This window comes from Specibacter sp. NPDC078709, from assembly GCF_040686795.1.
Classification (GTDB): domain Bacteria; phylum Actinomycetota; class Actinomycetes; order Actinomycetales; family Micrococcaceae; genus Specibacter.
This window is the reverse complement of sequence record NZ_JBFBLU010000008.1, coordinates 100,531-156,600: the sequence shown is the minus strand read 5'-3', so window position 1 is coordinate 156,600 and position 56,070 is coordinate 100,531. Positions and strand designations below refer to the sequence as shown.

The window sequence follows — 56,070 nt, the reverse complement described above, 5'->3', positions numbered from 1 at the left end:
ACGCCTGCGCACCGCCATAAATATCACGATTCCCCTCATCCGCGACAACATTCAGACGGCGTACGTCTACATGGGTATCCTGGCTCTCGACGCCTTTGTCTACATGTCCGTGTTGAACTCCACGGGTGGTCCCGCCAACTCCACCCTAGTCATGTCGCAGAGACTATTCAGTACTGCCTTCACCAAGGGTCAGTTTGGCCTGGCCTGTGCCATGGGTGTGGTGCTGGCGGCAATTACCTTGATTTTCTCGGCACTGGTATTCCTGGTGAACCGTTGGACCGGCGGCAGCAAGGATGTGTCAGAATAATGTCTCTCAAACTTAGTAACAATTCACCTCTGGACCATGTTGAACGTAAGGGCCAGGACACCAAGGGTGACAAGGTTGTAGCCGGTGTTTCACACACCATGCTCACCCTGTGGTCGCTGCTGGTTCTGGTTCCGCTGGGCTGGACACTGCTGTCCTCCTTCAAGACGACGACGGAAATCTTTGCTTCGCCGTTAGCCCTCCCCGCGGAGTGGAAGTTTGAGAACTACATCAATGCCTGGAATACCGCCGGCATTGGCAGGTACTTCTTCAACACCGTCATTGTGGTGGGCTTTGCTCTGGTCATCGTGATGGTGCTGGGTGCCATGTGTGCCTACGTTTTGGCCCGTTATGTGTTCCCCGGTTCACGTGCGATCTATTACCTGATGCTCGCCGGTCTGACGTTCCCGATCTTCCTGGCTATTGTGCCGTTGTTCTTCATCTTGCAGAACATGGGGCTGTTGAACACGTTGCCCGGCCTGATCATTGTGTACGTAGCGTTCGCACTGCCCTTCACCGTCTTCTTCCTGTTCTCCTTCTTCAAAGCGCTCCCGAATGAGATTGCCGAAGCCGCGCAGATTGACGGGGCCGGTGAATGGCGGACCTTCTTCCAGGTCATGCTGCCCATGGCTAAGCCCGGTATGGCTTCCGTGGCCATCTTCAACTTCCTTGGCTTGTGGAACCAGTACCTGATCCCTGTGGCCATCAACACCAAGGAAGAGAACTACGTCCTCTCCCAGGGTATTGCGCGCTATGCGGGTCAGATGGGCTACTCCGTGGACTTTGGTGCGCTCTTCGCAGCCGCCATCATTGTGATCGTCCCAGTTCTGATCATGTACGTTTTGTTCCAGCGCCAGCTCCAGGGCTCGGTGTCCGCAGGAACCATGAAGTAGAGTTTCTCCTCCTCGAGCGGTGAGTAGTTGACAATGTATCCCGCAAAAATTGTCAACTACTCACCGTTCGATGTCATTTAAGGCCTGATTGACGACGCCGGTACGCAGCCACGTGGGCACGGTTGCCACAGTTGCCGGTGTCGCAATACCGCCGTGAGCGATTCTTGGACAGATCGATCACCACTGCGCAGCAATCCGGGGCGGCACACACCTTCAACCGTGTCAGCTCCCTGCTGCGAATCACATCAACTAGGGCCATGGCAGCCTCCACCCCCATGCGCTCGGCAAGTGGGGCGGCGGGTGCTGTGGCATGGAGATGCCAATCCCACTGATCATGCTTGACCAGCTGGGGTAGCGCCTGAGCACGCGCCAGCAGTCCATTGACCATATCCGCCGCCGTTGCCTCGTCCGAGGTAAAGATGCCGCGCAGCTCCTGCCGTATTTCACGCACCGCGGCCACTTCCGCTTCGGTATGCTCCCTCGATCCGGAAAACTGCTCCTGCAGCACAAAGGCATCCAGCTCAGCCACGGTTTCCAGCCCATCGGCACCGGTTATGGACCCATCTTCCGCAACTGAAAGGGGGGCGGTGTTGATCAGATTCACGGCGGAGAGCAGCGCCATTTCCGTGTCATGACTAAAGACCATGTTGACTCCTGACATTTGCTGAGCGTAATGTCATTAGTCTAACGCCTTTTACTGCTGACAAATGGATCTGCCATGACCACTTCATCCTCCACTTTCCGCACACCCACAGCGGGTTCCCGCACCGTGCTGGCCTCGCCAGCGCTCCTGCTGGCTCTGATTTCGGCAGCGGCCTTCGCGCTCTCTGGACCCTTCGCGAAGTCGCTCTTTGACGTCGGCTGGTCCCCAGGTGCGGCTGTCGCCGTCCGCATTGGAGGGGCCGCCGTCGTACTTCTGATTCCGGTGATCATCACCTTGGTACGGCGCTGGTCCAAGGTCAAGGGCTCGCTGGGGCGGATCGCAATTTATGGTGTGGTGCCCATCGCGCTATGCCAGCTGTTCTACTTCAACGCCGTCCAGCACTTGTCGGTGGGGGTGGCGCTGCTGCTGGAATACCTTTCGCCGGTGCTGCTGGTGGGCTGGGCCTGGCTTATGACGCGGAGTCGGCCGCGCGCGCTGACCATCGTTGGTGCCGTGTGCGCCATGACCGGCTTGGTGTTGGTGCTCGATCTCGCGGGTAGCCAAAAGGTGAGCCTCGAGGGCGTGCTGTGGGGGCTGGCCGCGGCGGTGTGTTCGGCCGTGTACTTTGTCATGTCTGCCAAAGCGGACGACGCCGTCCCGCCAGTTCTCATGGCTGGCGGCGGTATGGCGGTGGGTGCGGCGATGATCGTGGGGCTCGGTGTGGTTGGCGTGCTGCCCATGTCCTTCACCTTTACCGACCCCGTATTTGCTGGGACGCCGGTGCATTGGCTGGTTCCGGTGCTCGGGTTGGTGCTAGTCACCACGGTTTTCGCCTACCTGATGGGTATTGTGGCGACCCGCGGGCTGGGCTCGAAGGTGGCGTCGTTTGTGGCGCTTTTCGAGGTGCTTTTTGCCGTGATTTGGGCCTGGCTACTGCTGGGTGAAATGCCCCGCATCATTCAACTTCTGGGCGGTCTTGCCATCATGGGTGGCGTGGTGCTGGTGCGGCTGGACGATTTGCGTGGATCCTCCAGCCGCGGGCCGAGTTACCCCGTTGGCCTAGAAATTGCTGGTGCTCTTCCGGCTGACGCGCTACCGGTCGAGCAGCTACCGGCCGTCACGCTAGCGACCAAAACGCCGCAGCCGTAGCGAGTTCGCCACCACCAGCACGGAACTGGCGGCCATGGCGGCACCGGCGATCATGGGGTTCAATAGCCCAAACGCAGCCACCGGGATGCCGACGGCGTTGTAGAAGAAGGCCCAGAACAAGTTCACCTTGATGGTTCCCAGCGTCCTGCGGGACAGTGCGATGGCCGTGGCGACCTGGCCCAGATCGCTACCCATGACCGTCAGATCCGCGGCCTCGATAGCCACATCCGTGCCGGATCCCATGGCAATCCCCAGATCTGCCTGAGCCAGGGCGGGAGCATCGTTGACACCGTCGCCCGCCATGGCCACTATGGCACCAGCAGCCTGCAGCTTCTTGACGGCTTCCACCTTGCCTTCGGGCAGCACATCGGCGAAGACGTCCTCGGCCGCGATACCCACAGCTGCCGCCACCTGAGCGGCGACCGAGGCGTTGTCGCCCGTGAGCAGGATGGGACGCAGGCCCAACTCCTTCAGCTTCGCGATGGCTGCCTTTGAACCAGACTTGATGGTGTCCTTCAGGGCGATGAGCCCGGCGGCTTCGCCATCAACGGCAACCCAAATAGCGGTAGTGCCGCGTTGTTGCTGCGTGAGCAGCTCGGCGTTGGCGGCCGCGGTAATTTCGACACCGTTCTCTTTTAGCCAGCCTGCTCTGCCGGCCAAAACTATGCGGCGTTCGATCAGTGCACGTACGCCGCCCCCGGGGGAGGAGGTGAAGTCCAGAACTTCCGGAAGTGAGCCGCGGTTGCGGGCGTGCTCCACGATAGCGTGGGCGATGGGGTGCTCACTGTGGGACTCCACGGCTCCAGCCAGGCGCAGGAGTTCGTCGGCCGGCACTTGGGTGAGGGGTATGGTCTCGACCACTGAGAGCCTGCCCTCGGTGACGGTTCCGGTCTTATCCAGCACAATCGTGTCCACCGTGCGGGTGTCTTCCAGAACCTGCGGGCCCTTGATCAGGATGCCCAGTTGGGCGGCCCGGCCTGTTCCTGTGAGCAGTCCGACGGGTGTAGCCAGTCCCAGAGCACAGGGGCAGGCGATGATCAAAACGGCGACGGCGGCCGTGAACGCAGCTTGGAGATCACCGCTGAGCAGGAGCCAGAGGACGAACGTCATGACGGCAATGACCAGCACAATGGGTACGAAAACGGAGCTGATCCGGTCTGCCAGCCTGGCGATTGGTGCCTTGCTCGCTTGCGCAGCGCTGACCAACTTGCCCATCTGTGCCAGCGTGGTTTCACTCCCGACGCGGGTGGCCTTGACCAGCAATCGTCCCGAGGTATTGATAGTGGCGCCGGTGACACTGTCGCCTGGTGTGACGTCTACGGGCAATGATTCGCCCGTGATCAGCGAGGTGTCCACGGCGGAGGTGCCATCGGTGACTACGCCGTCCGTGGCGATTTTCTCGCCGGGGCGGACCACGAAGATCTCATCTACTTCCATTGCTGCCGTCGGGATTTTGACCTCAACACCGTCGCGGAGCACAGTGGCTTCTTTGGCGCCCAGACTCAGCAGCGCCTTGAGCGCGTCTCCGGCCCTGGCCTTGGCTTTTGCTTCCAAGTAGCGGCCCAAGAGCAGGAAGGTGACCACCACAGCGGAGACCTCAAAGTAAAGAGGTGCATGACCAGCCATGGCGTTGCCATGTTCGGTCATCATGGGGTCCATGGCCAGTTCCACAGCGGAAAACAGGAATGCTGCGCTGACGCCGATGGACACTAGGGTGTCCATGGTGGAGGCGAAGTGGCGGGCGTTGATGGCCGCGGCGCGGTGGAACGGCCAAGCGGCCCATGTGACCACGGGCAGGGTCAGAACGCCGGCGACCCATCCCCAGTGCGGGAACTGTAAGGCCGGAAACATGGAGACCAGAAAGACCGGAACGGTCAGGATCGCGGCCAGTATCAGGCGTGGACGCAGCGTGGCTGCCGTGCCACCGTGTGCCATGTGGTCCTCATGACTGTGGTCCTCATGACTTTCGCCGTGTCCGGCGTGGTCGCCGTTCGCGTGGTCTCCCCGCGCAGGGCCGCCTGCTTGCGCGGCACCGAGGTGGGAGTCGTGCGCAAGGTGCGGGCCGGCGTCGTGCTTCATGGCGGGCGAGGCTGGAGAATTCTTCAGCCGCGCCTTGTAGCCGGTGGCCTTGACGGTGTCGAGGATTTGTTGATCGGATATGCCGGCGGGGACCGTGACCTGGGCTGTTTCCAGCGGGAGGTTCACGGAAGCGCTGACGCCTTCGAGTTTGCCCAACTTGCGCTCAACCCGGCTGACGCACGAGGCACAGGTCATGCCTTCAATGTCGATCTCGACCATGCGGGGGCCAGGGTTGGTGGTTTGGGACAAAATGTCTGAGGCGCTCATGGCGCTCCTTAATTTCTTGTTGCGAGATTACGTGTGGGTCAGGCGATGTGGTTCAGGCGCTGCCGGATCAGGCGTTGTTGGAGACCACGAGGTATCCAGCTTCGGCGACGGCTTCGGAGATTTCTGCCGGGTCCAAGGTCAGGGTCGAGGTGATGGTGACTGCTGAGGTGCCGCCGGAATTGAGGTCGATGGCGACGTTTTCAACGCCCTTGAGTTCGCTTAGTTCCTCGGTGACGGAGCTGACGCAGTGGCCGCAGGTCATGTCCGAAACGTTGACGGTGATGGTGTGGCTCATGATGATTAGCTCCTGAGTAGACGTGAAATGGCTGATGTTGCTTCGGAAACCTTCTCGGCGACGATCTCCGGGTTGCCGGTTTCGGCGGATTCGTGGGCTGCATTGACCACGCAATGGGCAATATGGTCCTCGAGCAGGCCAATGCTGACAGCATGGAGGGCCTTGTTGACGGCAGCCATTTGGGTGAGGATATCGATGCAGTATTTGTCTTCCTCCACCATGCGGGCGATGCCGCGAACCTGGCCTTCGGCGCGTTTGAGGCGGCGCAGGTAGGCCTGCTTTTCCTCTGAGTAACCGTGGGTGTGTACTTCTGTTTCCATACTCTCAACCTATACCCCCATGGGGTATAAGTCAATTACCCCCAGGGGGTATGCTCGGCGGTAGGAATCGGCCGTTCTCGGGTTAAGTTACCAGCGGGTAACCCTTGCTGTGTCGCCGCCGTGGTGGTCGACTTTAGTGCATGGAAAAAAATGAAGCAGCCGGTGCCGCACGCTCTGATCCCATGCATCTGCTGGCCGTGGGTACGAAAAAAGGACTGTGGCTGGGTACCAGTAGTGACCGTCAGAATTACGTCTTCACCGGGCCACATTTTCTGATGCAGGAGATCCCCAGCATCGCCATCGACACCCGTGGAGGGCGGACACGCATCTTGGTGGGCCTGCGAAGCGAACATTGGGGTCCCACAGTGGCGCATTCGGATGACTTTGGTGCCACATGGCAGGAGCCAGAACAAGGCGCCATCACTTTCCCGCCGGACACTGATGCGGCACTGGAGCGTGTGTGGCAGATCCAGCCGGACAGTGCCGCCCAGCCGGGTGTGGTTTGGGCGGGCTGCGAACCGATTTCCGTATGGAAATCCACCGACGGAGGCGAACACTTTGAACTCAATCGGGGACTCTGGGACCATCCACACCGCACCGAGTGGGGCGCCGGTTATGGCGGTGCAGCAGCGCATACCGTGTTGCCCAGTCCCGCCGATTCGGACACGATTCATATCGCGATGAGCACCGGTGGCGTCTATCGCAGCACAGATGCGGGGGCCTCATGGATGCCGCGCAACAAGGGAATTGGTGCCACCTTCATGCCTGTGGAAACCCCGGAATTCGGTCAATGCGTGCACAAAATCGCTCGCGACCCCAACCATCCGGAGGTGCTCTTCGCTCAGAACCATGGTGGCGTGTATCGCAGCGCCAACAACGGGGACTCCTGGGACTACATTGCCGCTGGCCTGCCCGCAGACTTTGGCTTCACCATCCTCACGCATCCGTGGCGCTCGGACACGGCCTGGGTCATTCCCCTTACTGCCGATTATCAGCGGATCCCACCCGATGGGCAGATGGGCGTGTATAGGACGGACGACGCCGGTCAGTCATGGACATGTTTGGCCACCGGTCTGGCGCAACCAGAGTACAACGTGGTGCTCAGGGATGCCGCAGCTGTGGACACCGCGGAGCCAGTGGGTCTGTTCTTTGGTACCCGAGGCGGCACGGTCTACGCCAGCGCCGATGAAGGTGAGCACTTTGTCCCCATCCTGCAGCAACTGCCGGATGTCTTGTGTGTCCGGGCCGCCGCCGTCGAGCTCTTATAGCGGCGGTTCTCATGACGGAGAAAGTGACACTGCTGGTGCCCGGACTGCTCCAGCCCTTGGTGGGTAACTGTTCTGAGCTGCATCTGGATGTTGGCGACGGGGCAACTGTGGCTCAGCTGCTGGACGCCATTGCCGCCGAGTATCCCGTGTTCGGCCGCAGGGTGCGGGACGAAACAGGGGCGCTGCGCCGCTTCGTCAATATATATCTTGACGGTGAGGACGTGCGGCGGCTCGACGGACTAAATGCCCGCGTAGCCGCCGGCCAGGAACTGATGGTTATTCAGTCGGTGGCCGGCGGCTGAGAGGCGCTGCGATAGCGCTGCTAAAAATCCAGCCATTGCTGCACTAGCGTCGGGGAGGAAGTCGCCATTGCTGCGATAGCGTCGGGGCTTAGGGGTGGACCATCGCCTTCAATGCCCCCGGATTGGTGCCCGCCAATAGTGCCGCCTCCACATCGTCGAGGCCGTGGGTTGAGGTGACAAGACCGTCGAGGTCTACCTGTCCGGAGGCGGCCAAGGCAATGGCGGTGGGCCATGTATTCGCGTAACGGAATGTACCTGTGATCATGAGCTCGCGCCCCTGCAGCAGAGGTACTGGCAGAGCGATGGTGTCGGCTCCCATGCCCACCAGCACCGCCCGGCCGCGCGGGGCAAGCCGGGCGAGTCCGCCCAGAATGGCACGTTCGGCACCGCTGGCGTCAATGAAGACATCGAACTCGGGCACCACGGGCCGCTGCTCGGACGCCGTGAAGGTATGCCTCACGCCGTATGCGTGAACATCAGTGAGACGCTCGGGTCGCACATCCGTGAGGGTGACCGTGGCACCAGCCAACTGGGCGACCTTGGAAGTAAGCAGCCCTATTGGGCCAGCCCCAGCCACCAACACTGAATCACCAAGCTGGATTTTTCCTGCGGCCCGTGCTGCCAGGGCTACGCTGAGTGGTTCAAGGAGGGCGGCGGCATCGTCGGTAACGCTGTCCGGGACCGGGTGACAGAACACGGCCGGATGAACGGCGTATTCGGAAAACACCCCGTCAATGGGAGGGGTGGCAAAGAACCGCACCCCCGGGTCCAAGTTGTAGCAGCCAGCGAGTGTCTGCTGCGACAGCGGGTCCGGAATGCCCGGCTCCAGCGAGACGCGCTGGCCCACGGTGCGGTCCTGCACTCCCTCGCCCAGAGCCACAATGACGCCGGCGGGTTCGTGACCGAGCACCAGAGGTGCCGCCACCACAAACGTGCCGATCCGGCCCTCTGCGTAGTAGTGGGTATCGGAGCCGCACACGCCCACTGAGGTGATGCGCACCAACACCTCGCCCGGGCCAGGCGTGGGCACCGGACGCTGTTCGGTCCGCAGCTCGCCTTGGCGCACAAGCACCGAAGCGGTCATGCTTTCGGGAAGCTCCGCTGCGGGTTTTTGGGAAGCTGATGGTGTCATGGGTTTACTTCACCGCACCCATCGAGAGTCCGCGAACCAGTTGTTTCTGTGCCACCCAGCCGGCAATGACAACCGGCAGGGACGCCAGTACCGATGCGGCGGACAACTTGGCCAAGAACAAGCCCTCGCTGGTCATTTGGGAGACCAGGAAGACAGGCACCGTAGCGGCGTTGGCCGCGGTCAGGTTCAGTGCGAAGAAGAACTCGTTCCAGGCGAAGATGACGCAGATCAGGGCCGTGGCGGCCAAGCCGGGAGTGACCATGGGGATCAAGATGGTGCGCAGGGTCTTGATCAGCCCGGCACCATCCATGGATGCGGCCTCCAGAACTTCAGCAGGGACTTCCTGGAAGAAGGAGCGCATCATCCACACGGCGATCGGCAGGTTCATGGCCGTGTACAAAATGATGAGCGTGCCAATGTTGTCCAGCACCTTCAGCTGTCCGGCGATGACATAGATGGGCATGATGACGGCCACCACGGGCAGCATTTTGGTGGAGATGAAGAAGAACAACACGTCTTGGGTCTTCTTGACCGGGCGGATGCTCACCGCATAGGCGGCAGGCACGGCCAGCAGGACCACCAAGACGGTGGACACGCCCGTGGCGATCAACGAGTTCAGGAAGTAGGTTCCGGCGCCGTTGGCCAGCACAGCCTCGAATTGTTCGAAGGTGGGGACAAAGAAGAACACGGGAGGGTTGGAGGCGGCCGCCGATTCGGGCTTGAACGCCGTCATGACGAGCCAGATCACGGGGGCGAAGAAGATAAACGCAACCAGCCAGGTGACGGTGGTAATCGCGGAACCGGAGAAACGGCGTCGTGCTTCACGGGACTTCCGCTCAGCCGAAAGGGGAACAGGGGTGGGGTCAGTGATGGTGGTGGTCACGGCTTAGTCCTTTGCGTCAAAGCTGCGGAAGATCAGGCGGAGGGCGAAGGTGGCGATGATGATGGTGGCGATAACGACCACCACGCCCATCGCTGCTGCCTGGCCAATGTCGAAGCCCAGGAAGGCCCGCTGGTAGATGTAGAACGGCAGGTTAGCGCTGGCTGTGCCGGGCCCGCCCGCCGTCATGAGGTAGATCTGGTCGAAGGTGTTGACAACGTAAATGGTGCCCAGCAGGATGCCCAGCTCGATGTAGCGGCGCAGTTGGGGAAGCGTGACCCAGATGAACGTTTTGGTCCAGCCGGCGCCGTCGATCTGCGCGGCCTCCAGAACGTCCTTCGGTTGGGACTGCAGGCCGGCCAGCACCAGCAACATGGTGAACGGGGTCCACTGCCAAACCAACGCCATGAGGATTGAGACGATCGGGTGTTGCGACGTCCAGTCAACCGGCGGGATGCCCACCAGGGAGATGACCCAGTTGACCAGACCGAAGCTCGGGTTCAGCATCGAGATGCTCCACAAGGTGGCGCCTGCGACGGGCATGATCAAAAATGGGGTGATGAGCATGGTGCGCACCACACCCTGGCCGCGGAACTTGCGGTCCAGCATGAGGGCGAAGATGATGCCCAGAACCATGGCGAAGAACACGCAGCCGAGGGTGATGACGATGCTGTTCAGGGCCGAGCTGCGGAACGTGGAGTCCATGAAGATGTCCACATAGTTTTGCAGGCCGTTGAACTGGTTGCCGTCCGGGCGCAACAAGTTCCAGTTGCGCAGCGAGTACCAGATGGTGACAAGGAACGGCAGCTGCGTGATGATGATCGTGAAGATCAAGGCCGGGAGCAGCGGGCCGCGACGGCGCCAGCCTTCGGCTTTGGAGATGCCTGAGCTGTCCTTGGCGGATTTGCGGTTGTGTTGTTTGAGGTTGTGCTTGTCAACCAGCGTGGTAGCCATTACTTGCCTCCTTCTTGGTATGACTTGGCGACGGGTTCTGCGTACTGCTGGGCCTGCTTCAGGGCGTCGTCAACGGATTTCTGTCCGGCAATGGCCGCAGAGATTTGCTGGCTGACCCGGGTGCCCAGATCCTGGAATTCCGGGATGGCCACAAACTGCAGGCCGGGGTACGGCACGGGGTTGACCATGCTGGTGGCCTGTTTGGCGCTATACATCGCGTCAAGGGTGGGCTTGGCATAGGCCTTCGCGACTGCGGCGTATTCGGGGATCTCATACGTTGATTGGCGGCTGCCAGGAGGGACGCGTTCCCAGCTGATCTTGTTGCCTACCAGCTTGATGTAGTCCTTGTTGGTCATCCAGGAAATGAAGTCCCAGGCGGCGTCCTTGTGCTGGGTGGTAGTGGGGATGGCCAATGACCAGCTGTAGAGCCAGCCTGCAGACTCCGTGTTTTTCACGGGCGCCGGGGCGTATTGTGACTTGCCGGCCACCAGCGAGGATGCGGGGTCTTCGATGCTGGAGACCATGGCAGTGGCGTCGTACCACATGGCCGCCTTGCCCTGGCTGTAGCGGGTTATGCAGTCGCCGTAGCCGCTGGTCGCGGCTCCGGGCTGGCCGGCGTCGTGCAGCAGGTCAACATAATCGGTGACGGCGGCATTGACCTCGGGGGTGTTCAGTTTGGCGTTCCAGTCCATGTCGAACCACTGGCCGCCATAGGTGTTGATGACGGTGTCCAGCGGGGCCATGACCTCGCCCCAGCCGGCCAAGCCGCGCAGGCAGATGCCAGCGAAGTCGTCCTTCGGGTTGTTGAGCTTGCGGGCAATGGCGCCGATCTCGTCCCAGGTCGGGTGCTCCGGCATGGTGATGCCGGCTTCCTTGAACAGGTCCTCGCGGTATACGAGGAAGGAAGACTCACCGTAGAACGGAACCGAGTACATGTCGTCCTGGTAGCTGAGCGCGTCCTTGATGGTGGGGATGAAGTCGTTGGTGTCGTAGCCCGGGGTGGCGTCTGCGAGGGGCTGGAGGTTTTCGATCCAGCCGTTCTTCGCCCACATTTCGGTTTCGTAGTTGGAGATCATGACGACGTCGAACTCGCCGCCGCCGGTGGCCACCGAGGCCGTGATCTTGGCGCGGGCCTCATTCTCGGGCAGGGTCACAAACTTGACGTCGACGTTGGGGTGTTTGGCCTTGAAATCATCCTGCAGGGAGATGGCGTCCTTCATCTGCGGGTTGGCAACGATGGCCACCACGAGGGTGTCCTTGGCTGATCCGGCGGGTGCGCAACCGCCGAGTGCCAGGGTGGCTGCGGCCGCGATGGCGAGCCAGGCAGCGGCTTTTTTGCCTGTTCTGGGCGGATGCGCTTTTGCGGCACGGAAGGGTGGGAACTTCATTGGTCACTCTCAATCTCGTCGCTCATTTGAGAACATGATCTTGCTCATTTGTTAAGTGACTCTAGTCATATATACTCATTTGAGCAAGAGCAATTGCTCAAATGTCTCTTTTTAGGAAGGCGCACCGTGCCGGAAATATCCCACGAGGAGCTGCTTGCCCGCATTGGGCAGGCCTACTATCTGGACAACCAGTCCAAGGTGGAAATTGCCACCGAGCATGGAATCTCGCGGTTCCAGGTGGCACGATTCCTTGATGAAGCGCGGGCCGAAGGCATTGTCCATATTGAAATTCGCCGCCCCGGGGCCATGGTGGAGATCGATGCCGGAGCGCTCGCGGCCGCGCTTGGCCTGCACCGCGTAGTGGTTGTCAAAACGATCGACGACGACTTCCGCCAGCGTGACCTGCAGGCCCATGCGGTGGCCGACGAGCTGATGGCTGCGGCACGCACAGGCATGACCATCGGCATTTCTTGGTCCCGCACACTGGACCTAGCTGCGCGGCACGTCACTGAGCTGCCCAAATGCAATATTGTCCAGCTTGCCGGCGCCCTGCCTGTGCCCGGAGCTGGGAACCCGCTGGAGCTTGTTCAGCGTTTGGGGCGGATGGGTGGTGGGCGTACCTGGCCCATGTGGGCTCCCCTGGTTGTGGACAGTGCTGCAACGGCATCAGGTCTGCGCCGCCAACCAGAAATTGCTGACGCCATGCGCATGGGCGATTCGCTTGACTTGGCCGTGGTTGCCATTGGAGCGTGGGCGCCAAACCTCTCAACCGTCTGGAACCGCGTGGATAACGCCGTGCGCCAAGACGGCATCGCCAAAGGTGCTGTGGCTGAGTGCTCCGGCCGTCTGATTGCCACGGATGGGAGTGCCGTAAGCGCCGAACTCGACGCGCGGATTCTTTCGGTCACCATCAAGCAACTCCAACGCACCCCCAAGGTCATCGCCGTGGCGCAGGGCGAGGCGCGAGCTGATGCTGTGCGGGCTTGCCTGGCCGCCGGAATTGTTAACACACTGGTTATGGATGAGTCGCTGGCCCGCGCTTTGCAGGGGACCGACGAAGGGCAGGGAGTCCTCGCATGAGCACCGCATTGAATACCGGCGTAGACGTCGGCGCAGACGCCGCGCCCAGTACACCGCTAAATCCCTCATCGCTGGTGGTGGGCATCGATTCCTCCACCCAGTCCTGCAAGGTGGTAGCGATCGATCTGGCCACGGGAGCGCAGGTAGCTGCCGCTTCCGCAGCACATCCTGATGGTACTTCGATTGACCCGAGGCTCTGGAGCACTGCGCTGGAGGAAGCGTGGGACGCAGCTGGCATTCCCGCCTTGGGCGAGCGGGTGGTTGGCGTTGCCGTAGCCGCCCAGCAGCACGGCATGGTGGCCGTTGATGAGGCCAACGAACCGGTTCATGAGGCGCTGCTGTGGAATGACGTCCGTAGCGCCGAGGAAGCCCGCTGCATGGTTACCGAGCTCGGTGCCGAAGCCTGGATTGACGCGGTCAACGTCCTTCCGGTGGCGTCCTTTACGCTGACCAAACTGGCGTGGCTGGCTCGCCATGAGCCAGAAATTGCCGCCCGGGTAGCAACAGTGGGCCTGCCCCATGACTGGCTGAACCTACAGCTCACCGGCGAGTGGTCCACGGACCGCAGTGATGCTTCCGGGGCGGCCTACTTCGATCCCATAACGAACCAATACCGCCCCGAGCTGTTGGAGCAGTTCTTTGGCGCTGTGCCCACGCTGCCCCGGGTGCTGGCACCCAACGAGAGCGCCGGCCAACTGGATTCGCGCTGGGGCACAAGTGCCGCCGTCGTCGGTGCCGGCATGGGGGACAACGCCGGTGCGGCGCTGGGTTTGGAGATCGCTCCTGGTGAAATCGTGGTGTCGATCGGTACCTCCGGAACGGTCTTCGCCGTCTCCGATGCCCCCGTGCATGACACCTCCGGCCAGCTTGCCGGTTTTGCCGACGCCACCGGGCGGCACCTGCCCCTGTTGGCCACGATCAATGCGGCCCGCGTCATGGCGGCCGGTGCGGCGATGCTCAACGTTGACCTGGCCGAGTTTGACCGGTTGGCGCTCGCCGCCGCGCCCGATGCCGGTGGCCTGACACTGCTGCCCTACCTCGACGGCGAACGCACCCCTAACCTGCCTGATGCCACAGGTACCTTGGTGGGTATGACGAGGGCCAATATGACGCCCGAGAACCTGGCTCGCGCCTCAGTTCTGGCCGTTTTGAATTCACTGGCCGACGCGCTTGCCGCCCTCACCACGTTTAGCGTTCCGGTGCAACGTGTATTGCTCATTGGTGGCGGCTCCAAGTCCCGTGCACTGCGCGAGGCTGCGGCCACCGTGTTTGGAGTGCCCGTCGAGGTGCCCGAGCAGCGCGAATATGTGGCCCTCGGTGCCGCACGTCAGGCTGCTTGGGCCGCCACGGGCGAACTTCCCGTGTGGGGCCGTCGGATTGAGGAGTCCTTCACGCCCGACGGCGGATGGGGCACCACCGTGCGCGAGCGGTACGTTGCGGCGCGGAAGGCCGTTTACGGCGTGTAGCTTTGGTGCGCAGGTCCAGTCGCGCTGGTTCGGGCGCGCTGGTCCTGGCTACCAGCCTCGGCACGCTGGGTGCTGAGCGGGCGGCAGATCACTGTGTGCTGCTTGCTGTATGACTCCGAGCTGACTGTCACCAGCGAAAGCGCTGGCCTGCGACGATTCCTGTGCCCCGATCGCGGAAATTCTCAATTCCGAGCCACTTTCCTATGGTCTTCTATAGGCGCTCGAAGCACTATTCCGTATAAGGAACGCTTCACCGGGCATTAAGTCGGGCGGGGTCTACGGGAATCTGGCACCTGCGGAAACACGCAGTTTCGAAAATCTCCGACATCTACGGCATTTGCTCCGGTGAGGGACCGGCTTACCGGACTTCGGCGGAGTCTATACGGGATACCCCCTGCGGACACTTGATCGTCAGGTCGCGTATCGAAATCACGCTGAGTTCTTCACTTCGGGGTCCGGTGAGATTGTCTGCACCTTGAGGTCTACTTCTGTCGGTCCGTGCGGTCACGTTCTAGACCAATCAACACGACGGAACGGCTTTTCTATGGGCGCATAGGGTCCGACCGCATGTGTGATCAGGTCCTTCACAGTTCCATTCTTGTCTTGCGAAAATGCCCTACTGTGAGGGAATGGATGTTCAGTGGATGCCAGAGCACAATGTCGGAGAAGATTTCGATGCCCCCACATATAGGGCGCGCATTTGGTCTGGGCCCATCAAGCCCGGATATGCCTGGGCTGTTGATGAGTATGAAATTTCCAACGCCTCAGAGGTCAGAGAAGCGATTGCCTGGGCGGAAACAGAGGCTGCAGGCCGGCCATTGGAATTCTTCGTCAAATGGTTCGAGACGGCATTGAGGGCACCCGACTACGAGATTATCCAGGTCCCTCGCATGATGAAATTGTTTGGCACGTCTCCCGAGGAAGATTAGAGATCAGGCGCCCTCTCGACGGGCTCGGTGTGGTCTAGGGCGCGCGACCCATTCAAGGTTCCCCAAGCGACGGACTAGCCCTCCTGCTTCCTGAATAAACATCAGGTCTTCCTGAATAAACATCAGGTCAGCCGGATGTGGGCGGGTGATCGCTGCCTGTTGCCCAGCCCTGACCCACCGATCACCCCTGCGTAAGCGCCGCCATTACCCGCTTTTGCGCACTGTCTCGATCCACACCCGCATCTACCAGCGCCCGATCCAGGCGGTCGCTATGAACACTCAGCACCCCGAACAATAGGTGCTTGATCCCGACGTGATCGGAATGAAGCTCCCGCGCGGTGCGCTGCGCCGCCTTGAGGGCGTCCAGAGACTCGCTGGTGAATGGGAATGATTCTGAGGAGTCTGGCAGACCAGAGCGGACGAAACCTACTATCGCATCACGCACCTCATCCGGCCAGACCCCCAGCGCCGTCTGCACCGCGTCCGGATCAGCGTGCAAAAGCCCCAACAGCAGATGCTCGGGACCGATGTACCGGTCATGTATAAACCTTGACTCTTCCTGAGCCATGACCACCGCCCGCACAGCCCTTTCGGTGTAGTTCCCAAACTTCGTCGAACGGCCCATGCCCTTTAGGGTAGTCTTCGCGGCGCACCAGCACCACGCGCGCGCCTGCCGATGCGCGGAAGAGTGCACGTCCCGGTAGATGTTCCGCTTACGGACGCCCCGGCACAGTGCTCAGGACTTTGGACGACCAGTGCATTCGTCATAGAGGAAAATGACAGCTTCATCCCGTGCACCAGTTTGGTGAGAGCCATGGGACGGCAAGTTTTCGGCCCGTGGTGACAGGCGTAGTCATCCACTTGGAATCGTGTACCAGACAGCGATAGCGAATACCGCTGGCAGATTTCGATCGCCTCAATCCACGACGCGGGGTTGCGGATCTCGTCGACGAACCGGCCCTGCAGGCGGTCTTGAGCCGTCAGTGTGCCTCGGTCTACAATCGAGCATGGAAAATCTTCGATTCAGCGTCGATGTCAACGCTCCCGCGCAGCACGTCTGGAACGTCATGCTCCACCTTGACACCTACCGCGAATGGACAGGTGCCTTCAGCGAAGGATCGACCTACGAGGGCGGCTGGAACGAGGGCGACGAGATCCGCTTCCTCGGTCCGAACGAGGATGGCACGGCGAGCGGTCTCCTCGGCACCATCGTCGAGAACCGGCCCCACGAGTTCGTGTTGATCCGCTATCTCGGCGATATCGAGAAAGGCATCGAGAACCGCGAAGGGCCCGCCGTCGGGCTGCACGAGAGCTACTCGTTCAGCGAGACCGAAGGGGTGACGAATCTCGTCGTCGAGCTCGAAGTGCCTGACGAGTGGGCCGACGACATGCGCGGCATGTGGTCGGAAGCAATCGTCACGATCAAACGGTTGGCAGAGCGGGTCTAGGCCGACGAAATCCTGTCCCGGCCAAGATTGGCGACAGCCCCGACACAGCGTTGTGACGGTAGCTTTCCAAAGGGGCTGCTCGTTTCTTGCCAATTCCGGTCACCCTCGCAACCAACCACTTTTCCGCCCGGTGAGGGTTCCCCCTGCGGGCATGGAGAGCGCTGTGCAAACGTCGTCTGAAAATGACATTGGTGTTCCGGGGATTTTGGGCCTCGTTGGACCAGTCATGGAGCGTCAAACGGAACGCTTCCAAAAGACTTTCCGAACAACGCTCTGACAGGATGCCGCCAAAAACCAAGCGGGTCGCTATACGCATGTTTGCGACGAGATCTGTTACCCATCTGCGGCACTTACGGCGATGGCGAATCAGGATATTTCGCACACTCACTGAACACCTACGATCGCGGGAACGATGTTTCCACACTGGGTCACCGAGAACAATCACCCACCGCATCATCAGGAGGACTCCGCTGCTCCGCTCGCATGGCCAGCGGCAATGAGGCTACGCGCATTTGCTACTGTCTTGCTAGGTAACCGGCGACGGTTTCTTCCGCGCCGTTGCCTTGATCACCGCCGTCACCATCATCGCAACGACGACAAGGAATGCGAGCCCGCTGGCTATGTACAGAGGTGCCTCTAACGCGAACGCTGCCTCGGAATTCCAATCGAAATAGGTATCGCCCACGGAGTTCAGATTGCCAAATGACAAGAAGAAGTATGCTGGCGCACCTAGGGCAATGATTCCAGCCCACAGTGACACTGCTGCCCAGTTCGGAAGTGCCGTTCGGCGGAAAAGCGTCGTCACGCCCCAAAGCAGACCGAGCAATAAACCGAGAGCAGCGAAGACGAAGCCCGGAATCGTGCTGTAGCTCTGACCAGCAGCATGCATGTCAGCAATCGTCGTTTCAAGCGGCATCCCGCTCGCGGCGACCACTGCCCAATCATTCATCAATGCCGCTCCAAACAGGGCGTAAACGATGATCGCAACGATTCCGAGGAGTGTAAGCAGTATCCGCATCATGCAAGGCTAACAGCGGCACTCAACCGATTTTCTATTATCCGGAATCTTCTCAACGGCGTATGGCCTCGGCGGAGAACCTCTCGAACTACATGGAGATGGATGAAAATGCCGGATTCGCTTTCACGCCCATGAATTGTTGGCGGGCGTAGCGCTTAGGGTTCGGTTTGCGGGACTTATGTCGTTGCACTAACGGGCCGGCTTGGATAGCGGATACCAACGCCTGGCGGCGTTGTCTGTTATCGCGCGTCGAGTACGGCAACGATCGGGCGATGATCGCTTCCTGTCTGGTCCAATGATGTGAGGACCTGTACACCGCGAACGGTCCAGGCGGCTCCGAAGAGGACGTGGTCGATCGGTGACGCGAGCCAGGCTGGCGCTGAAGTAGGCCAGGTCCCTATCGCGCCGACGTCCGTGGTGATCGCCGCATCCAGACATCCGCCGACGAGCGCATCGCCGATGCCTAACCCGGACAGGTGGTCGGCCGTCGCGTTGAGGTCACCCGCCACGATCACGTCAGGAGCGTCGCACTGCTCGGCAATCCACTGCAGGCCAGCCCTCCATTCGTCCATGCTCCCGGGAAGTGGGGGTGAGGTGTGCGCGGCGACTATTGTCGGCCCGCTTCCGTCCACCGAACGCCACACGGCACTCGGTAAGCCAGGCGTCGAGCCCGCCGAAGTGTCAACTCGGTACTCGCCGAGCCCATCGGCGATGAGCACGGACGTAGGAATCCAAGACTCACCCGTTTCACCGTACGCAGTCGCTGCCGTCATCCGATGCCCCTCCAATGCCACTAAACGTGCCACTTCAGCCACGGCGACATCATCCATCTCGGGCAGGCTCACGATGTCGGCGCCGGTGGCCAACACGAGTCGCGCGACGCTCTCGGGCGATGTAGCGCCACCCTGGGTGTTCCACGCAACGACAGTCAGATCACCGTCAGGCAGCGCACCCGCTGCCCCACGGGAAAGCAGAACTCCGCCATTAGCGAGCGATGCTATGCCGAGAACAATCGCAACTCCCGCGGCAATTCCCCACCGTCGTTTGAACAGAGCCACTATCGCGGAGAGAACCGCACCGACCCCAAGGGCGAGTGCGAGCGGAGCCCGGAATGCAATGAGCTGAGCAACGAACAGAACCGTATGCGTGCTGAAAGCCTGCGGCCACACAAGAAGCACGACGACTGGAGCGCCAAGGAGTAGGGTCACGACAAGGCTCACAGAGCGCAGCTTACGGTTGAGCATCCCTAAGTAAATCCCATCGCGAGGGTTCGCCACCAACCGGCACCGACTCGCAGGGGCTCGACCCGAGGACCTGAGCACCCGCTTAGCGATCCGCTCTCGAACGCTGTCCCGCAGGAGGGTCTCCTTCGGAATTCCGCTACGTGCCCCAGATTGGCACATTCATTGCAAACGCCCCGTGCAACTGTTGACATGAGGTTAATGCCGCCCTCGGTGCAATCCATCTGCAGGGGCGAGCCACCACGCTTTCTTCAAGCAAGGGCGCCTTCTCAGAGGTGCAACACCTGACCAACCACTGCGACCACAATGACAATGAGCGCTATAGGAACCAGGCGAAGCCACCACCGCCCGGACCATGGCCGTGGCCGATTGCGTATAGCCTCTTCAGATTCTGTGATGCCTATGAAGTCGGTGATTCGGCGCCAACGCCGCGGTTCGGTTGCCATATTGGAAAGTATTGCACTCGGCAGCCCGAGTGTGCAGCCGCTCCCCTTCGCTCAAACGGCCAGCTGCCCGTTTGAGCGAAAAGGCTGGGACCCCTCGCGTTTCACTTGGGCGATGAGAGTCAAAGTTTCTCGACTTCCCAGCTATGCATCTGAGGCGTGCGCGGAGGCTACCGAGAAAGTGTCCCGCAGGATGTTCCATGTATGGGATTTATTGATGAACACAGATGTCCGCACGTAGCCTTGTGCAATGGCATTTCACCAGGGCGCCCTCGAAGGATCCACTATCGATGTGGGAACGGGCGTGCGTATCAACTATTTTGATTCCGGTGGCGATGGCCCTCCCGTGGTCATTTTGCATGGGCTTGCGGGCAGTGCCAGGGAGTTCTTCCCAACTGCGGATGCGCTCCCTGATTTTCGGACCATCCTCATTGACCTCCGCGGCCATGGGCGAAGCACTCGACGCCCGAGTGATCTATCTAGGAAAGCCTTCGTTGACGATGTCGTTTACGTGATCAAGGCTGTCGTAGGTGGACCTGTGACGCTTGTCGGGCAGTCTATGGGTGGGCACACGGCAATGCTCGTCGCGGCAGGCCGGTCAGATCTTGTCACTAGGCTGGTGCTACTGGAAACCGGCCCCGGTAGTGGCACGCACACCCAGAACGAGGCCATGGGTGACTTCTTTCGTTCGTGGCCATTGCCTTTCCCGAATCGTGAGGTTGCCCGCGCGCATATTGGCCACGGTCCACTAGAACAAGCGTGGGTGGATGATCTTGAACAATGCAGCGATGGCCTGTGGCCACGGTTCGATGCTGACGTCATGGTCGCGGCAATCAACGCGGTATCGGAGCCGAGATGGCACGAATGGGAGAGCGTAGAAGGGCCAACGCTCGTCGCGTACGGAGAGAACGGAATGTTCACCCCCGATGAGAAATCTGAATTTGTCAGGCGGGGGCGCAATGCCGTGCGAATCGACCTAGCTGGAGCCTCCCATGACGCACACCTTGACGCCTTCGAAGACTGGATCGCGGCGTTACGATCGTTTCTATTGCCCTAAATGTCCCGCAGAGCGTTCCCCCGTGGCCACATTGCCCTGGATGGATCAGGGGTCTTGGGCTGCAGGCCACCATTGCCGGCAGTTGTCCCTGTATCACCGCTAAGTGACAGGACAGGTCAGGCGTTGACTGCCGTCGTGGGCCTGCCCTTAGACCGTCATTGCTGGAAAAGTGCCGGAATATACGTCAGCGCTGAGAACAGTGCCCACGTTGCAAGGGCATAGCTGATGCACAAGGCACCAATGGCCAGCCAACGCCCCCGCTCACCCGTCCGGCGTATCTGCTCCAGAGAGACATGACCAGCTCCTACCGCGAAAACGGCAAGAACTCCTATCCCAAGCAGCCACAGACCCGAAAAGGCAATTACAGCCAAGATGACGGCTGCCACAGCCAGTTTGTTCAGCGGACCAGTCTTCGTGGCAGTAGCTGACGCCGCAGATACACTCATTATTGGTTCCCCTAACCTCATGTAGTTAAAGACCGAGTCTAACCATGCTCTCTCCAGAGGACCACAAAGAGGTGCCGGAACGTATGCAAGATCCAGCGGGATAATCCTTGTGCGGGGCAGCCTCGGGTTTTGTTGCCCCTCTGTCCCGTTTACCGTTCCTCAAACGGGACACACAAACGACCACTTACGGGTGAGTCCAAGCCGCCGAGTCAACCAAAACCCGGCCAATGTTGGTGACTCGGAATCCGGACTGGTGACATGTTGGCGACTCGGAATCCGTACGGGTGACACGTTGGTGACACGAAACCCGGATTAGTGACACGTTGCACCGGCCTACATTTGCGCTGCCTGGAGTTGTCGGCCCACTGCGAGCTGCCCGCAACTACCGTCCCAGTGCCACGAGTTCCTCCACAGCCGCCCGGGCACCCTTGGTGTGCAGTGTGTCGAGGGTTTTCAGGTAGGCGGTGGTGAAACGATCGTTATCCACGAGATCGCCAAACACATCGCGGTTGCGCAGGAAAGCGAGCTTGTCCTCGCGCTGGCGTGCTGCGGCGGCCATGAGTGGTTCCTTGAGACGGTCAACGACGGAGATGGGCTCACCCGATTCGTCCGTCCCCTCCGCATAGCGCGCCCATGAGGCTACGATGCCGGCGGTACGGGCGATCTCGCCGTCGTTCTTCAGATTGATCCGCGCGACCGGCAGGAGCCACTTGGGAATCCGGTCCGAACTTTCCGCGCACAGCCGGGCCAAGGTGTCGCGAACGTGCTCGTTGGAGTAGCGCTCGATCAGCGTGTTCTTGTACAGCGGCAGATCCACGCCGGGCAGCGGCGAAAGCGTTGGCCCGCCCTCGAGATCCATATAATCGAGCAGGAACGTGGAAAAGAGCGGATCCTGCGCGGCCTCGTGAGCGTAGCGGTAACCGGCCAGGTACCCGAAATAGCACATGCCCTGATGCGTGGCATTGAGCAGGCGCAGCTTCATCAATTCGTAGGGTTCCACATCCTGAACCAACTGCACGCCAGCATCCTCATAGGGCGGGCGGCCCAGGGTGAAGTGGTCCTCCAAAACCCACTGCTCAAAGGGCTCGCAGACTGCCGGCCACTGGTCCACAATGCCGAATTCCTTGGCAATGGCGCTGCGATCCTCATCCGTGGTGACGGGGGTGATCCGGTCCACCATGGAGTTGGGGAAAGGGACGTTCTGGCGCATCCACGCGCCGAGTTCTGGATCCCGCAGCTCGGCGAACGCCGTGAACATCTTCTTGGCCACATCGCCGTTGCCTTGGATGTTGTCGCAGGACATGACCGTGAACGGGGCAATGCCACGTGCACGACGGCGGGAAAGCGCCTCCGTGACTAGGCCGAAGGTGGTGCGCGGGGCAGCTCCGGGCCCCAGATCGTGGACGACGTCGGGGTTTTCGGCGTCGAACTCACCCGTGACGTGGTGGAAGTTGTAGCCACCCTCGGTGACGGTCAGCGAGACGATCCTTGTTTCGGGGGACGCCATCTTTTCAATGACAGCCTCGGGGTCTGCCGGGGCGAAAAGGTATTCGGTGATGGAGCCGATCACCCGGGCCTCGCGCCGTCCATCCGGGTGCTTGAGCAGCATGGTGTACAGGCAATTTTGTTCGGCCATGACCTGCGCCATCTTCTCGTCATGGGGCAGCACGCCCACACCACAAATGCCCCAGTCGAGTGCTTTTCCGGCGTTCATGAGCCGGTCGATATACATGGCCTGGTGGGCGCGGTGGAAGCCGCCCACGCCGAAGTGCACAATCCCCGTGGTGACCTTGGACCGGTCATAGGAGGGGACGGCAACGGAAGCAGGCAAATAGGCCAGACTCTCGGCGGTGAGTTGCGGCATGGTGGCTCTCCTTTGGACGTGATATTCGTCCCACTATATCAAATGAGCGAACTTTTACCACTCAAATGAGCGAATTTGTTTTGGGGTACATTTCCAGCCTTCACGGCAGTAGTCCCCGCTGGGAGTGGGGACTATATTGGCGAGTAGCCGTGTAACTGTGGAATGACCCAACTGCCGTAGGAGTACCCGTGCCCAAGGATCTGGCCGCCCAATTAATAGAGCAACTCCAACTTGCTGGTGTGCAGCGCATTTACGGGATTGTGGGCGACAGCCTGAATCCACTGGTGGATGCGGTCCGGAAAACCGGAGGTTCCGCCAAAGGCGGTATTGACTGGATTCATGTTCGACACGAGGAGGCGGCGGCGTTCGCGGCGGGGGCCGAGGCGCAGTTGACAGGCAAATTGGCCGTGTGCGCAGGCTCGTGCGGCCCCGGCAACCTCCACCTCATGAACGGGCTCTACGATGCGAACCGCACAGGAGCTCCCGTGCTGGCCATTGCCTCCCACCTTCCCAGCAAGCAGATCGGCAGTGACTTCTTTCAGGAGACTCACCCTGACCGAATCTTTGTTGAATGTTCGGTCTACTCGGAGCTGGTGAGCACTGTGGAGCAGGCTCCTCGCGTCATGCGCAGCGCCATTTCTCATGCTGTTGGATTAGGCGGTGTGGCTGTCGTGACGTTGCCCGGCGACATTGCCAGCCTTCCGGCCAGTGCGCCCACACCACTGTGGCGGGCGCCCAATCCGGCGTCCATTGTCCCGGCCCCCGAAAGCGTCGCGGAGCTGGCTGCGGCCATCAACCAAGCTGAGAAGGTGGCCATCTTTGCCGGAGCCGGCGTCCAAGGCGCTCACGACGAAGTGATTGCTTTTGCCGAACTCATCAATGCACCCATTGGCCACAGTCTGCGTGGCAAGGACTTTATTCAATACGAGAACCCTTATGACATTGGCATGACCGGGCTGCTCGGCTATGGTGCCGCGGCCGAAGGCATAGAAGATGCTGATCTGTTGATCTTGCTAGGCACCGATTTCCCTTATGACCAGTTCCTGCCTGACACCCGCACCGCACAGGTGGACCGGGCCCCGGAACATTTAGGGCGGCGCACAGACGTGGACATCGCAGTCCACGGGGACGTGTTGCCGACCCTGCAGGCACTCATGCCACTGGTTGAGGCCAAGAAGAGCTCAAAGTTCCTGGACCAGATACTGAAAAAGCATGACCGGTTGATGAACAAGGCCGTGGGCGCCTATACCCGCAAGGCCGACAAATTGGTGCCAATTCACCCGGAATACGCGGCGTCCCTGCTGGATGAGATTGCTGCCGACGACGCAATTTTCACGGCGGACACCGGCATGTGCAATGTGTGGACGGCCCGCTACATCAACCCACTGGGCACCCGCCGGCTCATTGGTTCTTACCTTCACGGCTCCATGGCGAACGCCCTTCCCCAGGCCATTGGCGTCCAGGCTGCCTATCCTGAGCGGCAGGTCATCTCGGTCTCCGGCGATGGCGGGCTTTCGATGCTGCTGGGTGAATTGATTACGGCGGCAGCTCACAATTTGCCAGTCAACGTTGTGGTGTTCAACAACTCCACTTTGGGCATGGTCAAGCTCGAAATGCTGGTGGACGGTCTTCAGGACTTTGGTGTTGACGTTCCGGATACCAACTATGCAGCCATTGCCGCGGCGATGGGATTCCATGCTGTGCGAGTCACTGATCCTGCCGGGATCGCTGATGCCTACCGTGCCGCTTTTGCCCATAACGGGCCATCGCTGGTGGAACTCATCACGGACCCCAACGCGCTTTCCATTCCGCCTAAGATTAAGGGTGGGCAGGTCATTGGCTTTGCCACGGCCATGTCCAAGATCGTCCTGAACAAGGGTGCTGGCGAGGCCGTCAGTATGGCGCGATCGAATCTGCGCAACATTCCGCGCGGCTAGCTTCCACCCCTAACTTCCACAGCGAGTACGAGGATTCCCATGCTGATCACTGCCCTTATTTTTGCTGGACTGGCCGCCCTGGTACACGTCTACATCTTTGTGCTGGAATCCTTGCGATGGACGGACCCTTCGACCCGCAAAACCTTTGGAACCAGCGAAAGTGAGGCCCTCGCCACGAAGGAGCTGGCCTTCAACCAGGGTTTTTATAACTTGTTCCTAGCGGTCTTGGCCGCGGTAGGAATCGTTGCCGCGGCAACGGGCCACCACGAAGTGGGTGCTGCCCTGGTGTTGGCCGGTTGCGGGTCCATGCTGCTGGCCGGGCTGGTCTTGCTTTTTTCATCCCCCAAGAAGGCCAAAGCGGCACTGGTGCAGCTCACCTTCCCGCTCATCGCCGTCGTGCTGACGGTGGTGTGGCTGCTCTAAAGCGTTAACGCACGACGCCGGAGCCTGGATTGCGCTGTTCCTATGCGGATGTGCGGCGATGCCCCGTGGACACCACGGCAAGGCTGGCAAGACAGGCCACTGCCACAATGCCCAGCAGCACAGTGTAGCTGGCAAATGAGGCCAATGCAGCCAGTGCCACGGGCAGCAGGAAACCGAGGTAGCTCAGGCTATAGAAAACACCTGTCAACCCGGCCAGATCCCGGCCGGTGGCGATGCGTTGGATCTCCACAAGCCCGGAGACCAGCGCGATCCCGTAGGCGGCGCCCAGCATGATCGCGGCCGCGGCGCCCGCTACGAGCGAGAGGTAGTGAGCGTTGACGGCGGCGACACCCAGTCCAATGATCATGGCAGCCATGCCGACCAGCAGCGCCCGGCCCCTCGTGGCCCTGTTGATCCGCGCCACGAACGGTTGAATCAGCGCGCCGGTGCCCAGGGTCAAAACCGTCAAAAGCGTGGCATAACCGAGCGTCATGCTACCCAACCGGGTACCTTCCAACATGGGGATGACGGCATAGGCGACGCCGGCCGTGGCAAATATCCAGGGTGCGGCGGGCAAGATGACTCGGCGAAACCGTCGATGGGAAACCAAGGGGACGCGAAGATCGTCGCGGAGAGAGGCGGGCCTTTGGCCGGGTGCCAGAATCTCCGGCCGTACCGTCTCGGGGGCCTTGATCAGGGCCGCCAGCGCGGCCAGACTCAAAAGGACATGCAAGGCATAAGGGGTAGCTGTGGGCCATGGACCCCACTGCGCCAGAACTCCTGACGCGCCAGCGCCAAGTCCAAATCCCAGGGTCAGGATCAGGGAGGGGCGCCGTGCCCCAGCGGTGGAATCGGCCGTTTTGTCGAACGGCGCCATGGAGAGTTCCTTGAGCCAGCTAGTGCCCACAGCCATGCCAATTCCCACTCCGGCTCCTGCCAGCATGCGCCCGGCGCACATGAGCGCCTCGCTGCGGAAGCTGACGGCCAGAATGAGGCTGGCGGCGATGCCCACAAGGACACCAATGACGGTCAACGGCTTGCGCCCGTATCGGTCCGACAACGGACCGGAGATCAGCAGCCCCGGGATCAAACCCAGAACGTACGTGGCCAGAAAAAGATCCACGCTCAGCTCGGAATAGTGTCCAACGTCGCGATACAGGCTCAAGAGAGGGGTGAAGTGGTTCCCTCCCCAGGCCAGGACGAAAACTGCGGGGGCGGCACGAAGCCAGAATGCGGCGCGGGCGGCGCGCATGAAAATCACTATCCTTGAGGTTGCTTGTGTGAGGTGCGCTGGTTGCTGTTGTCGTGGGCGTGCAGGTGGGTGCGCTGCTTGCCGGCCGAGGTGTTAAGTTGCGCCGATGTGGCGTTGTAGGAGGCGCTCATAGCCGCGATGGTCGCCAGCGGCCAACGCTGTGGCCAACTGGGTATGTTCGTCCACGAAGCGCTGCAATTCCGCGGGATTGGCGCGCACCGTCAAGCAGGTGAGACGAGCTAGCCGTGGCCCCAGCGCAGCGTAGAAATCATCGATGATGGGGTTGCCTGATCCTGCCACCACGCGGGCATGGAACTGGTGGTCCGCCCGGGCGAAGGCAGGCACGTCGGAGCGCCGTGCAGCGTCACGTTGCACGGCGATCAGAGTGTCCAGATCGGTGGCGAGAGCGGCAGCCTGGGCATCCCTGTCAGTCTGCTCGGATTGACTGGCGGCCTGCAGTTCAACCGCTCGGGACTCAAGCATGACGCGAACTTGGCGCAGATGAGCGGCTTCCCGTGCGTTGGGCGTGGTGACCACAGCACCTTTTTTGGGGAAAAGGCGCAACAGTCCCTGTGCTTCCATGAGGAGAAACGCTTCGCGGACGGGAGTGCGGCTGACATTGAACTGTTCTGCAACGTCACCCTCGGTAATGAGTGTTCCCCCGTCCAGATCACCGCCCACGATCTCGGCGCTGACGCTCCCATAGACGCGTTCCACAGCCGTTTTCGCCTGCGTCGGCTCCGGGTGCCAGGACCAGTACCGGGCGATATTCGATGATGAGGTCATGCCTCCAGCCTAGCTGATAAATACATTGATAAATGCAACAGGACCTTGTGATTTAAGCCATGATTTTAAGCCGGGACTTTAACCATTGAAGAGCTGCCGTGACAGGCATACCGTTGAAGAACATCCAAGGGGGTGGCCAGAGTGGAAATTCATCTGTGGTGGCTGGAGACCGAGCTACCGGCTAAACAATGGCTGCGTGAGAACACGGGCGCCGATCAGGTACCCAGTCATGTGGTGGCGGCGGTGGAAAAGGCCGGCGGCACCATGACGAACGGATCGTTGACAGATCGGGAGTGGGAATTCATCGTGACCCAGTCGGAATTTGTGGACTGAGCGTTTGCGCTCTGATGGGTTACGGACTGTCGATTTGCGAAGTATGTGGCTGCGGACTGGGCGAACGCTCCCGCTGACCACAATCTGCTGACCACCATCTACTGGCCGCTAGCTGCTGGCCAGCACCAGCGCCGCGGTCAAAAATAGAGTCAAAGCCACGAATGGCAGGCACAGAAGCGCGTGAAGCACCTTGTGTTCGGTCAAGATGGCGACATATTCACGCAGGAACGCGCTCGGAAGAAAGTATCGGGCCGTGGGGGAGCCCACTACTTGGGCCTCAAGCCCGAGCTTGCGGGAAAGCAGGGCGGCACGGAGAACGTGGTAATTGTTGGTGACAATCACCATGGCGCCACCCCGTCCCTGGTCTTGGGCAATAGTGGCTGAAAACTGTAGATTCTCAGCCGTTGTCGTGGCCTTTTCCTCGGCCACCACGTGCTCGGAGGGCGCGCCAGCTGCCACCAGGTAGTCCGCCATGGCGGCACCCTCAGGTCTGGACTCATCCGCTCCCTGACCGCCGGACGGAATCAGTAGTGGAGCGAGCTCTTTCTGGGCGCTGGCCCGTCGGTACACTTCCAGCCCCTTGTCGAGCCGGGAGCGCAGCAGTGGCGGCACCTTCCCGTTGATGATTTGCGAGCCTAAGATGACCACGGATGCCGGAGAGACTGTGTGTTTCATGCGCCCGTACACCATGGCATAGGCCAGGAAAACCACAAAGACCACACCAAAGTAGCTACACAAGAAAAACAGCAACGCGGCCAGGCCAATGGCCACCGGATTATGCGTAATCACCAGCAGTGCGGCAATAACGGGCAGTACCAACACGGCAAGGCCCGCAATTAGGGACAGCAGGTTCCCTAGGCTGCGGCCCTCTCGGCGTATCATGCGCAGGCCATTACTAATTAAGAATCCGGCCAGAACAACCACTGCAAGAGGTGTCAGGGCCACTATTCCGAGCGTGATCCACTGCGTCCACGGGAACCATTGGGCCAGCACTTGGGAGACCCCGGTCACGGCAAACCAGCAGGCCGCCACCAGGACCAGCCCGTTGCGCAGCATGCGGGCGTCCCTACGGCGAAGGTAGAGGTAGCTGCCCCCGAGGATGAGAGCCAAGATTATGGAAAACATGCCTCCAGCCTAGGGGAGCCCAGCCGCCCCCGCATGCCGCCAGGGGCGGACGTTGCGCAGCCTCATGCGCCACCGCGGCGGGGGATGTGGCCAGTGGCGCGAGGAGGGGCCGGCGTCGTACCCGTCCTAGGAAAATCCGTGTTATGAAAAGCCAAAATGTGATCTTGGCGGCGAAGACGGGACAGGCTGGGGTAAGTAAGGGATGATGGAAAGGATGACTTCCCCCAAAAACATTCCCAGCCCCGCCGTCGCCCCTTCCGCGACCGCACCGAAGCGCCGTCCGGCCCGCCCGGCACAGGTTATGCCTGCCACCGAGGGCTGGGATCAGGCCAAGAACCCGGAAGGCCGGCCGCTGCTGCAGTTCAAGTCCCCGCGCGTTTCGCAGCCGCCCACACACCTGGCCGACATGACGCTGCCCGAGCGTGAGGCGAAGTTCAAGGAGATGGGCCTGCCGGCATTCCGCGCCAAGCAGCTCTCCGTGCACTACTTCCAGCACTACACCACCGATCCTGAGTTGATGAGCGATCTCCCCAAGGACCGCCGCGCCGAGATCGTGGACACCATGTTCCCGAAGCTGCTGACCGAGGTCAAACGGCTCACCACGGACAACGGCGATACCGTGAAGTTCCTGTGGCGCCTCTTCGACGGCTCGCTCGTGGAGTCCGTGCTCATGCGCTACCCCGGCCGCGTGACCCTGTGCGTGTCCAGCCAGTGCGGCTGCGGCATGAACTGCCCGTTCTGCGCCACCGGCCAGGCCGGGCTCACCCGCAACATGTCCACCGCGGAGATCCTGGACCAGATTGTTCAGGCCAACCGGGTCATCGCCGAGGGCGGGTTGGGGAACCTGCGCCGCGACGGTGGACACGACGCCGAGCGTGTCACCAACATTGTCTTCATGGGCATGGGTGAGCCGCTGGCCAACTACAAGCGTGTCATGAACGCCGTGCACCGCATGGTTGCCGATGGTCCCGAGGGCTTGGGCATGTCCGCCCGCGGCATCACGGTTTCTACCGTCGGTTTGGCCCCGGCCATCAACAAGCTGGCCCAGGAAGGCCTGGCCATCACGTTCGCGTTGTCCCTCCACGCACCGGACGACGAGCTCCGCGACGAGCTGATCCCCGTCAACGACAAGTGGAAGGTGGACGAGGTTCTTGACGCCGCGTACAACTACTACAAGGTCACCGGCCGCCGCGTCTCCATCGAGTACGCGCTGATCAAGGACATGAACGATCACCCCTGGCGTGCCGAGCTGCTGGCCAAGAAGCTCAATCAGCGCGGCCGCGGCTGGGTCCATGTGAACCCGATCCCGCTGAACCCCACCCCGGGCTCCATCTGGACCTCTTCGGAGCCGGAGGTTATGCAGGAGTTCATCGACACGCTGATCGAGAACGGTGTGCCGACTACCCTGCGCGATACCCGCGGCAAGGAAATTGACGGCGCCTGCGGCCAGCTCGCCGCAGCCGAGTAGCGCCAGCCGCCCCACTGTGGCGCGCCTGGCCTAAGCGGCACTTACCCAAGAACGACGCCGGAACTCAGGTTCCGGCGTCGTTCTTGGGTTAAGCGGTGGTTGGGTCAGGGGATTGCGCGTGCTGTGAACAGCGCCTCGACAGGGGATAAGTTGTCCACAGCAGGGGCTGGTGGGTGGCTTGTTCACATTTGGCTGTTGGCCTATGGTGTGCGGCAGCGGCATGGGTCATGCTCGGATTTCGAGGAAGGGATCCGTGATGGCTGTTGCTCCACAACAAGTGCCTGTGCCCAGGACCCTGTCCAACGCTATGGAACCACTGCCCGCGGAATGCCTTGCCTGCTTTATTCGCCGCACTGTTGTTTTCGGGTGCAGCGGCACGCTGGGCCTGGTGCAGTGTTGGGACCTGGCTCGGGAGGGGATGAACCTGCTAGTCGCGCGGATGCTCCGGCAAGGGGCCCATTGCGATTGCGAGGTGGTGACGACTATTTTTGAGCCTTGTATTTTCCAGATTCGCACCGATGACGGGTTGCTTATTCCGCCTCGTGCACTGCCGGAAGTTCGCCGCTGTTACGGGGTGAAGAACGCTGTCGAGAAACCGTGTGGAATGTGGTCACGGGTCATTCCCCACCAGGGGCCGCCTTGGAGTTAGTGCCTATTTGGCCTTCGCCACAATGACGTAGGCGGTGGTGGAACCCGGCTCAATTTCCGTGCGGCCGGCGTCCTGGATGACGGGACCGGCCGACTTGCGCGCACCCTTGCGGAACTCCTTCGCGGGCAGCTCGAGGATGCCGAGGGGGAAGCCGTCGGCCGCCCATGCTTCCGCGACGGCGGGTTTGGCCTCCAATAGCCAAGCAAAGAGCGCATGCGCTGCCTGGGCTGCCGCCTTGCCCGTGGACATTTCCAGGGATGCGTTCAACACAATGCTCAGGGACTGGGGCGGCAGCGGCTCTCCGGGAGGGAGCTGCGTGCCGGAAACCTGCAGCTTGGCCAACAGCTTGGGCAGCTCGGCGGCGGGCATGGGGGGCAGTCCGACGGCGGACGCCTCACCCGCCGTCGCCAGCACGTGGTCGGGGAAGGCTGCCAGCACCTTGGCGAACATCTTGGCGTCCGCACGCCGGACAGTCTTGCCGAAATGTCCGGATGCCCACTCCCGCCAGTCGGGGTTTTCAGGGTCGCCCAGGAAAGCCTGGACGGAAGCCAGCGCCGCTGCAGCAATGCCGTGCTGCTCGCCGGCTGGTTCCTCTCGGTCAACGAGTAAGATGATGGGCTGGATTAATTCCTGCTGGATGTGTTCGGTAAATTCACTCACACCACAAGCGTATCGCCGCCAGTTCCCTTCATCGATCGATGTGGTCATACGCTTCCTGCGCCGCGGACAAGGCACTCAAGTGCTCGATCGACCAGTCCTGGAGCGCGCGCAGAGGTTCCAGCAGTGTGCGGCCTGTGTCGGTGAGCGCATACACGACCCGAACCGGCACTTCCGGGTAAACCGTGCGGAGCACGAGCCCGTCACGCTCAAGCCTGCGCAGGGTCTGAGTCAACATCTTCTGTGAGATTCCCTCGATCCGGCGGCGCAGCTCCGAGAAGCGCGCATCGCCCTGCCCCAAGATCCCCACGATGAGCACAGTCCAGCGATCGCCGATGCGGTCCAGGATCGCACGCGTCGGGCAGTCGGCCTGGTACGGGTTGCCGTGAAGCGGGGGATCAAAGCCCATGGTTACCACAAAGTGCCTTCTTCCCGATGGAGACTTGCTCTCCTATAGTAACCAGTAGTTGCCAGTTGTAGCTAGGCGCAACGTTTCAATCCATCGTTTTAACGAAAGGCATTCAATGTCCCGCATCACCATCATCGGTGGCTCCGGCTACGCCGGATCCGCCATCGTCGCAGAGGCCGTTGCCCGCGGTCACCAGGTCACGGCCTACAGCCGTTCACTGCCGGAAAAGCAAGTCCCGAACGTGGCCTACGTCCAAGGCGACGCCGCGGACGAGCCCGGACTCGCCGCATTGTTTGAAGACACGGATATCGTCGTGGGCGCACTTTCTCCGCGTGGGGCACTTGCCGAGAGCTATAGCGATGTGTACCGGGCCATCGCGCGTCTGGCCGACGCTGCGAAGGTGCCGCTGTTCATCGTGGGCGGGTACTCGTCACTGCGCCCCGCGCCAGGGGAGCCGCGCTTCGTGAGCGACCTCAGCCACGCCCCTGCGGAGTATCACGCGGAATTGACCACGGTTGCTGCGCTAGTTTCCGACGACCTCCCAGCCACGCCCACAACACTCGACTGGGTGTTCGTGAGCCCGGCCGGAAAATTTGGTGCACACGTCCCCGGCGAGCAGCTCGGCCGCTATCGCATCGGCGGCGACGTCGCGCTTCATCCGGACAGCGGAGGGGAAATCTCCGGCGCCGACTTTGCCCTCGGATTTCTCGACGTGATCGAACAGGGCAACCACCACCGGGCGCACCTCAACCTGGCCTACTGAACGGACGAGTCCTCACCTTCCCGGGCCGGCCCCGCGCCTGCCCGGCCGCCACGACCCGGGGGAGGGCGTGGCCCGCTGCTGGCCGGCTGTTGGCCGGAACATCGCACGAACTGTGGCAGGCTGGACGGTGAATGCCGCCGTCCAGCTTGCCACCAGGAGCCTGCCATGAACCGTCCGCTGACCGTTGCTGCCCGTGCCAAGGTGGCGCCCTTTGCCGTCATGGACATTCTCCAGCGGGTGGCCGATCTCCGTGCTGCCGGACGCGACGTGATTTCCCTGTGCGCCGGTGAGCCGAGCGGCGGAGCGCCCAGCGCGGTGTCGGCAGCGGCCGCAGCACTTCACGCCGCCGGAACGCCGCTGACGTACACGCCCACTCTGGGCATCTCCGAGCTACGCCAGGCCATCGCCGGGCACTACAAACGCTGGTACGGTCTGGATGTTCCCGCTCGCAACGTTGCCGTCACGACCGGATCTTCGGGGGCGTTCATGCTGGTGTTCCTGGCCGCCTTCAACCCAAGAGATAAGGTGGCGCTGGCCCGTCCCGGCTACCCCGCCTACAAAAACATCCTGACAGCCTTGGGCATTGAGGTCATCGAGCTCGACGCCGGAGCAGACTCCCGCTTCCAGCCCACCCCGGCGATCCTCGACGCGGCGGTCGCCAAACATGGTCCGCTGGCGGGTTTGATGCTGGCCTCGCCAGCCAACCCCACAGGCACCATGGTGTCCCGGGAAGAGCTGGCCGCCCTCACCGGGTGGTGCGGCGAGAACGGGGTGCGGCTGATCAGCGATGAAATTTACCACGGCATCACCTACCCAGCCCCAGGCAACCAGGATCCCAAGGGCGTGTGCGCCTGGGAACTGGACCGGTCCGGCGTCGTGATTTCCAGTTTTTCCAAGTACTGGGGGATGACGGGATGGCGGCTTGGCTGGGCGATTGTGCCCGACGACCTGCTCCAAGGCGTGGACGCGCTGGCTGGCAACGTGGCCCTGTGCCCGCCCGCGCCGGCGCAAATGGCGGCCCTTGCGGCGTTCAGTGAGCAGGCCTACGCGGAGGCCGACGCGGCTGTTGCGGAGTTCGCCCGCACCCGCGATTACGTCCTGTCCAACGTTGCGGGCCTGGGCTGGACGGATGCGGCACCGGCCGACGGCGCCTTCTACTTCTACGCCAACCTCGGCCCAGCGCTCGCAGGTTTCGCCGACTCCCGGGAATACTGCGCGGCACTGCTGGAATCCGAGGCCGTGGCGCTGGTGCCGGGCGCCGACTTTGACGGGGTTGGCGGGCTGGCCACAGTTCGCTTGAGCTTTGCCGCAGGGTACGACGCCGTCCGTGAGGCCTTGGTGCGGATCGAAAGGTTCCAAGCGGCTCAGGCAGTGTGACGCACCGGGGCGGGGTAACGCGGGTGCGGAGTAGTTATTCGGCCGGCTTCAGGTGGGTGGTGGGCACCCTGTCGCGGTCGTAGGTGATGGAATCAAAGCCGTGTGGTGCAGGCTTGTGGTCCGGCCCCAGGTTCACGAACACCACCTTTTCAATGGTGAGGATGGACTCGCGCGTGAACATGTTGCGCACTTCCGCGCGCATGGTCAGCGACGTCCGGCCAAAGTGGGTTGCGGTCAGGCCCATCTCGATGAGGTCCCCCAGGACAGCAGACGAGACGAAGTTAATTTCAGACATGTACTTTGTCACGGCCATGCCGTTGCCGAGCTGGACGATGGCATAAATTGCCGCTTCCTCGTCGATCCAACGCAGCAGGCTGCCGCCAAAAAGCGTGCCGTTGGCATTCAGGTCCTCGGGGCGGACCCATTTGCGGGTGTGGAAGGTAATATCGCCGTTGCTCATGAAACAAACTTACCGGTGAGCAGTGCGGCTTGGGCCCGGTTTGTCGGCGGAAACACACCATGTGTTGTGCCACAGCTCCTCGGTTTGAGGGATCTGTTCCTCCATAGACACGGTCACACGGAACGCTGTCCACAAAAGCGTTTGCCGCCCTTTTTTCCGGGACGCGGAACGAGAAGTGTGGTGCCATGGAAAGGATCAACCATGGATAACTATTGTGGCCCCGATGATGATTGGTTTGCGGGCGAGAGGGACATAGACGAGGCTGTGGATCGACAGTTTAGGCAGCTGACGACTCCGCTCGTGAAGCCTCACGACAACGAATGTCTAGTGTGTTTCTTATTGCGAGTTGTGCCAATGCTTGAACCTTTGGGGTTCGCCATGACTCGTAGGTTTAGGGATAATAATGCTCCGCGTGCCATCAAGCTTGGTGATCGCTTAAAGTCCCTGGGCATCAGTGGTGACGCGCAACTGCTCCAAGCCGGGGTGGTTGCTAATACGAACATCTGGGAGGTGGAACGCTGCCCGGATTGTGGCGTTCCAGCAGGAGCACCCTATTGTTTCGGTGTGCGAAAGGGATCCACGCAGCCCTGTGAGCTGTGGACCTGGCGCCGATACGCCATAGCAGAACGACTAGATGACTGGTTGGACCGCCGCTACTGAGGGCGGCTGTGCTCAGGGCGGTGTTGCTCAGGGAGGCGCTGCTCAGGGCGGCGCTGCCGGGATGAAAAAGAAGGCGGCACCCGAGCTGCGCCTGATGCGCAAGCCGGGTGCCGCCGTCGAACTTTCCCTGAATGGGGACTGTTGGGAGGTTACTTCTTCAAGTGATCCACCAGTGACTCGGCGATGCCGATGTACTTGCCCGGGGTCAGCGCCAAGAGGCGCTCCTGAGCGCCGTCCGAGAGGCCCAAGCCTGAGACGAATTCCTGCATGCGCGCAGCATCCACGCGGTGGCCGCGGGTCAGGTCCTTGAGGCGTTCGTAAGGGTCTTCCATGCCTTCGACGCCGGCGATGGCCTCAGCGCGCATGACCATCTGGATGGCCTCGGCGAGTACTTCCCAGTTGTGGTCCAGATCGTAGGCCAGAACGGCTTCGGCGGTATCCAGACGGCCCAGGCCACCCAGAACGTTGTTGATGGCCAGCAGGGAGTGACCAAATGCCACGCCGATGTTGCGCTGGCTGGAGGAGTCGGTGAGGTCGCGCTGCCAGCGGCTGGTGACCAGGGTTGCGCCCAAAGTGTCGAGCAGGGCGTTGGAGATTTCCAGATTTGCTTCAGCGTTTTCGAAGCGGATCGGGTTGACCTTGTGCGGCATGGTCGAGGAACCCGTGGCGCCCGGAACCGGGATCTGCGCGAAGTAGCCGATGGAGATGTAGCTCCAGACATCCGTGCAGAGGTTGTGCAGAATGCGGTTGAAGCGTGCCATATCGGCGTAGAGCTCGGCCTGCCAGTCGTGGGATTCAATCTGGGTGGTCAACGGGTTCCAGGTCAGGCCCAGGGCTTCAACGAAGTTCTTGGCAACGTCTTCCCAGTTGGCTTCCGGGACGGAGGCATAATGTGCGGCGTAGGTTCCGGTGGCCCCGTTGATCTTACCCAGGAATTCGGTCTTGGCAATGCGGTCCAACTGACGGGTCAGGCGGAAAGCCGTGACAGCCAGCTCCTTGCCCAAAGTGGTGGGGGTTGCGGGCTGGCCGTGCGTGCGTGAGAGCATCGGGACGGCACGGTTTTCCTCCGCCATCTCAGCGATTTTTGCTACGAGCGCGCGTGCGGCGGGAAGCCAAGCATCCTCAACGGCGCCCTTAACACCAACGGCGTAGGAGAGGTTGTTGATGTCTTCGCTGGTGCAGCCAAAGTGAACCAGCGGCTTCAGGCGCTCCAGCCCCAGTGCGGCAAGGTGGTTACCGATGAAGTACTCCACAGCCTTGACGTCGTGGACCGTAACCTTTTCAATGTCGGCCAGTTCCTTGACGGATTCTGCATCAAATTCGGTCACGATGGCGCGCAGGCCAGCCTGCTGATCTGCAGTCAACGGCTCCGTGCCGGGCAAGACGTTGTTGTTGGTCAGGTGGATAAACCACTCAACTTCAACAGCTACGCGATCGCGGTTCAGGGCAGCTTCAGAAAGGTAGTCAACCAGAGGTGCGACGGCGCCGGAGTAACGGCCATCAAGGGGCCCCAAAGCGATGCGGTCGGAGGAAGCGGCCAATGACTTGCGGCCGGAAGGGATGCGGGCTGTGGCATTTGCGGAATCAGACATGGCCTAATTCTTTCATGAACCGCCAATTCCTCCACAGTGGGGGCTCCCATCTGGACAAGCCACAATCCGGGGCAGCGGTGTGGTGCGAACTTTAGCTGGCATTCTAGGGTGGCTTTCAGAGCGGTGTCACGAGCACGTGCTAGGGAAGGTGGTGCAGCACATGGCAGGAGAAGGAGCCTTCCAAGCCGCTGCTGGACCACGCTTTGGGCCGGCACCAGAAGCCGTAGCTGCCATGGCCCTGCGGCTCGCTGGAATCTGCCAGGAAATGGCGTCCTTGCGGTTGCAATTGGCCCAGGTAACACTGGTGAACTGGAAATCCCCGGCCGCTGCTGCCTTCCGAGAGGAGCTTGCCGAACGGGATGTAGCTATGACCGCCGCTATTCGTGCCATTGAAAGAGCAGTTACTGAGGTCGACGCCTATGGGCGTTTTCTAAGCAGCAACCCCGGCAACCTCATTGCTCCAACGGAATGCCTAAACCCAGCTTTTCAGTGGCAGCCTCGCCCAGCCTATGGTGGCACGGCGGGAGGGCCGTTTCAGTGGTGAACCATATTATGGGAAAGGTGCTGACATGAGCGACTGGCGAGGGGATGGGACCGAGTTCACCGTTGCGGGCGGCCTCAACTCCATCAGTTACGTGCTGGAGGAGATCACGGTTGCCGGACACACGGTGGGCATGCTGTCCGAGCGTATGGGTCAGCTTATTGACACCCTCGAGTCTGAAGGTAACTGGTTAAGCCGAGCCGCGGTAGGGGCACTGCCTTATCCCTACGGTCCGCTGGCCGCCGTACGTAACGCGGTGTGGATTGCTGGGCGGGGAAAAGAGGAGATAGCTAACTTCGCCCACAAAGCACGCCGGGCAGGTGAAAACTATGCGGACGTTGAAGCCAGCAATGCTGCGCTCATAGCCCGGATAAATCGACTTTCTGCCCTTCACAAGGGTTTGAACACCTGGCTTCTGGGTCCGTTGGCGCCGCTGCAGTTTATCTTCGATGCAGCAGCATTGTCGCGGCAACCAGGCATGGGGCTGCGCGATTTGACGGAAAAGATGCTCAATGACGGCGGTGCTTACGGGGCAGGTCTGCTGGGCCCAGGTGCCGGGGTGTTGTATCTACTGTCCCAGCTCCGCAGACAGAACCTCGGCGCCTCAGGTGTCCAGCCAGCCTTTATGCTTCGGAAGGCCTTTGATGGAACGGGACTGGCTCGGCCCGGCCAGGTGGCGGTTCGGGCGGTTCCGGTACGGGAATGGGACCCCACAGACCCCTACTACCCGCCGGGCCACGCATCGTACGCAGACGGTGTGCCATGGAAAGTGGAAGCCAGTATTGAGGGCCTTTTGGCTGGCACTTCCGATGCCTACAAATACCCGCCTGGGTCCATCGGGGTAGTACGGATTGAACGTCCCGACGGCAGCAACGCGTGGATAGTGCACCTTCCCGGAACTGAAGACTGGTCCACGATTGACAGTAAAAATCCCTTTGACATGGAAGGTAATTTGGAGGGCCTGACGGCGGCCCAGCGAGAAGCTTTCCAGCAGCAGGAAGTGGTGGTGCAAGAACTTATTAAGGAAGCGCTGCGAGCCTCAGGTGCCTTACCGGGAGATGACGTACTCCTCACCGGGCACAGTGGCGGCGGCATCCACGCTGCTGCGGCAGCGGCAGATCCGGCATTCTTGGCGGAAGTCAATGTGAAGATGATTATCATTGCCGGATCCCCGGCGAAAAACGCCGCCGTCGATGAGGGGACGTCGGTGCTAGATCTACAGAATGAGCACGACATCGTCACTGCCACCGACTTTGGCCCACCAGCGGCGGCACCCAATTGGGTGACAGCGACATCGCACCGCCCGCCGTCGGGGAACGGCTCGGATTTGGGCAAGGTGATACAGGAAGCTCACGCCATAGATAACTATCTAAAGGATGCCGCCACACTTGATCAGTCTCAGGACCCTGCGGTCGAAGAGTCCCGGGAGATCCTCAGAACAATTATGGGAGCAGGGGGCGCAGGTGCGGCTGTCGCCGGGACCAAGTGGGTGTATCAGGGGAGGGACGTTAACTCTCAGCCTGAAACCAAAGCTCAACCCAAATCCAAACCCAATCCAACGATCGATCGTGCCAAGAAAGCAGGTATGGGCGGATCATTCAACACTGGCACTCGCCAGCAACCGCTGATTCCTAGCGTCGGGACTTCGATTTTCCCAAGTTCCCCGTCAGCAAGGAAACAACGCTGATGATCAAGGCGGCCAGAATGGCTGTCCAGAAGAAATTATCAATGGTGAACTGCACCGGTGTGTAACTGCTGAGCCAGGCCGTCAGTGACAACATGGCAGCATTGATAACGATGGTGAACAAGCCCAGAGTCAAGATGGTCACTGGCAGCGACAGTAACTTCACAATCGGTTTCACCAAGGCATTGACCACACCAAAAACCAAACCAATAAACAAATATCCCAACGCCGTGTTGACGGTATCGGCCGTGCCTGATGGTCCGCCCAGATTGGAATCGAGAACTGACGTGGAGGCAATCTGCATGCCGGGCAGGATCCAGCTGGCGATCCACAGGGCAACGGCATTGATCACAACTTGAATGACGATTCTTCGCATGGCTCCATAGTTCCACAGTCCAGCGTCTGTGGCATGCGTCAACCATCCACACTTCACCCCCGGGTCTCGCTCCGCTCGCCCGGGGCCCCTCGGCCATTAGCGCCTAATGTCCTCCCCGGGTCTCGCTCCGCTCGCCCGGGGCCCCTCGGCCATTAGGCTTAGCTCATGACCGAGATTAATAGTCCTGCAAAGTCAGCTGTACGGCCCCGTCCTGCGGTGGACCGCTTGCCAAAGTATGTTGCGGGGAAGCCGCCGGTGGATATCCCCGGTTTGGAAAGCTTCAAATTGTCGTCCAACGAGAATCCCCTGGGTCCCGTTCCGGCCGTTATGGAAGTCTTGCGTAATGCGGTAGATATACACCGGTATCCGGACTCGGGCAGCGCCCGCTTGTGCGCAGCCCTCGGCGAGTTCCTTGACGTGCCAGCGAGTGACATTGTTCCCGGTGCTGGAAGCCTCGGCGCACTGAACCAGATTCTGGCGGCCTTCGCAGGCCAGAATGACAACGGCGTCCAGGATGAGGTCCTCTACGCTTGGCGTTCATTCGAGGCTTACCCCATCTGTGTAGGTCTCGCGGGAGCAAAAAGTGTCCAGATTCCAGTACGCGCCGATGGCAGCCACGACCTACACGCCATGGCCGCCGCTGTCACGGAGAACACGAAGGTGGTGCTGCTGTGCACCCCGAACAATCCGACAGGGCCGGCCCTGGGCGCCGCGGAAACCGAAGAGTTCATCCGAACCGTTCCACGCGACGTAGTCGTTGTTATTGATGAGGCCTACCAAGAATTCGTACGGGCAGGGGACGCTGTCAATGGCGTGGATCTCTACCGCAAGTACCCCAACGTCATGGTCCTGCGGACATTCTCCAAGGCGCATGGACTGGCCGGCTTGCGCGTTGGATACTCGCTCTCGCAGCCCGAGATCACCCCGCATGTGCGCGCAGCAGCGACACCGTTTGCTGTCTCTGGAATCGGGGAGTCGGCCGCGATCGCCTCGATGGAAAACTACAGCCAAGTTGTGGAAAGAGTACAAAGTCTGGTGGATGAACGCAATCGCGTTATGGCTGGTCTGAAGGATCTGGGCTGGGACATTCCAGACGCCCAAGGTAACTTTGTGTGGCTGGCACTGGGAAGCAACAGCCAAGAATTTGCGGCGTTGGCGCAGAGCCAAGCGCTCTCGGTGCGTGCCTTTGGCGAAGAAGGCGTCCGGGTCAGCATCGGTGAGGTGGCGGCGAACACCCGATTCCTTGAAATCTGTGCGTCCTATACAAAAGAGCCACGACGTTCCTAGCGGTTAACAAAGGCAGTATTTGCCGGGCTGTACCGATACAGTTGTAAATCGAAAACGTATATATATGCGCACCGCGGAATGCATTCCGCAAGCGGCATATATCGGTACCAACGAGTCGACGCGGGGCGGTTGAAGTCCTGGGATTCGGCAGACGAGGAGACAGCATGGGCTCCGCCCAGCAAGCTGACACAGGCACATCAGAGACAGGTGCCCAGGCATCGACGCGCCCGCAGGCAGGGAACCAGGCAGGAAGCCAGGCAGCTGTCCAACCGTCGAGCCCAGCAGGAGAATCCGCAGGCGTGCTGCGCATCACCGGAGTTGGCCCGGATGACGCGGTCCAGCTCCTTGATGAGCATGGCGGCGCCCATCACGATGCCACCTTCAGCCCCTACATCGAGAAGCTGGATCCTGGAGTTCTACGTGGTTTCTACCTCGATATGGCTACCGTGCGTCGCTTCGACACCGAAGCCACGGCACTTCAGCGCCAAGGCGAACTTGCCATGTGGGTCCCTGTTATCGGTCAGGAAGCTGCGCAAATTGGTTCCGGCAGCGCCTTGAACAAGGCCGATTACGCGTTCCCCACCTACCGTGAACACGGCGTAGCATTGACGCGTGGCTTGGATCTGGCAGATCTACTCAAACTTTTCCGTGGCGTGACCAATGGCGGCTGGGATCCTCGCGAGACCAACTTTCACCTCTACACGCTGGTTTTGGCTGCGCAGACGCTGCACGCCGTGGGGTACGCCATGGGAATCTCACGCGATCTGGTGGCCGACCCCACCACCGAGCCAGCCGCCGTCGTAGCTTACTTTGGTGACGGGGCCAGCAGCGAGGGTGACGTCCACGAGTCCATGGTCTTCGCCGCTTCCTACAACGCCCCCGTGGTGTTCTTCTGCCAGAACAATAACTGGGCCATCTCCGTCCCGTTTGAAGTTCAGTCCAAGGTTCCGCTGGTCAACCGAGCCGCAGGGTACGGGATTCCCGGTATTCGCGTCGACGGCAATGACGTTTTGGCCGTCTACGCCGTGACCCAGTGGGCGCTCGATCATGCCCGCAACGGCCACGGCCCCGTATTCATCGAGGCCTCCACCTACCGCGTCGGCGCGCACACCACGGCGGATGATCCCACCAAGTACCGGATGAGGGCCGAAGAAGAGCTGTGGAAAACACGGGATCCGCTGGCGCGTCTGGAAACCTACCTGCGCGCCGAAAACTTGGCCGATGACGCGTTCTTCGAGCAGGTGAAGAACGACGGCGACGAGCTCGCTGCCCATGTACGTCGCGCCACGCTGGCGTTGGGTGGCGCGGATATCCGCCACAAGTTCGCCACGGTTTACGCCGAGGCCCACCCGCTCGTGGCCGAGGAATTGGCATGGTTTGAAAACTATGAGGCGTCCTTTGCTGACGTTGACACTGACAACGGACAAGGCGGTGCCGCATGAGCACAATGACCATTGCCAAGGCCATCAATGAAGGCCTCCGCGCCACGCTTAGCAAGGACCCCAAGAGCTTCCTCATGGGTGAGGATATTGGTGCTCTCGGCGGCGTTTACCGCATCACCGAAGGTCTGCAAAAGGAATTTGGCACCCACCGCGTCATGGACACCCCGCTGGCCGAATCCGGGATTATCGGTACGGCCCTGGGCATGGCACTGCGCGGACACCGCCCCATCTGCGAGATCCAGTTCGACGGCTTTGTGTTCCCGGCCTTCAACCAGATCACCACCCAGCTGGCCAAGATCCGGACCCGTTCCGACGGCCAACTCAGCGCCCCTGTGGTCATCCGCATTCCCTACGGCGGCGGCATCGGCTCCATTGAGCACCACTCCGAATCCCCGGAAGCTCTCTTTGCACACACGGCGGGACTGCGCATCATCACCCCGTCCAACGCCAACGACGCCTACTGGATGATCCAGCAAGCCGTTGAATGCAAAGATCCCGTGGTCGTCTTTGAACCCAAGCGCCGCTACTGGTCCAAGGGTGAAGTGGACACCGAGAACAGCCCGGGCGATCCCTTCAAGGCCCATGTGGTGCGTGAAGGTACTGATGCGACCTTGGTGGCTTACGGCCCACTGGTCCCGGTGGCTTTGGCAGCCGCCAACGCCGCTGCCGAAGACGGACACAGCGTGGAAGTCATCGACCTGCGCTCCATTTCACCGATCGACTTTGACACCGTTGAAGCCTCCGTCAACAAGACCGGACGTTTGGTAGTGGCCCACGAGGCCCCCACCTTCGGCGGCATTGGCGGCGAAATCGCCTCGCGCATCAGCGAACGATGCTTCTACTCGTTGGAAGCCCCGGCCATCCGCGTCGGTGGATTCCACATGCCCTACCCCATAGCCCGCGTGGAAGAGCACTACCTGCCGGACATTGACCGCATGCTGGAGGCGTTGGAACGCGCCTTCGCATACTAGGAAGGCCCACCATGTCTACCCTGAACTTCTTCAAGCTGCCCGACGTCGGCGAGGGCCTGACCGAGGCCGAGATTGTCTCCTGGAAGGTCAAGTTGGGCGATGTTGTCGCCGTCAATGATGTCCTCGTGGAGATTGAAACAGCCAAGTCACTGGTGGAACTACCCTCGCCCTACGCCGGCCTAGTGGCTCAGCTGATGGTTGCTGAGGGTGAAACGGTGGATGTGGGAACGCCCATCATCGCCATCGGCTCCGACGTTTCGGGGGCTGCCGCGCCTGCGCCTGTTGCGCAGGCCCCCGCCGCACCTGAGGAGGAAGCGCCCAAGCCGCTGGTGGGTTCTGGCCCCATAGCCGACGCCGTCAAGCGCCGACCGCGGATCAGCTCACCCGCCGCCGTGCCCACCCGAGCAGCCGCCCCAGCGCCAGTTGCGCCTGTTGTTACTCCGGTGGAGCCGGCCCCAGTCGCCCCTGCCGCACCGCAGGCAACTGCGCCCGCAGCGCCCGCCGTAACTAGTGCACCTACGCAAGAGACGGCGTCGACCATCATCACTAAGGCGGCAGCGACGGCTGGCCGCATGGTGGCACGGGCCAACCGCGCGCTGGCCAAGCCGCCGGTCCGCAAGGCCGCTAAGGACATGGGCATCGACCTGAACGAGGTTTCCGCCACCGGGCTGCGCGGCGAGGTCACTAAAAAGGACCTCCTCAGCTACCAGGACCAGCGCACAGCCGAGCACGACGGCGCCGGAACGTTCTGGGCGCCAGCCACTGGCACCGGGCTCGAGGATGATCCGCGCATTGAACGGATCAAGGTCAAGGGGGTGCGCAAGGCAACGGCCAAGGCCATGGTTGAGAGTGCTTTTTCCGCCCCGCACGTGAGCATTTTTGTTGACGTCGACGCGTCGCGCACCATGGAATTCGTCAAGCGGTTGAAGGTCTCACGCGACTTCGAGGGCATTAGGGTTTCACCGCTGCTGATCCTGGCCAAGGCCGTGATTTGGGCTGCAGCGCGTAACCCCTCCGTCAACGCGACGTGGACCGGTGATGAGATCATCATCAAACACTTCATGAACCTGGGTATTGCCGCCGCCACCCCGCGCGGACTCATGGTGCCGAACATCAAGGACGCACAAAACCTCTCCTTGAAGGAGTTGGCCATTGCGCTGAACTCTCTCGCCACGACGGCTCGGGCCGGTAAGACGTCGCCGGCTGACATGCGCGGAGGCTCACTGACCGTCACAAACATCGGCGCGCTGGGCATCGATACCGGAACGCCCATCATCAACCCGGGTGAGGTTGCGATCGTAGCGTTCGGTACCATCAAGCAAAAGCCGTGGGTGCTGGACGGGGAAGTCATCCCGCGCTGGATCACAACACTGGGCGGATCCTTCGATCACCGCGTAGTGGACGGAGACCTGTCGGCGCGCTTCATGGCTGACGTTGCCGCCATTATGGAAGAGCCCGCGCTGCTGCTGGACTAGCCGCTACGTAAAAGCGCTGGTGTTTGACGTTTTCGCTATGGTTCAAACCACCGCGAAACCGTCAAACGCCAGCGCTTTTCGTGTTTCTGCTACTCCGCGACTACTGCACCGCCGCGATGGCCTCGGCCAAAACCGGGGCCAGCCGCTTGACCCCTTCGCGCAAAGTTTCGGGCGGGACGGCGCTGAAAGCCAAGCGCAGCTTGTTACTGGGACCGGCCGTGGCGGTGAAGGCGGCGCCCGGAACAAAAACAACTCCGGCAGCGATCCCTTGATGCAACAACGGGTACGTGTCGATGCCCTCGGGCAGGGTCAACCAAACAAAGAAACCACCCTCGGGGCGGGTCCATGAGACGCCTTCTGGCATGAATTCTTCCAATGCCGCCAGCAGTGCGGCGCATCGTTCGGCGTACAGGGCGCGGTAGGTGCTGATCTGTCCCTGCCAGTCGTAGTTGGCTAGGTAGTCACTCACCAAGAGCTGGTTGAAGGTGGGTGGGCACAGGGTCACGGCCTCGCTGGCCAGGTAGTAGCGCTGCTTGAGGTGGGCCGGAACCAGTGCCCAGCCAATGCGCAGTCCCGGGGCGAAGATTTTGGAGAACGAGCCAAGGTACAGCACGTCTTCGGGGTTGGCCGCGCGCAGGGGCTCCGGCAGAACGCCGTCGAACTTCAGGAGGCCATAGGGGTTGTCCTCCAGCACCAAAATATTCGATTCACGGCATATGTCCACGATCTCTTGACGGCGCTCCGGAGCCAGCATGACGCCCGAGGGGTTGTTGAAGTTGGGGATGGTGTAGAGCAGTTTGATGCTCTTGCCAGCAGCCTGCAACGCTGAGATCCGCTCACGCAGCAATGACGGAATGATGCCCTGCTCATCGCCAATGACCGGCTGGACATCAACTTCATAGGCTTCGAAGGTGTTCAGGGCGCCCACATAAGTGGGGTCCTCGAGGAGAATCACGTCGCCGGGATTGCAGAAAACTTTTGCGGCTACATCCTGCGCGGACTGTGAACCCGCGGTGATGACCACATTCTCAGGATCCGCATCCAGAATGCCCTCAGCGGCCATGACCTGACAAATCTGGGTTCGAAGTTCCAGCGTGCCCTGACCGCCGCCATACTGCAGCGCCTCCAGGCCGTGCTCGGCAATGATGGACGCGGCGGTGGCAGCCAGCCTCTCCAGAGGCAGAGACTGCAGGTACGGGTTTCCGCCGGCCAAGGAGACAAGTCCCGGCTGCATGGAAATCTCAAAAACATCGCGCACGGCCGACTGCTTGATATTCGCAGCCCGTGCCGAGAGCAGCGCCTCGTGTCTGTGCGGCGTGACAGGCTGGCTTTCCGCGCTGGCCCGGTTCAAGGCATCGACGGCTTCTTCGGACAGGGATTCGGCGGCGGCGTTGGCGCTCGAGGCTGGAGTATTCACGTGCTCAGGATATAACCAAAGTTGCTAAATAGGCATCAAAAGTTTTTCAAACAGCTGGGCTATTTCAAACTCAACGCTTCGCTCAACGTCTTCCCGTTGATAGTTATGGACACGGGGGTTCCTGCTGCTTGCTGTGCCGTGAGTAGTAGCTGCTGTTCCAAGCGGGGAGTGTCGCATTCGCCAGCGAGACTTATGGTGCCACTCAAGTGTGCCGTGACGGTGGTTCCGGTCCTGTCAACGGAGTCTACGCTGAGCCGGGAATCTGAGAGTGCGTTCCGTAGGCCCGACTGGCCAATGTGCGCAGCATGGTTGCTGAGCAGTGTTCGCAGGGCGCCGTCCACAGGGTCGGTGTAGGTGATGGTTTGGCTGGAGACCGCCACGGCGCTGTCCCCGCAGCCCACCAGGGGTCCGGAAATGCCAGCGTCCCCTTCGGCAATGAAGAACAGGGTCACCGAGGCTGAGGTGGGTATGACGGTGGGTGCGGGCTGGTCCGACGGCGGAGGCTGGCTTGCGCTCGCCCCGCCACTAGGTGTTGTGGCTGGCAGTGTTGTGGTGGTGCTTGGTGCGGTGGCCCCTGGCACCGCCGATGTTGGAGCGGGTGGTGTTGGAGCGGGCGATGTTACAGCCGTGGAAGGCATTGGTGATGTTATTGGGCTGTTCGGAGGGGTGGAGCAGCTGCCCAGCATGAAGGCCGCTCCGGCTAGCAGTGCCAAGAATGAAATTCTGCCGGTGCTACGCATGGCTGCCTCCGTATGTTCATTCAGGCGACCGTATGGTGTGGCCGCATGTCCCAGTTAACCTAAGCTATGGCCGAATGTGGAGGCGCGAAAGGGTGGCGGGGCAAAGGGTGTTCAACCGTGATCACATCGCCGCACGGTCACGGCGCTATTCACTATTGTCACGGGGTGTCCAGCATTGATGCGATTGTTACTCGGTGGTTGCACTCTTTTGTTGGGCCAGCCAGGCGGTGATGTCTTGGCGGCGGATTCGCCGATGCGAGCCGCGGTACTCAGCGGCGATCTCGCCACGGTCGGTGAGGTTACGCAAAAAGGTGTGGGAGATGCCAGCCAACTCGGCAGCTTGGGAGGTGGTGAGCAGATCCGCGATGCTAGCCACTGACACGGCGTCCCCGCGGGAGAGCCGCTGTAGGACATCGAGCACTGCCTCCCGGGCGCCGGCGTCGAGGCGGTGTGCGGTCCCGTCCACGAACACTGTGACGTCATCGCTGTCCGCAAGGGTGCGCGCCAGCGAGGCTTGTTGTGCCGGTTCTAGCGGGGACGTAATTTTGGGAGCGTGGAAGGTCATGCAACACATGCTAGCCCGGACTGTAGGGTGTGATCCATGACGCAAATAATCCGCACCGCGGTCCTCGGTTACGGCTTGGCGGGAAGTGTCTTCCACGCCCCTTCCATTGCGGCCCTGGGACAGTTCAGCCTGGATGTCATTGTGACCTCGGATCCAGCGCGTCAGGTCGCGGCGCAGTTGGCATACCCCGGGACCCGCATACTCTCTCGCGACGAATGGGAGAGGGGCGGCAGCTATGGTGAGCTTGACCTAGTGGTAGTGGGAACTCCACCGGCCACCCACGCGCCTTTGGCGGCCAAAGCACTAGGTGCCGGATGCGCCGTGGTGGTGGATAAGCCGTTTGCGCTCTCCAGTGTGGAAGGTGAGGCCTTGATCGCTCTGGCGCAGGAGAAGGGCCAACTCCTCACCACGTACCAGAATCGGCGGTGGGACGGGGAGTACCTGACCCTGCAGAACTTACTTGCCGAGGGTGCACTGGGTGAGGTTCGGCGCTTTGAATCCCGGCTTGAGCGCTGGCAGCCCACCATTACCAAGGCGTGGAAGGCGCAGGCCACTGTGAAGGACGGTGGCGGGATCTTGTTCGATTTGGGCTCACATCTCATTGACCAGGCGCTGCAGCTCTTTGGTCCCGTGACTCGTGTGCATGGAGAACTGGCCGCACGCCGTCCAGCGGAACTGGCGGAAGACGATGCCTTCGTGGCCTTGGAACATACCAGCGGGGTGATCTCGCACTTGTGGATGAACCTCAACGCCACCCACAAGGGGCCGCGGTTGCGCGTTTCGGGCTCCAATGCGGCCTATATCAAGCAGGATGGGGACATGCAAGAAGCTCAGATTCAGGCTGGTGTGCTCCCCACCGACCCTCAGTACGGCGTGGAATCCCCGGAACAATGGGGCACTTTGTGGCGGGACGGGCGGAGCAGCGCCGTACCAACGGTGCCGGGTAATTTTTCACGTTTCCACGAGCTCCTCGCCGAAGCAATTCTCCATGGTGGTCCGGTCCCAGTGGATCCAGCCGATTCCGTGGAAGGGTTGCGAATTATCGAAGCAGTTCGTCGTACCGCCTCGTAAGCTAGGACGCCACGTAGGCTAGGACAGAAAAATAGGCCAGCAAGAGGCAGTATTACCGGAAAGGCAGCTCGATTGTGAGTTTCGAAGAAGCCAAGGCGCAGGTAACGCCGGTGCACGGCAGCGCGGCATTGGCTGAGCCGAGCGTCAATGTCCGGCATCGATGGACGGCCTCGATCGTGCTGGTCAACGTGGGCATCAATGCCGCGTTCTTTGGTCCCATCCAGGTTCTGCTGGGACAGCAGGCCATGCATTTCAACGCCGATGAGAAGGAAGGCATTCTGGCCCTGGTGACGGGCGCCGGTGCCGCGGTTTCCTTGGTGGCGAATCCGCTGTTCGGGACGTTCAGCGACAGGACCACCTCACGATTTGGCCGGCGCGTGCCTTGGGTTTTTATCGGTGCACTCTTGGGCACCATTGGCCTCGTGGGATTGGCAGGAGCACCGGGCGTCGCGGCCATGACACTGCTCTGGTGCTTGGTGCAACTAGGTTGCAACGGGGCGCTCGCAGCCACCACGGCCGCCATCCCGGACCAGGTTCCCGTACGTCAGCGTGGCAGTATTGGTGGCTTGGCATCCATGGGAACCGTGTTGGGTATCCTCATGGGCGCAGCCATTGGCGCCGTGGTTTCCGGGAACTTCTCACTGGGCTTCATCATCTGTGCCGTAGGCCTGGTGGTGGGCATGGTGCCGTACTTGTTCTTCGCCAACGACCCCGTGCTGGATGCAAAGGATAAACCCGCGTTCACATGGTTGAACTTCGTGTCCGGGTTCTGGATCTCGCCCCGGCTTTACCCTGACTTCGCCTGGGCCTGGATTACCCGCTTCCTGGTCAATGTGGGCAATCATCTAGTTACGCTCTATCTGCTGTTTTTCCTCACCGACTCCGTGCGCCACGAGGATCCGGCCTTCGGTGTCTTGGTGCTCACCGGAATTTACGCAGTCTTGACGCTGATCACTGCCGTGATTGGCGGGCGCTGGACCGACAAGGTGGGTAAGCGCAAGCCCTTTGTCATTGCTTCATCGGCGATTATCGCCTTGGCCGCATTGATTCTGGCGTTCTTCCCCACCTGGATCGGGGCACTTTCCGGAGCCGCAGTTCTGGGCATTGGTTACGGCGTGTATTTGGCAGTGGATTTTGCTCTTCTCACCCAGGTACTGCCGTCGTCCGCCAACCGGGGGAAGGATATGGGCGTCATCAATGTGGCGAACTCACTGCCGCAGGTCATTGCGCCCATCATCGCGTGGCCGCTGGTCACTCTCCTTGGTGGCTATGTGACTCTCTATGTGGCAGCCGCCGTGATCGGACTGCTTGGTGCGGTATTTGTCGTCAAGATCAAGGGTGTCGACTAGAGGAAGCGCATCGAGTGACACAGAATCTAGTGACACAGTGTCGTTAAGACCTTGACAGAGTGTCACTATCTTTGATTAGCTAAGGTTACCTTTACCTAATTACGGAGTTTGCCATGTCTGCACCCGCAGTTGAATCCGTCCTTTCCGAGACCCCTGCCGCCCTGTCGGAGGAGCTCAAGACCCACACCGCGGCGGCACACTCGGCAGCTGAGGATTCCTCCTTCGTGGCAGAGCTGATGGGTGGCACCTTGGATGCTGCGGCATTGGTCAGCCTGCTGGACCAGAGCCTGGTCATTTACCGCGCCTTGGAGAATGCATTGGCAGCACATGCTGACCACCCCCAGCTGGGCGCCTTCATCGATCCCAAGCTTGCCCGCGTGGCAGCCTTGGAGGCCGATATGGCATTCCATCATGGCGCCGACTGGGAAGCTCAGCTTGCTGATGGCCGGATCGAAATTGTGCCGGCCACCCGCGCCTACGCCGATGCTCTGGAAAACTTGGGCGCCGAGTCCATCGAGTTCCTGTTGGCCCACCACTACGTGCGCTACATGGGCGATCTTTCCGGCGGTCAGATCATCCAGCGCCTCGTTCAGCGCCACTACGGCATTGCCGATGAGGGCCTGAACTTCTACACCTTCCCCGAGATCGAGAAGCCCAAGCCCTACAAGGACGGCTACCGGAACCTCATGGACACCACCGATTTCACCCGCGAGCAAAAGGACACCATCTTGGCCCATGCCGCGGATTCCTTTGAGCTCAACCGTGCTGTTTTCGTGGACCTGGGCGCTGCCCGTAAGGCCGCTGCCTGAGCGCTCCTAGAGGCTAAAAACCTTTGGCTCTCTTTGGGGTTTGGCCCTCTTTGGGGAAGAACGACGGCGGCAGCTCAGTGCCGCCGTCGTTCTTGCCTAACGCCGCTGGTCGCGAGATACCGGCTGCTGGCTAATAGCTAGCTGCCCGTTCCTAGCGGCGAGTAACTAGCAGTGAGTTTCTAGCGGCGGGGCAAAACCACGGTGCGACCCGTGACGGGGTGGGCCATGACATCGATCCCGTACTGATAGACACGGCTGAGTAGTTCCTCCGTCAGTACCTCTTCCGGGGTGCCTAGGGCGGCCAGTTGACCCTGCTCTAGAACAGCCACCTTGTCGGCGTAGCCGGCGGCTAGGTTCAGATCGTGGAGTACCACCACGACGGCGCGGCCAGCCGCGGCCCTGGTCCTGGCCACTTGCAGAACCAGCTCCTGGTGCCGCAGATCGAGCGCCGCGGTGGGCTCATCGAGCATGAGCACCCCGGTGTCCTGAGCGAGTACCCGGGACAAAGCCACGCGGGCCTTTTCGCCGCCGGAAAGGTAGGAAAAACGTCGTCCGGCAAAGTGAGTCACATCCGTTGCCGCCATGGCAGCGGAGACAAGTTCGTCGTCGTGCGTGGATGCTGCGGTGTTGGACCAGGGCGCACGGCCCATCTGAACCACCTCGAGCACATTAAAGGGGAAGCTGAGTTGAACCTGCTGCAACAGCACGGCTCGACGCAGCGCCAACTCCTCCGCCCGCCAGTGCTGCAGCGGCTGGCCGGAGAGCTCAATCTGGCCACTTTTCAGCTCAATATCACCGGCCATGGCGGCCAAGAGGGTGGACTTCCCGGCGCCATTGGGGCCCACAAGGGCTAGCACCTCGCCTGCTATTACGGGCAGGGTGACATCGCTGAGCACCCTCTTGCCGCCCAGCTCCACGGACACTCCGGCGCAGGAAACGGCCGTGTCGCCCGGTGACATGGGCTCGGGAACCTCAGTTGGCGGGGCGCGAAAAACGTCGAGCAGACTCATGCCCAGCCTCCCTGTTCGTTGCGGGTCCGGCGCAGTAGCCAGAAGAAGAATGGTCCGCCGATCAGCGCGGTCAACATGCCCAAGGGGAGGTCAGAGTAGGTGACCAGCGTGCGGGCGGCCAGATCGGCCAGCAGTACCAGTAAGGCGCCGCCCAATGCGCTGGCTGGTAAGAGTAGTTTGTGTCCCGGGCCAACCACGATCCGGAGCAGGTGCGGCACTACTAGTCCCACGAAGCTGACGATGCCGGTGAAGGCGACGCCCGCGCCCACCAGCAGGGCTACGGTGACGATCATGCCCATACGCAGGCGCTCCACGTTGACACCCAAATGCCGGGCCGAGCGTTCCCCCAGTGCCAGCAAGTCCAATTTTCCTGCCGCCAAAAAGGCCATGAAGAGGCCCGCTACCAAGAGAGGCAGCACGGAAAAGACGCTGATCCAGCCAGCACCGTTGAGGCTGCCCAGCTGCCAGAAAATCAATTGATCGCGGGCATTGGGGTCGGCGACGTAGGTGTAGAAGGCGATCATGGCGAACGTGAAAGCGTTGACCGCGATGCCTGTCAGTACCAAAGTGACCACTTCCGTGCGGCCTTTGCTGCGCGAAAGGCTGTACACCAGAAGCGTGGTGATGAGTCCGCCCGCGAATGCGAAGATGGCCACAACCCAGTTTCCGTGGGCCGCTACGCCGGTCACAATGGCGGTGCTGGCGCCAACAGCAGCGCCGGAGGACACGCCCACAACAGCAGGTTCGGCCAAAGGGTTACCAAAGACGCCCTGCATGACCGTGCCCGAGCAGGCCAGTGCTGCCCCAACAATCATGGCAAGAACGACGCGCGGAAAGCGCACCGACCAGAGCGTTTCGTAACCACGTGCATGTTCTGGAAGCGGCGCGGCGCCAAAGGGTGCGCGCAGGCCGGTGCCAAAATAATCCAGCCAGCCCTGCAACCAGTTATTGAGGCCGTGAAGAATACTGCCAATGACCTCCATGGGGGCAACGTGTAGTTGACCCGTTCCGGCGGCGATGACGGCCGTAATGGCTAAGGCTACCGATAGCCCGCCCAAAATGAGACGGTCCTTGGTGGTGCGGCGGGAAGGATTGGCGGGCTTGGTGCGCTTGGCGCCTTTGCGACGGGCGCTCTTGGGCAGCGTGGCTGCGTTGTCCGCCGTCGTTTCAGCTGCTGTGCCGCCTGTTGCCGTGGAATCTGCCGAATTTGTCGAATCTGTGGTGCGGGATGAGGCCGTAGTGCTCATTCGGGGAGCCCATGGACAGCTTTAGCCAAAGCGTTGATGATTTGGCCTGACCGCGGGCCGAAGCTCAGGAGGGTTCCGTCGGCGACGTCAACCACGCGGTGGTTGGCCCCGGCGGGCGTCTGGCCAATACCCTGGATCTTGAAGAGCCCCTCTGGGCCGCCAACGCTTTCGAGTCCCCCGGACATCAGCAGCAGCACGTCCGGGGCAGCCTTGATCAGTGCCTCCGAGGTTAGTTGGGTGAAGGGGAGCTTCAAACCAATGTCTGTTCCGACGTCGACGGCGCCGGCTGCCTTGATGATGTCATCGGCACCGGAACCGGGCCCCGCCATGAGGTAGACACCGGCGGTGCCTCGGACGTAAAGGAAAGCAATACGTACCGGGTTGGCGTCTTGGGGAACCATGCTGAGCGCGGAGACCATGTCAGCGCCCACCAGTTTATTGAGTTCAACGGCCGCTTCGGGCACACCCAAGGCGCCAGCTACGGCGCTGATCTGGTGGCTGATCCCGTTCATGGTGCGGGCGGAGTCAAAGAAGATCACGGGGATACCCACAGCGCGCAGTTGTTCCTGGACTTCCACCGGACCAATAGTGGTGTCAGTCAGAACCACGCTGGGGTTCAGAGCTGTGATGGCCTCGGCGTTGAGGTCATGACCCATGGGAGTGACAATCGTGGCGTTTGCGGCTTCGGGGAAGTCTGCGGCGCGGTCGCGACCAATCACATTGGCGCCCAGACCCAGACCATGCACGATCTCCGTCAGGGTGCCATGTAGGTCGATCGTGACGATGCGGCTGACATCGGTGACAGTGACTTCTTCATCGTCGCAGGAAATCACGGTGGTGGGCAGGGCTGGAGTTGGTGGCGTAGCCACGATCGGAAGGGTGATCCCGGAGGTTTCAGCGGTGGCGGGGCCGGTGGGTTTCGTGGCTGTGGTTCCGTCAGTGGCGCTGGTTGCGGCGCCGGCAACTGCTGAAGGTTCAGCTGATGCGGTGTCCGTTGAGTTGTTTGTTGCTTGCCAGTCGGCAGGGAGGGGCAGTTTGCCTGCCGTCCCGTCGGAGCAGGCCGAAACGGGGCCGGCGGGAGTGGTTGCCGCAGTGCTATTTGAGCTCTGGGGGGAGTCTTGATCGCCAGTTCCGGGAACGGCGGGAGCGCACCCGGAGACCAACCAAGAAATGATTGCCAACGATGCTAGTGCCACCGAGGTTCTCGCCGTGGCTCGTGAGCGACGGGTGGGCGCAGCGGGCTGCTGAAAAGTCTTAGACATGGATTCCCCAGAGAGAAGCGGCAAGGGTGTAAATGTCGGCCGGGAGTACCCCGAAAACCGCCATTTTTCTTAACTAAGCCTACCCTAGGTTAGGTTATCTTTAGGTCAGTTTCTTGTTGCGTAATACGGTCCGCTGAAAAGCAGCTGCAAATATGCCGAGAAAACCAAAGAATCAGCGCGATGACGCGTTAGTTAGAGCATCCGCATGGGCCCATTGCCCTGCGTGCATGGTGATCCACCCCCGGGGTGGTCACCCAACAAGGAGGATCATGAAGGGAATCACCAGCCGCGACGCGGCAAAGGTGTCACGGCGGGGCGGGCGCACTGGCCTGATTCGCATGCTGGGTGCCGTGGTCTTGTCAGGGGGATTGGTGCTGGTTTCAGGCGCCGGTGCGCTCGCGGCGTCCAGCAGCGGGCCCACCGGCCAGTCGCTGACAGTAGACAGGGCCACTGGCTTGGCTGCTGCAGGCGACGCCGTGCAGGTCAGCGGGGCTGGCTTCGATCTGAGCAAGGGCATCTACCTCGGTGTCTGCGTCAACAATGGTCCGGGTGCGGCGGCTTCCCCGTGCCTTGGTGGTGTTGACATGACAGGTGGCAGCGGTAGCTCGCTGTGGATTTCCTCCAACCCGCCTTCCTACGGCCAGGGTCTGGCACAACCGTTCGCGCAGAGCGGTGGTAAGGGCTCATTCGCTGTCACTCTCAGTGTTAGCGCCGCCGATTCTTTGACCAACTGTCAGGATCCGGCAGTCGCGCCTAACGGGTGTGTCATTGCCACTCGTGCCGATCACACCCGCGGTGGCGACCGCACTGCTGACGTCATGATTCCGATCAGCTTTGGTGCTGCTGCCCTCGAAGGTGCCGGCACGGACCAAAGTGGAGCCAATGGTTCAGCTAATGCTTCAACCAAGGATGGCCTGGCGAAAACCGGTGCCACGACAGGTGTTTACATTGCTGGTGGCGCGGTGCTGCTGGCTCTAGGTGGCGGAGCAGTGCTGATGACCGCCCGCCGTCGAGGTGGAAAATGAGCCAGCCAACCCCCATAAAAATTTCTCCCCGATCACAGAGGAAGACCATGACATCATCCCAGCGCGGACCGTGGTGGCGCAGGCCCCTAGCTGTTCTTGCCGCTCTCGCCGTGACAGGCGGTGCCGTCGTGGTGACCGCCCCCGCGGCTTCTGCTGCGCCCGTACCCGTTGTTAGTGCCGGTAGCCTCGACTGGGGTGTGAAGGCCTCCTTCCGTAGCTACCTTGGATCGCCTATTGCCAAGGGAACCACCACGCCGGGCGGCAGCGCCACGATTAACCCTGATGGAACCTTCAAGTTTCAGGCAGCAGCCGTGGATCCCGCAACGCAGATCGTCAGCTTCGCCGGATCGGTAGCTTTCTCCGGTCACGCCGGGCAGCTTGCCGTCACGATCGCTGACATCCGGATCGACTTGGCTCGCGGAATGCTCGTGGCAGATGTGGCCAGCAAGTCCATGGCCAGTGACGTAATGGTGACCTACGACGACGTCGACCTCACCACTCTGGGCGCTGGCGCAACTTTCGCTGATGGTAACGCCAGCGGGAGCGGCCTGCTCACAGGATTGACTGCTGGTGGCGTTCCTGCGTTTGCCTCTTTCTACGCTGAGGGGGCTCCTTTTGATCCCGTAAGTTTTGCGGTTTCCTACGTTGTTCCGGTTGAGGCTCCTGTGGTGACCGCATCACCTGTTGCGCAGACTGTGGAAACCGGAAATCAGGTGACGTTTACTGCCGATGCGAGCGGTTACGACTCTGTACAGTGGCAGGTTCTTGCCGCCGGGGCGGGTGCTTGGGCTGACATTGCTGGTGCCACAAACCCCTCGCTGACCATTACTGCTGCGACTGCCGATAACGGTAACCAGTACCGTGCCGCGTTCATCAAAGAGGCGCTCGCTGCCTACAGTGAAGCCGCAATTCTGACGGTCACCGAACCCGTAGTGCCAGAGGTTCCTGAGCCTGTTGTGTTTACGCCTGCGTTGGAGGTGTTTGCTGCTGATGGGGTCACTGTTTTGAGTGGTCCTGTTGCTGAGGGTACGAAGATTGTTGT

55 protein-coding genes (1 of these 55 only partly in view) are annotated in these 56,070 nt (G+C 61.2%); 28 read left to right on the top strand and 27 right to left on the bottom strand.

Going from position 1 to position 56,070, the window contains the following annotated elements; all coding sequences use genetic code 11:
• Positions 1-307: the 3' end of a sugar ABC transporter permease gene (locus AB0P14_RS15065; protein ID WP_363843902.1), read on the top strand. It extends 593 nt beyond the left edge of the window; 307 of the gene's 900 nt are visible here — the last part of the coding sequence; its start codon lies off the left edge, out of view; the stop codon is at positions 305-307.
• The gene (locus tag AB0P14_RS15060; RefSeq protein ID WP_363843900.1) at positions 307-1,197 is read left to right on the top strand and encodes a carbohydrate ABC transporter permease; all 891 of its coding nucleotides are present in this window, start codon (positions 307-309) and stop codon (positions 1,195-1,197) included. Before AB0P14_RS15065 ends, AB0P14_RS15060 begins: the two co-directional genes overlap by 1 nt.
• A gap of 73 nt (positions 1,198-1,270) precedes the next feature.
• Here AB0P14_RS15060 and AB0P14_RS15055 read toward each other — a convergent pair whose 3' ends face one another.
• Positions 1,271-1,843: a CGNR zinc finger domain-containing protein gene (locus tag AB0P14_RS15055; RefSeq protein WP_363843992.1), complete on the bottom strand. Its 573-nt coding sequence runs from the start codon at positions 1,841-1,843 to the stop codon at positions 1,271-1,273.
• Positions 1,844-1,915: 72 nt separating this feature from the next.
• Here AB0P14_RS15055 and AB0P14_RS15050 point away from each other — a divergent pair, with 72 nt between their 5' ends.
• Positions 1,916-2,989: an EamA family transporter gene (locus tag AB0P14_RS15050; protein ID WP_363843897.1), complete on the top strand. Its 1,074-nt coding sequence runs from the start codon at positions 1,916-1,918 to the stop codon at positions 2,987-2,989.
• Here the strand turns inward: AB0P14_RS15050 and AB0P14_RS15045 are convergent.
• From AB0P14_RS15045 to AB0P14_RS15035, 3 genes are all read right to left on the bottom strand, one after another.
• Entirely contained in the window at positions 2,963-5,335 is a 2,373-nt protein-coding gene (locus AB0P14_RS15045; RefSeq protein ID WP_363843895.1) for a heavy metal translocating P-type ATPase, read from the bottom strand. The two genes, AB0P14_RS15050 and AB0P14_RS15045, sit on opposite strands and share 27 nt — an antisense overlap.
• Before the next feature lie 67 nt (positions 5,336-5,402).
• Positions 5,403-5,630: a heavy-metal-associated domain-containing protein gene (locus AB0P14_RS15040; protein ID WP_363843893.1), complete on the bottom strand. Its 228-nt coding sequence runs from the start codon at positions 5,628-5,630 to the stop codon at positions 5,403-5,405.
• Positions 5,631-5,635: 5 nt separating this feature from the next.
• A complete protein-coding gene (locus tag AB0P14_RS15035) occupies positions 5,636-5,950 on the bottom strand; it encodes a metal-sensitive transcriptional regulator (protein WP_363843891.1) in 315 nt (104 codons plus the stop codon).
• Between the two features lie 140 nt (positions 5,951-6,090).
• Here AB0P14_RS15035 and AB0P14_RS15030 point away from each other — a divergent pair, with 140 nt between their 5' ends.
• Together AB0P14_RS15030 and AB0P14_RS15025 are read left to right on the top strand one after the other, a co-directional pair.
• Complete coding sequence (locus AB0P14_RS15030) at positions 6,091-7,218, top strand: exo-alpha-sialidase (protein WP_363843888.1); 1,128 nt, start codon at positions 6,091-6,093, stop codon at positions 7,216-7,218.
• 11 nt (positions 7,219-7,229) lie between these two features.
• Complete coding sequence (locus AB0P14_RS15025; protein ID WP_363843886.1) at positions 7,230-7,520, top strand: MoaD/ThiS family protein; 291 nt, start codon at positions 7,230-7,232, stop codon at positions 7,518-7,520.
• A gap of 88 nt (positions 7,521-7,608) precedes the next feature.
• Here AB0P14_RS15025 and AB0P14_RS15020 read toward each other — a convergent pair whose 3' ends face one another.
• From AB0P14_RS15020 to AB0P14_RS15005, 4 genes are all read right to left on the bottom strand, one after another.
• Complete coding sequence (locus AB0P14_RS15020) at positions 7,609-8,652, bottom strand: NAD(P)-dependent alcohol dehydrogenase (protein ID WP_363843883.1); 1,044 nt, start codon at positions 8,650-8,652, stop codon at positions 7,609-7,611.
• Positions 8,653-8,656: 4 nt separating this feature from the next.
• Positions 8,657-9,445 (bottom strand): carbohydrate ABC transporter permease, encoded by a 789-nt coding sequence (locus AB0P14_RS15015; protein ID WP_363843990.1) that lies wholly within the window; start codon positions 9,443-9,445, stop codon positions 8,657-8,659.
• A 93-nt stretch (positions 9,446-9,538) separates the two neighbouring features.
• On the bottom strand, positions 9,539-10,486 hold the full coding sequence (locus AB0P14_RS15010; protein ID WP_363843881.1) for a sugar ABC transporter permease: 948 nt from the start codon (positions 10,484-10,486) through the stop codon (positions 9,539-9,541).
• The gene (locus AB0P14_RS15005; protein WP_363843879.1) at positions 10,486-11,874 is read right to left on the bottom strand and encodes a sugar ABC transporter substrate-binding protein; all 1,389 of its coding nucleotides are present in this window, start codon (positions 11,872-11,874) and stop codon (positions 10,486-10,488) included. Before AB0P14_RS15005 ends, AB0P14_RS15010 begins: the two co-directional genes overlap by 1 nt.
• Before the next feature lie 126 nt (positions 11,875-12,000).
• On the opposite strand from AB0P14_RS15005, the gene AB0P14_RS15000 reads away from it, so the two are divergent.
• The 3 genes from AB0P14_RS15000 (at position 12,001) to AB0P14_RS14990 (ending at position 15,349) form a co-directional block, all read left to right on the top strand.
• A complete protein-coding gene (locus tag AB0P14_RS15000) occupies positions 12,001-12,954 on the top strand; it encodes a sugar-binding domain-containing protein (protein ID WP_363843876.1) in 954 nt (317 codons plus the stop codon).
• The gene (xylB, locus tag AB0P14_RS14995; protein WP_363843874.1) at positions 12,951-14,420 is read left to right on the top strand and encodes a xylulokinase; all 1,470 of its coding nucleotides are present in this window, start codon (positions 12,951-12,953) and stop codon (positions 14,418-14,420) included. Before AB0P14_RS15000 ends, xylB begins: the two co-directional genes overlap by 4 nt.
• Before the next feature lie 644 nt (positions 14,421-15,064).
• Positions 15,065-15,349 (top strand): hypothetical protein, encoded by a 285-nt coding sequence (locus tag AB0P14_RS14990; protein ID WP_363843871.1) that lies wholly within the window; start codon positions 15,065-15,067, stop codon positions 15,347-15,349.
• Positions 15,350-15,530: 181 nt separating this feature from the next.
• Here AB0P14_RS14990 and AB0P14_RS14985 read toward each other — a convergent pair whose 3' ends face one another.
• Entirely contained in the window at positions 15,531-15,917 is a 387-nt protein-coding gene (locus tag AB0P14_RS14985) for a Clp protease N-terminal domain-containing protein (protein WP_363843868.1), read from the bottom strand.
• 439 nt (positions 15,918-16,356) lie between these two features.
• Here AB0P14_RS14985 and AB0P14_RS14980 point away from each other — a divergent pair, with 439 nt between their 5' ends.
• Positions 16,357-16,797 carry an SRPBCC domain-containing protein gene (locus AB0P14_RS14980; RefSeq protein WP_363843865.1) on the top strand — a complete coding sequence of 147 codons (441 nt, stop codon included), beginning with the start codon at positions 16,357-16,359 and terminating at the stop codon, positions 16,795-16,797.
• A gap of 526 nt (positions 16,798-17,323) precedes the next feature.
• On the opposite strand, the gene AB0P14_RS14975 is transcribed toward AB0P14_RS14980, so the two are convergent.
• A complete protein-coding gene (locus AB0P14_RS14975) occupies positions 17,324-17,815 on the bottom strand; it encodes a hypothetical protein (protein ID WP_363843863.1) in 492 nt (163 codons plus the stop codon).
• Positions 17,816-18,054: 239 nt separating this feature from the next.
• Positions 18,055-19,035 (bottom strand): endonuclease/exonuclease/phosphatase family protein, encoded by a 981-nt coding sequence (locus AB0P14_RS14970; protein ID WP_363843860.1) that lies wholly within the window; start codon positions 19,033-19,035, stop codon positions 18,055-18,057.
• Between the two features lie 714 nt (positions 19,036-19,749).
• Between AB0P14_RS14970 and AB0P14_RS14965 the strand changes: the two genes are divergently transcribed.
• Positions 19,750-20,556 carry an alpha/beta hydrolase gene (locus AB0P14_RS14965; RefSeq protein ID WP_363843857.1) on the top strand — a complete coding sequence of 269 codons (807 nt, stop codon included), beginning with the start codon at positions 19,750-19,752 and terminating at the stop codon, positions 20,554-20,556.
• A 155-nt stretch (positions 20,557-20,711) separates the two neighbouring features.
• On the opposite strand, the gene AB0P14_RS14960 is transcribed toward AB0P14_RS14965, so the two are convergent.
• Positions 20,712-21,002, bottom strand: coding sequence for a DUF4190 domain-containing protein (locus AB0P14_RS14960; protein ID WP_363843854.1), 291 nt, complete (start codon positions 21,000-21,002; stop codon positions 20,712-20,714).
• A 382-nt stretch (positions 21,003-21,384) separates the two neighbouring features.
• The gene (locus AB0P14_RS14955; protein ID WP_363843852.1) at positions 21,385-22,866 is read right to left on the bottom strand and encodes a mannitol dehydrogenase family protein; all 1,482 of its coding nucleotides are present in this window, start codon (positions 22,864-22,866) and stop codon (positions 21,385-21,387) included.
• Positions 22,867-23,054: 188 nt separating this feature from the next.
• Here AB0P14_RS14955 and AB0P14_RS14950 point away from each other — a divergent pair, with 188 nt between their 5' ends.
• Both AB0P14_RS14950 and AB0P14_RS14945 read left to right on the top strand, forming a co-directional pair.
• Positions 23,055-24,803, top strand: a complete 1,749-nt coding sequence (locus AB0P14_RS14950; RefSeq protein ID WP_363843849.1) for a pyruvate dehydrogenase — start codon at positions 23,055-23,057, stop codon at positions 24,801-24,803.
• A gap of 39 nt (positions 24,804-24,842) precedes the next feature.
• Positions 24,843-25,226, top strand: a complete 384-nt coding sequence (locus tag AB0P14_RS14945; RefSeq protein WP_363843847.1) for a DUF1304 domain-containing protein — start codon at positions 24,843-24,845, stop codon at positions 25,224-25,226.
• Between the two features lie 40 nt (positions 25,227-25,266).
• Here AB0P14_RS14945 and AB0P14_RS14940 read toward each other — a convergent pair whose 3' ends face one another.
• Together AB0P14_RS14940 and AB0P14_RS14935 are read right to left on the bottom strand one after the other, a co-directional pair.
• Positions 25,267-26,478, bottom strand: coding sequence for an MFS transporter (locus AB0P14_RS14940; RefSeq protein WP_363843844.1), 1,212 nt, complete (start codon positions 26,476-26,478; stop codon positions 25,267-25,269).
• A 93-nt stretch (positions 26,479-26,571) separates the two neighbouring features.
• The gene (locus AB0P14_RS14935) at positions 26,572-27,264 is read right to left on the bottom strand and encodes a GntR family transcriptional regulator (protein ID WP_363843841.1); all 693 of its coding nucleotides are present in this window, start codon (positions 27,262-27,264) and stop codon (positions 26,572-26,574) included.
• 141 nt (positions 27,265-27,405) lie between these two features.
• On the opposite strand from AB0P14_RS14935, the gene AB0P14_RS14930 reads away from it, so the two are divergent.
• Positions 27,406-27,597, top strand: a complete 192-nt coding sequence (locus tag AB0P14_RS14930) for a hypothetical protein (RefSeq protein WP_363843838.1) — start codon at positions 27,406-27,408, stop codon at positions 27,595-27,597.
• Between the two features lie 108 nt (positions 27,598-27,705).
• Here the strand turns inward: AB0P14_RS14930 and AB0P14_RS14925 are convergent, their stop codons facing one another.
• Positions 27,706-28,722: a YdcF family protein gene (locus AB0P14_RS14925; protein ID WP_363843835.1), complete on the bottom strand. Its 1,017-nt coding sequence runs from the start codon at positions 28,720-28,722 to the stop codon at positions 27,706-27,708.
• A 214-nt stretch (positions 28,723-28,936) separates the two neighbouring features.
• On the opposite strand from AB0P14_RS14925, the gene rlmN reads away from it, so the two are divergent.
• Positions 28,937-30,190, top strand: coding sequence for a 23S rRNA (adenine(2503)-C(2))-methyltransferase RlmN (gene rlmN / locus AB0P14_RS14920; protein WP_363843832.1), 1,254 nt, complete (start codon positions 28,937-28,939; stop codon positions 30,188-30,190).
• A gap of 652 nt (positions 30,191-30,842) precedes the next feature.
• Here the strand turns inward: rlmN and AB0P14_RS14915 are convergent.
• Together AB0P14_RS14915 and AB0P14_RS14910 are read right to left on the bottom strand one after the other, a co-directional pair.
• Positions 30,843-31,499, bottom strand: a complete 657-nt coding sequence (locus AB0P14_RS14915; RefSeq protein ID WP_363843829.1) for a peptidyl-tRNA hydrolase — start codon at positions 31,497-31,499, stop codon at positions 30,843-30,845.
• Positions 31,500-31,527: 28 nt separating this feature from the next.
• Positions 31,528-31,905, bottom strand: a complete 378-nt coding sequence (locus tag AB0P14_RS14910) for a helix-turn-helix domain-containing protein (protein ID WP_363843826.1) — start codon at positions 31,903-31,905, stop codon at positions 31,528-31,530.
• Between the two features lie 115 nt (positions 31,906-32,020).
• Between AB0P14_RS14910 and AB0P14_RS14905 the strand changes: the two genes are divergently transcribed.
• Together AB0P14_RS14905 and AB0P14_RS14900 are read left to right on the top strand one after the other, a co-directional pair.
• Complete coding sequence (locus AB0P14_RS14905; protein WP_363843824.1) at positions 32,021-32,668, top strand: NAD(P)H-binding protein; 648 nt, start codon at positions 32,021-32,023, stop codon at positions 32,666-32,668.
• A 165-nt stretch (positions 32,669-32,833) separates the two neighbouring features.
• A complete protein-coding gene (locus AB0P14_RS14900; RefSeq protein ID WP_363843821.1) occupies positions 32,834-34,045 on the top strand; it encodes an aminotransferase class I/II-fold pyridoxal phosphate-dependent enzyme in 1,212 nt (403 codons plus the stop codon).
• Between the two features lie 34 nt (positions 34,046-34,079).
• Here AB0P14_RS14900 and AB0P14_RS14895 read toward each other — a convergent pair whose 3' ends face one another.
• Both AB0P14_RS14895 and purB read right to left on the bottom strand, forming a co-directional pair.
• Entirely contained in the window at positions 34,080-34,505 is a 426-nt protein-coding gene (locus tag AB0P14_RS14895) for a hotdog domain-containing protein (RefSeq protein ID WP_363843818.1), read from the bottom strand.
• 809 nt (positions 34,506-35,314) lie between these two features.
• The gene (purB, locus tag AB0P14_RS14890; RefSeq protein ID WP_363843816.1) at positions 35,315-36,757 is read right to left on the bottom strand and encodes an adenylosuccinate lyase; all 1,443 of its coding nucleotides are present in this window, start codon (positions 36,755-36,757) and stop codon (positions 35,315-35,317) included.
• Positions 36,758-36,917: 160 nt separating this feature from the next.
• Here purB and AB0P14_RS14885 point away from each other — a divergent pair, with 160 nt between their 5' ends.
• Both AB0P14_RS14885 and AB0P14_RS14880 read left to right on the top strand, forming a co-directional pair.
• Complete coding sequence (locus AB0P14_RS14885) at positions 36,918-37,301, top strand: hypothetical protein (RefSeq protein WP_363843813.1); 384 nt, start codon at positions 36,918-36,920, stop codon at positions 37,299-37,301.
• Positions 37,302-37,326: 25 nt separating this feature from the next.
• Positions 37,327-38,985, top strand: a complete 1,659-nt coding sequence (locus AB0P14_RS14880; protein ID WP_363843810.1) for a hypothetical protein — start codon at positions 37,327-37,329, stop codon at positions 38,983-38,985.
• On the opposite strand, the gene AB0P14_RS14875 is transcribed toward AB0P14_RS14880, so the two are convergent.
• Entirely contained in the window at positions 38,930-39,358 is a 429-nt protein-coding gene (locus AB0P14_RS14875; RefSeq protein WP_363843986.1) for a phage holin family protein, read from the bottom strand. The two genes, AB0P14_RS14880 and AB0P14_RS14875, sit on opposite strands and share 56 nt — an antisense overlap.
• A gap of 165 nt (positions 39,359-39,523) precedes the next feature.
• Between AB0P14_RS14875 and AB0P14_RS14870 the strand changes: the two genes are divergently transcribed.
• The 4 genes from AB0P14_RS14870 (at position 39,524) to AB0P14_RS14855 (ending at position 44,533) form a co-directional block, all read left to right on the top strand.
• Positions 39,524-40,645: a histidinol-phosphate transaminase gene (locus AB0P14_RS14870; RefSeq protein WP_363843807.1), complete on the top strand. Its 1,122-nt coding sequence runs from the start codon at positions 39,524-39,526 to the stop codon at positions 40,643-40,645.
• Between the two features lie 164 nt (positions 40,646-40,809).
• Complete coding sequence (pdhA, locus tag AB0P14_RS14865; protein ID WP_363843804.1) at positions 40,810-42,087, top strand: pyruvate dehydrogenase (acetyl-transferring) E1 component subunit alpha; 1,278 nt, start codon at positions 40,810-40,812, stop codon at positions 42,085-42,087.
• Positions 42,084-43,058 carry an alpha-ketoacid dehydrogenase subunit beta gene (locus AB0P14_RS14860; protein WP_363843801.1) on the top strand — a complete coding sequence of 325 codons (975 nt, stop codon included), beginning with the start codon at positions 42,084-42,086 and terminating at the stop codon, positions 43,056-43,058. The genes pdhA and AB0P14_RS14860 overlap by 4 nt, the downstream gene beginning before the upstream one ends.
• 11 nt (positions 43,059-43,069) lie before the next feature.
• Positions 43,070-44,533: a dihydrolipoamide acetyltransferase family protein gene (locus AB0P14_RS14855; protein WP_363843798.1), complete on the top strand. Its 1,464-nt coding sequence runs from the start codon at positions 43,070-43,072 to the stop codon at positions 44,531-44,533.
• Positions 44,534-44,633: 100 nt separating this feature from the next.
• Here AB0P14_RS14855 and AB0P14_RS14850 read toward each other — a convergent pair whose 3' ends face one another.
• Entirely contained in the window at positions 44,634-45,950 is a 1,317-nt protein-coding gene (locus AB0P14_RS14850; RefSeq protein ID WP_363843795.1) for a PLP-dependent aminotransferase family protein, read from the bottom strand.
• A 59-nt stretch (positions 45,951-46,009) separates the two neighbouring features.
• Positions 46,010-46,402, bottom strand: a complete 393-nt coding sequence (locus AB0P14_RS14845; RefSeq protein WP_363843792.1) for a GerMN domain-containing protein — start codon at positions 46,400-46,402, stop codon at positions 46,010-46,012.
• Here AB0P14_RS14845 and AB0P14_RS14840 point away from each other — a divergent pair.
• Positions 46,386-46,748 carry a hypothetical protein gene (locus tag AB0P14_RS14840; protein ID WP_363843789.1) on the top strand — a complete coding sequence of 121 codons (363 nt, stop codon included), beginning with the start codon at positions 46,386-46,388 and terminating at the stop codon, positions 46,746-46,748. The genes AB0P14_RS14845 and AB0P14_RS14840 overlap by 17 nt on opposite strands.
• Before the next feature lie 129 nt (positions 46,749-46,877).
• On the opposite strand, the gene AB0P14_RS14835 is transcribed toward AB0P14_RS14840, so the two are convergent.
• On the bottom strand, positions 46,878-47,255 hold the full coding sequence (locus AB0P14_RS14835) for a helix-turn-helix domain-containing protein (RefSeq protein WP_363843786.1): 378 nt from the start codon (positions 47,253-47,255) through the stop codon (positions 46,878-46,880).
• Between the two features lie 36 nt (positions 47,256-47,291).
• Between AB0P14_RS14835 and AB0P14_RS14830 the strand changes: the two genes are divergently transcribed.
• The 3 genes from AB0P14_RS14830 (at position 47,292) to AB0P14_RS14820 (ending at position 50,484) form a co-directional block, all read left to right on the top strand.
• Positions 47,292-48,326, top strand: coding sequence for a Gfo/Idh/MocA family oxidoreductase (locus AB0P14_RS14830; protein WP_363843784.1), 1,035 nt, complete (start codon positions 47,292-47,294; stop codon positions 48,324-48,326).
• Between the two features lie 74 nt (positions 48,327-48,400).
• Entirely contained in the window at positions 48,401-49,675 is a 1,275-nt protein-coding gene (locus AB0P14_RS14825; protein ID WP_363843782.1) for an MFS transporter, read from the top strand.
• A gap of 113 nt (positions 49,676-49,788) precedes the next feature.
• The gene (locus tag AB0P14_RS14820) at positions 49,789-50,484 is read left to right on the top strand and encodes a biliverdin-producing heme oxygenase (protein ID WP_363843779.1); all 696 of its coding nucleotides are present in this window, start codon (positions 49,789-49,791) and stop codon (positions 50,482-50,484) included.
• A 179-nt stretch (positions 50,485-50,663) separates the two neighbouring features.
• Here the strand turns inward: AB0P14_RS14820 and AB0P14_RS14815 are convergent, their stop codons facing one another.
• Genes AB0P14_RS14815 through AB0P14_RS14805 form a run of 3 tightly spaced genes read right to left on the bottom strand, consistent with a single transcriptional unit; the run spans position 50,664 to position 54,003 of the window.
• Positions 50,664-51,494 (bottom strand): heme ABC transporter ATP-binding protein, encoded by an 831-nt coding sequence (locus AB0P14_RS14815; RefSeq protein ID WP_363843776.1) that lies wholly within the window; start codon positions 51,492-51,494, stop codon positions 50,664-50,666.
• Entirely contained in the window at positions 51,491-52,741 is a 1,251-nt protein-coding gene (locus tag AB0P14_RS14810; protein ID WP_363843773.1) for an iron ABC transporter permease, read from the bottom strand. The genes AB0P14_RS14815 and AB0P14_RS14810 overlap by 4 nt, the downstream gene beginning before the upstream one ends.
• Positions 52,738-54,003: an ABC transporter substrate-binding protein gene (locus AB0P14_RS14805; RefSeq protein WP_363843770.1), complete on the bottom strand. Its 1,266-nt coding sequence runs from the start codon at positions 54,001-54,003 to the stop codon at positions 52,738-52,740. The genes AB0P14_RS14810 and AB0P14_RS14805 overlap by 4 nt, the downstream gene beginning before the upstream one ends.
• Positions 54,004-54,272: 269 nt before the next feature.
• On the opposite strand from AB0P14_RS14805, the gene AB0P14_RS14800 reads away from it, so the two are divergent.
• Positions 54,273-55,028 carry a hypothetical protein gene (locus AB0P14_RS14800; protein WP_363843768.1) on the top strand — a complete coding sequence of 252 codons (756 nt, stop codon included), beginning with the start codon at positions 54,273-54,275 and terminating at the stop codon, positions 55,026-55,028.
• 47 nt (positions 55,029-55,075) lie between these two features.
• Positions 55,076-56,070 (top strand): HtaA domain-containing protein (locus AB0P14_RS14795; protein WP_363843765.1); only part of this gene is annotated, 995 nt, incomplete at its 3' end.

Coding starts and splice junctions, on each gene's coding strand:
- rlmN (WP_363843832.1), top strand. CDS start 28,937: ATGACTTCCCCCAAAAACATTCCCAGCCCCGCCGTCGCCCCTTCCGCG.
- AB0P14_RS14985 (WP_363843868.1), bottom strand. CDS start 15,917: ATGGCTCAGGAAGAGTCAAGGTTTATACATGACCGGTACATCGGTCCC.
- AB0P14_RS14840 (WP_363843789.1), top strand. CDS start 46,386: ATGAAGAACAGGGTCACCGAGGCTGAGGTGGGTATGACGGTGGGTGCG.
- AB0P14_RS15010 (WP_363843881.1), bottom strand. CDS start 10,486: ATGGCTACCACGCTGGTTGACAAGCACAACCTCAAACAACACAACCGC.
- AB0P14_RS15040 (WP_363843893.1), bottom strand. CDS start 5,630: ATGAGCCACACCATCACCGTCAACGTTTCGGACATGACCTGCGGCCAC.
- AB0P14_RS14955 (WP_363843852.1), bottom strand. CDS start 22,866: ATGCCGCAACTCACCGCCGAGAGTCTGGCCTATTTGCCTGCTTCCGTT.
- AB0P14_RS14990 (WP_363843871.1), top strand. CDS start 15,065: ATGCCAGAGCACAATGTCGGAGAAGATTTCGATGCCCCCACATATAGG.
- AB0P14_RS14875 (WP_363843986.1), bottom strand. CDS start 39,358: ATGCGAAGAATCGTCATTCAAGTTGTGATCAATGCCGTTGCCCTGTGG.
- AB0P14_RS15045 (WP_363843895.1), bottom strand. CDS start 5,335: ATGAGCGCCTCAGACATTTTGTCCCAAACCACCAACCCTGGCCCCCGC.
- AB0P14_RS14905 (WP_363843824.1), top strand. CDS start 32,021: ATGTCCCGCATCACCATCATCGGTGGCTCCGGCTACGCCGGATCCGCC.
- AB0P14_RS14830 (WP_363843784.1), top strand. CDS start 47,292: ATGACGCAAATAATCCGCACCGCGGTCCTCGGTTACGGCTTGGCGGGA.
- AB0P14_RS15030 (WP_363843888.1), top strand. CDS start 6,091: ATGGAAAAAAATGAAGCAGCCGGTGCCGCACGCTCTGATCCCATGCAT.
- AB0P14_RS14910 (WP_363843826.1), bottom strand. CDS start 31,905: ATGGGCTTTGATCCCCCGCTTCACGGCAACCCGTACCAGGCCGACTGC.
- AB0P14_RS15035 (WP_363843891.1), bottom strand. CDS start 5,950: ATGGAAACAGAAGTACACACCCACGGTTACTCAGAGGAAAAGCAGGCC.
- AB0P14_RS14900 (WP_363843821.1), top strand. CDS start 32,834: ATGAACCGTCCGCTGACCGTTGCTGCCCGTGCCAAGGTGGCGCCCTTT.
- AB0P14_RS15005 (WP_363843879.1), bottom strand. CDS start 11,874: ATGAAGTTCCCACCCTTCCGTGCCGCAAAAGCGCATCCGCCCAGAACA.
- AB0P14_RS14925 (WP_363843835.1), bottom strand. CDS start 28,722: ATGTTTTCCATAATCTTGGCTCTCATCCTCGGGGGCAGCTACCTCTAC.
- AB0P14_RS15050 (WP_363843897.1), top strand. CDS start 1,916: ATGACCACTTCATCCTCCACTTTCCGCACACCCACAGCGGGTTCCCGC.
- AB0P14_RS14805 (WP_363843770.1), bottom strand. CDS start 54,003: ATGTCTAAGACTTTTCAGCAGCCCGCTGCGCCCACCCGTCGCTCACGA.
- AB0P14_RS14870 (WP_363843807.1), top strand. CDS start 39,524: ATGACCGAGATTAATAGTCCTGCAAAGTCAGCTGTACGGCCCCGTCCT.
- AB0P14_RS14885 (WP_363843813.1), top strand. CDS start 36,918: ATGGCAGGAGAAGGAGCCTTCCAAGCCGCTGCTGGACCACGCTTTGGG.
- AB0P14_RS14940 (WP_363843844.1), bottom strand. CDS start 26,478: ATGCGCGCCGCCCGCGCCGCATTCTGGCTTCGTGCCGCCCCCGCAGTT.
- AB0P14_RS14815 (WP_363843776.1), bottom strand. CDS start 51,494: ATGAGTCTGCTCGACGTTTTTCGCGCCCCGCCAACTGAGGTTCCCGAG.
- AB0P14_RS14980 (WP_363843865.1), top strand. CDS start 16,357: ATGGAAAATCTTCGATTCAGCGTCGATGTCAACGCTCCCGCGCAGCAC.
- AB0P14_RS14860 (WP_363843801.1), top strand. CDS start 42,084: ATGAGCACAATGACCATTGCCAAGGCCATCAATGAAGGCCTCCGCGCC.
- AB0P14_RS14810 (WP_363843773.1), bottom strand. CDS start 52,741: ATGAGCACTACGGCCTCATCCCGCACCACAGATTCGACAAATTCGGCA.
- AB0P14_RS15020 (WP_363843883.1), bottom strand. CDS start 8,652: ATGACACCATCAGCTTCCCAAAAACCCGCAGCGGAGCTTCCCGAAAGC.
- purB (WP_363843816.1), bottom strand. CDS start 36,757: ATGTCTGATTCCGCAAATGCCACAGCCCGCATCCCTTCCGGCCGCAAG.
- pdhA (WP_363843804.1), top strand. CDS start 40,810: ATGGGCTCCGCCCAGCAAGCTGACACAGGCACATCAGAGACAGGTGCC.
- AB0P14_RS15060 (WP_363843900.1), top strand. CDS start 307: ATGTCTCTCAAACTTAGTAACAATTCACCTCTGGACCATGTTGAACGT.
- AB0P14_RS14855 (WP_363843798.1), top strand. CDS start 43,070: ATGTCTACCCTGAACTTCTTCAAGCTGCCCGACGTCGGCGAGGGCCTG.
- AB0P14_RS14800 (WP_363843768.1), top strand. CDS start 54,273: ATGAAGGGAATCACCAGCCGCGACGCGGCAAAGGTGTCACGGCGGGGC.
- AB0P14_RS14935 (WP_363843841.1), bottom strand. CDS start 27,264: ATGACCTCATCATCGAATATCGCCCGGTACTGGTCCTGGCACCCGGAG.
- AB0P14_RS14975 (WP_363843863.1), bottom strand. CDS start 17,815: ATGCGGATACTGCTTACACTCCTCGGAATCGTTGCGATCATCGTTTAC.
- AB0P14_RS14965 (WP_363843857.1), top strand. CDS start 19,750: ATGGCATTTCACCAGGGCGCCCTCGAAGGATCCACTATCGATGTGGGA.
- AB0P14_RS14820 (WP_363843779.1), top strand. CDS start 49,789: ATGTCTGCACCCGCAGTTGAATCCGTCCTTTCCGAGACCCCTGCCGCC.
- AB0P14_RS14960 (WP_363843854.1), bottom strand. CDS start 21,002: ATGAGTGTATCTGCGGCGTCAGCTACTGCCACGAAGACTGGTCCGCTG.
- xylB (WP_363843874.1), top strand. CDS start 12,951: ATGAGCACCGCATTGAATACCGGCGTAGACGTCGGCGCAGACGCCGCG.
- AB0P14_RS14945 (WP_363843847.1), top strand. CDS start 24,843: ATGCTGATCACTGCCCTTATTTTTGCTGGACTGGCCGCCCTGGTACAC.
- AB0P14_RS14835 (WP_363843786.1), bottom strand. CDS start 47,255: ATGACCTTCCACGCTCCCAAAATTACGTCCCCGCTAGAACCGGCACAA.
- AB0P14_RS14880 (WP_363843810.1), top strand. CDS start 37,327: ATGAGCGACTGGCGAGGGGATGGGACCGAGTTCACCGTTGCGGGCGGC.
- AB0P14_RS15025 (WP_363843886.1), top strand. CDS start 7,230: ATGACGGAGAAAGTGACACTGCTGGTGCCCGGACTGCTCCAGCCCTTG.
- AB0P14_RS15055 (WP_363843992.1), bottom strand. CDS start 1,843: ATGGTCTTTAGTCATGACACGGAAATGGCGCTGCTCTCCGCCGTGAAT.
- AB0P14_RS14895 (WP_363843818.1), bottom strand. CDS start 34,505: ATGAGCAACGGCGATATTACCTTCCACACCCGCAAATGGGTCCGCCCC.